Consider the following 55,653-nt stretch of genomic DNA (forward strand, 5'->3'; position numbering starts at 1 on the left):
CGCGCCGGCGATCCGGATCGGGCACGGGAACGGCCGCCATCAGCGTCTTCGTATAAGGGTGCTGCGGGTTGCCGAAGATGGCAGCACGCGGGCCGATCTCGACGATCTCACCGAGATACATGACCGCAACACGGTGGCTGACGCGTTCGACGACGGCCATGTCATGCGAGATGAACAGGAAGGCGAGGTTGAGGCTCTGCTGCAGGTCCAGCATCAGATTGATGACCTGCGCCTTGATCGAGACGTCGAGCGCCGAGACGCTTTCATCGGCGACGATCACCTTCGGATCGAGCGCCAGCGCCCGGGCAATGCAGATGCGCTGACGCTGACCGCCGGAGAACTCGTGCGGAAAGCGCGACGCCATATCGGTTGAAAGACCGACCTTTTCCAGAAGGTCGGCGACCTTCTCTTTGGCCTGCTTTGCCGTTCCCATTTTGTGTTCAAGATAAGGCTCGGCGATCGCCGCACCGACGCGGATTCGCGGATTGAGGCTGGCGAACGGATCCTGAAAGATCATTTGCACGGTCTTGCGCATCTCGCGCATCCCGTTCTTGTCGAGTGCCAGCACGTCCCTGCCCTCGGCCTTCACAGACCCGCTCTGCGGTTCGATCAGCCGCATTATGGCGCGGCCAGTCGTCGATTTTCCGCAGCCGGATTCGCCGACCAAAGACAGCGTCTCACCGGCAAAGAGATCGAAGGAAACGTTTTCAACGGCATGCACGCGTCCAGTCAAGCGGCCGAAGAAACCAGAGTGGATATCAAAGCGCTTGGTGAGGTTCCTCACCTCCAAGACCGGCCTTGCTGAAGTAGCAACCGTGTCGCCGACCTCCACCGGAACGTCGCATTCGCCTGTCGCTGCATTGACGACGGGAAAGCGCAGCGGCCTTTCGTGCCCCTGCATTGAGCCCAGCACCGGCACGGCGGAAAGCAGCGCGCGCGTGTAGGGGTGGCGGCCGCGATGGAAGATGTCGGCCGTCGCCCCCGTTTCAACTTGCTCGCCGCGATACATCACCACAGTTCTGTCGGCTATTTCGGCAACGACGCCCATGTCGTGGGTGATGAAGAGAACAGAGGTTCCTTCCTCCTCCTGCAGCATCTTGATGAGATCGAGGATTTGCCCCTGGATGGTAACGTCGAGCGCCGTAGTGGGTTCGTCGGCAATCAGCAGCTTCGGTTTGGAGGCAAGTGCCATGGCAATCATCACACGCTGGCGCATGCCTCCGGAAAAACGGTGCGGATATTCGTCGAAACGCGAGGCCGCGGAGGAAATGCGGACCTTTTCCAGAAGCCGGATCACTTCGGCTCGCGCTTCGGTCTTCGACATGGCCGAATGGCAAAGCAGCGCTTCGGAAATCTGGTCGCCGATCGTAAAGAGCGGGTTGAGGCTCGTCATCGGCTCCTGAAAGATCATCGAGACGTCATTGCCGCGCACCTGCCGCATGGCACTTTCCGGAAGCGCCAGCAGATTGCGGTCTCCAAGCATGATCTTGCCTTCGATCCGGCTCGTATCCGGCTGTAGCAGCCGCATGATCGACAGCGATGTGACGCTCTTGCCGGAGCCGCTTTCGCCCACGATTGCAACCGTTTCACCCGGCGCCACGCGAAAGGAAACATCGCGGACGACAGGCTTCCACTCTCCCTCGACCAGAAACGATGTCGTGAGATTCTCGACGGAGAGAACGGGTTCTACCTGCTGGATCGCCTGCGCCTGAAAGCCTGCCATGTTCGATTCCTCTTGGATGCCTAAAAGCCGGGAAGATCAATCCGGCCAGCGCAATACAGCGTCGAACCGGCGCTTGCCGCGGTTTTCGATAGGCGTTGCGATGATCTCGTTGGAGGCGCGCGCCTTGTCCAGTTCTTCGGCCAAGCGGCTTGCAACGATCTTTTCCTCGCCTGGGTGCAGATTGCAGGGGTCGAGATAGAAATACTGATGCTCGACTTCGTGGTCGCGAACGATGATCGGCGGCGTCCCGCGCGCCAGCGCGTCGGCCAAATCCCAGGCGGTGATATGGGTTTCCTCCGGTTTGAGGATGACGCGCAGGCGATCAAGCGGATTCTTGGTCGGATCGGGTTCGCGCAGCGCAGTTACGCCGGGGCGGTCGTCCAGCATCTGCTTCCAGAGATTGAGGTAGCCCGTTTCGCGCTCGCGAATGCCGGCGTGGTCACGCTTTTCCCAAGCTTCCAGGGCGGCCATGACGCCGAAAATGCTTTCCTTGCCGACCTTCATGCCGCGGCCGATGCCCATGTTCTGCAGGAAGGCGTTGCGCACCAGTTCCTTTTTGCCGGCGACGATGCCGGAGGTCGGACCACCGAGGAATTTGTGACCGGAATAGAGCGCGATATCCGCGCCCTGCTCCAGGAAAACACGCAGATCGTACTCCGACGCCGCATCGACGATGACCGGCACGCCCTTGGCGTGGGCGATCTCGACGAATTCCTTGAGGTTCAGAAGGCCATAGTCGACGACGTGGTGCGACACGACGTAGACGACCGCAGCCGTCCTTTCGGTGATTGCATTCTCCATGTGAAAACGATGGGTCGATGTCGCCTGACCGATCAGCACCGCCTTGGCGCCAGCAAGGCGGATCGCCTGATCGACGGGTGCGCCATAGCTCACAACATGGCCCATCTGCACCAGAACCTCGTTCTTTTCTGGCGTCACATCCGGCAGTTTCTCGATCGCCAGCAGGTTATTGCCGGTGATGGCACCTGCGACGGCCAGGGAAATGCCCGCTGAGCAGGATGCCGTCACGAAACCGGCTTCCGCACCCGTCAACCGGGCAATAACGGCGCTGGCCTTGCGCTGCAGATCGTTGATTTCGACAAATTGCGGCAGGATCGACGACATGGCCGCGATTGCCTCGGGGACGACGATTGATGCGCCGAGGCTGGTCATCGTGCCGGAAACGTTGATGACCGGACGAAGGCCGATCGACGCGCGAATGTCATCAGACATGTGTATCTCCAGATTGAATGGCGAGATGGCGAGTGTTGCAGCTTGTATCCTCGACGGCTATCCCATAGTAATGTAATAGACTCATGCCCGCATACGAGGAGCGTGGAATTGGACGGCAAGACATCATCAGTAGTTTACTCCGAAGACGAGGCACCTATTGAAGAACCCGGCAAGGGCGCACGTCGCTCGCGGGTGAGCGGTATCGACCGCGCGCTGCAGGTCATTGATCACCTCTACGAAACTGGCTCTCCGACGGGAGTCTATGCAATCGCCAAGGCTGTGAAGGCGCCGCTCTCGACCGTCTACGTCATCGTTGATGATCTGGTCGAAAAGAACATGCTGACGCGCAATGGCGACGGCACGATCTGGCTTGGTCCGCGGCTCTACCATTACGGCCTTGCCTATGCCCGCTCGCTCGATTTCATGAGCGTCGCGACGCATGAGATGCACGATCTTTGCCGCCAGGTGGGCGAAACCGTTCAGGTTTGCGGCCGCGACGGCGACTATATGCTTGTGCTTGCCATGGCCGACGGCCCGAGCCATTTCCAGGTCGCTTCGCGTGTCGGCACACGCGTTCCGCTGAACTGGACCGCATCCGGCCGCCTGCTTGTCGGCCACCTGCCGCAAGAGGAGCGCATCGAGCTTTTCAAGCGCTGCGCCAAATCCTCGCCGACCGGCCGCGCCGAGATGGACCCCGGCGTGCTTTCCGCCTCGGCGGGTGCGGCATTTCAGTCCCGCCTGTCGATCCAGGCTGGCGAGTCCGACTATGCGGTCGCCTGCATCGCTTCGCCGATCTGCGACAGAGATGGCCAATGCGTCGCGACCATTTCCATTGTCCTTCCAGAACAAAAGGCTTTTTCCGACGAGAACCACTATACCGCGCATGTGCGGACATCGGCCGAACGCATCGAAAAGATCATGGGCTGGCGCAACCACTAGGCTTTCCCCTCTTCAATCACGCAAGGCGATAATCGCCTCGATTTCGACAGTGATGTTACCCGGCAGCGAGCCGAAGCCAACCGCCGAACGGGCATGACTGCCGGTGTCTTCCCCAAAAACGTCGACGAAGAGATCCGAGCATCCATTGATGACGCTTGGATGGTCTGCAAACTGGGGTACGGCATTGACCATGCCGAGCAGCTTCACGACGCGCTTTACCCGGGAAAGATCGCCAAGCGCATCATGCATGACGGCAAGGAGATTGATGCCGGTGAGCCGCGCATGTCTATAGGCATCCTCGACGCCGATTTCAGCGCCGACCTTGCCAGAATAAAGAAAGCCATCGGCCTCGCGCGGCCCCTGACCGGAGAGGTAGAGAATATTACCCTCCAGCACATGCGTCACGAAATGGGCGATCGGCGGCGGCGCGGGGGGAAGCTCTATACCGAGCGCGGCAAGCCTTTCATAAGGCGAGCTTGCCGGCTTGGCGTTGGCTGGAGACATGTTCACGCAAACTCCTGTCATGCGGATTTCTGTTCTGGCTTTTAGCGGTAGGAATAACCGTGGCTGTGGCGCACGAGCCTACGGGCACGCGGAATGTAACGGCTTGCGGCAATGGCCTCGCTGCCGATCACCGCATAGCGAGGCTCGAACAGCTTCTTAAGAACGGAAACGTCGCCGTTGGAATCGGTCGCTTCGACATCGGAATCGACGAGATCGAAGACCGTGAAGTCGGCGCGCTGTCCGACGGCAAGCCGGTTTTCCATCGAAAGCTTGATGACGGAGGCAGGCGCATGCGTGACCGCTGCCACCACCTTGTCGAAAGGCATGCCGACGCAAAGCAGCTTCGACATGGTCGTCGCCAGATCCCAAACCGGAAAATTCATCGAATGGCCATGCAGGTCCGTCGAGATCGAGAAGGGCAAGAGGCCGCGCTTGATTGCGGCTTCCGCGACCTTGAAGGAGAAGGAGGCGCCGCCATGGCCGATGTCGAGGCGGATGCCCTCGCCCGCGCAACGCTGCGCGAGATCGAAAAGGTCCTCGTCTTCCATGATGCTCGAACCGGCCTTGCCGTTGAAGCAATGCGTGATGACGTCACCGGGACCCAGGATCTCCAGCACTTCATCATAAAGAGCCGGTGGCTCGCCGACATGCACCATCATCGGAACCTTGAGGATCTTGGAGATCTTCTTGCCGAGCTTTACCGGCGTCACACCCCACGAGCCGGTGATGACGTGGCTGGCGCGCACTTTGATGCCGACGATGTGCTCGCTGTTTTCAGCATAGCATTCAAGGATGCGGTCGAGATCAATGTCGCGAATGTCCCGCAATTCGGCGACGCGGTTGCAGGCGACGAGACCGATCGAACCGAGGTTCAGGAAGGCTTTGATGCGCTCGCGCGATGGCTCGATGATATATTCGCGGAAACCGTGGAAATTGGCTTCACCGGCAGAACCCGCATCGACCAGGGTGGTTACGCCGCGCTCGGCACCGCATTCGGACGGACGGACCGAGATATCGGTGCCGCCGTGCCAGATATGGACGTGGAGATCGACCCAGCCCGGTGAAATCCAGGCGCCCTTGCCATCGACGCAGATCATCTCCTGAGAGACTGAAAGCTGCGGACCGACCTGTGCGATCCGGCCGTTGCCGTCGATGAGGATGTCAACGGCACTGCTTGAGATTTCAGCACCAAAGGCCATAGGCCTCACATTGGTGAGGAGGAGCGGCTCGCGCCCTTGTTCCCCGGTCATTCAAAGGTCCTTTCGAAGTTTTGGATCGAGCATGTCGCGCAGCCCGTCGCCGACCATCTGCAGTGAGAGCACAGAAAGAACGATGGCGACGCCCGGAAACAGCGTCATCCAGTCGGCCTGGCCGATATACTGCCGCCCGGCGGCGATCATCGTTCCCCAGGTCGGAATTTCGGGGCTGACGCCAAGGCCGAGGAAGGAAAGGCCGGCTTCAGCCAGCATGGCGCTGGCAAAGAGGAAGGTGCCTTGCACCAGGATCGGCGAAAGCAGATTGCGCAGGACATGCCGGGTCATGATGTGGAAGGTTGAAATCCCGAGCGCTTGCGCGGCCTCGACATAGGGCAGTTCGCGGATGACCAGCGTCGATGCACGGACAATACGCGCAAGACGTGGCGAATAGACGATCGACAACGCGATGATGACCGTGGTTAGCGACGGTCCAAGGGCCGCGACCAACGCGATCGCCAACAGAATGTCCGGAAAGGCCATCATCGCGTCGATCAGCCGGGCGATTGGCGTGTCGAATTGCTTGAAGAAGCCGGCAAGCAGACCCAGGCTCACCCCGATCAACGCCGAAAGCACGACGACGGCAGCGCCGACGAGCAGCGACAGGCGCCCGGCAAAGATCGTGCGCGAGAAGACGTCGCGGCCGAATTCATCTGTTCCGAAGAAGAACATTCCGCTCGGCGGCTTCAGCCGGTTGACGATCGAAAGCTTGGAGGGTGAATAAGGAGTGACCCATGGAGCAAGGATTGCCAAGAGCACGAAGATTGTGAGGATGAGCACGCCGAAGGCAACGGTCTTGCGCTTCAGGAAACGCCGGAGAAACTTGCTGCCCTCGCTTAAGGCGGGCCGTGTTGTAATATCCGTCATCAGTAGCGCACCCTCGGATCGACCAGAAGATAGAGCATGTCGATCGCAAAATTGATCAGCACGTAGAGGGCTGCAATGATGAGCAGCGCTCCTTGGATGACCGGGTAATCGCGACGAAGGACCGCCGAGACGACAAGATTGCCGACACCTGGAAGGCCGAAGACCGTTTCGGTCACGACCGCGCCTGAAATCAAGACCGCCGCAGTCAACCCGATAACGGTCAGGATCGGGATCAGCGCGTTCTTGAGCGCGTGCTTGAGGATCACCCGGCGTTCGATCAGGCCTTTGGCGCGTGCCGTGCGGATATAGTCGTCGCCGAGCACATCAAGCATCGAGGCACGTGTGAAACGCAAGATCAGCGCCGAGGAAACAATACCGAGCGCAAAGGCTGGCAACGTCAGGTGATACATTCGCCCAAAGAAGTTCGCGCCCGGACCGCCATAGCCCGAAACCGGAAAGAAGTTGAAGCGCACGGCGAAGAACTGCATCAGAATCAGGCCGAGCCAAAAGCTCGGAATGCTTGCCGCAAACATTGCAAGCGTCGTGGCCGCCTGATCGACGAACGAACCGCGGCGATAGGCAGCATAAATGCCGATCGGCAGCGCGATGACGCAGGCGATCGCCAGCGAGAACACCGTCAGGAAAAAGGTCGGCTCGGCGCGGTCTAGAAGGGCTGCGGTGACCGGCATGTTCAAGAAGATCGATTGCCCGAGGTCGCCTCTCAGGAGCTGGCTGATATAATAGACATATTGCACCAGGAGCGACTGATCGAGCCCGAGACGACCGCGAAGCTCGGCGATATCCTGAGGCGTTGCGTCTGGCCCCAGCATGACGGCTGCCGGATCACCTGGCGTCACGCGCACGATGACAAAGACAATCGTGACGACGAGGAACATCACAACGATCATGCCGAAGAGGCGCTGGAGGATGTAACGGATCATTGAAATGCGGTCCCTATGCCCAGCCGGGCACCGTCGAAGAGAGATACCGGCCCGCAGGACCGGCATCCCGAGGATCAATCGTCACTTCTTGATCGAAGCGTTCCAGAAGTACGGCCACGGAGCCGGATCGACGCCTTCGAGCTTGTTCGATTCCGCCGAGACGGCGTTGAAGTCGCCGATCTTCATGAAGGGCGCATCGTCATAGATCGCTTTTTGGACATTGGCCCAGAGTTCGATGCGCTTGGCAGAATCGACTTCAGAGGTGAAGGCATCGACGGCTGCCTTGCGGGCAGGCGTATCCCACCAGCCCGGCGAGCTGGTCGAGAGCGAGCCGATCAGCGCCGGCTCCGGCAGGAACGGGCTGTGGCTGATATAAATGTCCCAGAGCTTCGGATCGGCGCGGCGCTGCGTCAGCGTCGCCCAATCGACGACCTGCATGTCGACGGTAAAGCCCGCGAGCTTCAGATACTCCGCTGCAACCTGCGCCATCTTGTAGTGGAATTCGTACTGACGGCTGGTGAGGATACGCAGCGGTTCGCCGTTGTAGCCCGTCTTCTTTAAGGCTTCGGCAGCCTCTTCGGGCTTTGCAACATTGTAATTGCCTTCAACGCCGGCATCCGTGTGCCAGGAATAGGCTTCCGGATAGATATCGCCGTCCAGCGTGTAGAAATCCGTGCTGCCGAAGGCAGCGGCCAGCATGTCCTCCATGCTGAGGGCCTGGCGGATCGCCTTGCGGACCTCGATGTTCTTTGCAATGCCCTCCTTGGTGTTGAAGACGAAGACCGGATAGCCGAAGGGCTTGAGGATGATCGGCTGCGAGGCCGTCGATGCCTTCAGCTTGTCGAAGGATTCGACCGGGATGGAATCGACATAGTCATACTGGCCGGAGACGGCAGCCTCGACGCGGGTATTTGGATCCGGCACCGGAACGAAACGGATTTCATCGAGATACTGGTGACGCGCGCCGCCATAGCCATCGCTCTCGCCATCGCGTGACTTGTAGCCGCTAAAGCGAACAAGCTGAATATACTGGTCGGCCTTGCGCTCCTTCAGCATGTAGGGGCCGGTTCCGATGAATTCCTTCATCGGCTCGTCCTGCTTGTCGGAAGGAATGATGATTGCAGCGGAATTGTTGAAGGCAAGCAGGGAGGTCAGCGGCGCATAGGGCTGTCTCAGGGTGATCTTGACGGTTGCCGGATCGACTGCAGCGATCGCTTCGATGAAGCCTGCAGCCTGCTTGCCGCGCGAGGCGATCTTTGTCCAGCGGGTGAGCGATGCAACGACATCTTCCGACGTCATGTCGCTGTTGTCGTGGAACTTGATGCCGGTGCGCAGCTTGATCGTGTAGCTTTTGCCGTCTCCGCTGATATCGGGCAGGCTTTCAGCCAGAAGCGGTGTGACGTTCCATTTCTTGTCGAAGGTATAGAGCGTCTCGAAGATGTGCTGCGTGACGATCCCGACGAGGTCGGCAGTCGAGGACATCGGATCAAGCGTCGGCGGCTCGCCGATCGTCGCCACATTGATGATACCGCCTTTTTCCTGCGCCATCAGCGTGGTCGGCAAGGCGACGATTGCCGTGCCGAGAAGGAATGCGACTAGCGTCTTCATTTCATGCTCCCGATTTGTTGTTCCATATTTATGTTATATAAGTCTTTATAATAGAATATCGGCCATAGTGGTCCTGTCAACCGGGAATGTGGACCTATGCTCGGAAATGAGAAGGCGCGCTAAGTTCTGCTGCTGCGCGCGCCGTCGTAAGTCGGGCTGACCTATCGGTCGAACAGGCGGTATTTGATCCGCTCAATTTGATCGGGATCGGCGATCGCCTCGATCGTGGCGATCTTCTCGCCATCGAAACCGATTTTGACGACGATGCGCAGTTGATCCTCGATGCGAACGATGAAACCGAAGCCGCCGTCTACGAAAGCCGGCAGCGCGCCGCGCGCCCTCCCGTTGAATGTCGTTGCAACCGCCTGCGCGCCGCGCAGTGCGCCGGCATGTCCGAAACGAGCGGCCGTCGCATCAGGCGCGAAGACAACATCGGGATGAAGAACAGCAAGCAACGCCTGGAAATTACCGTCGCGCGAGGCGGCCAGGAACGCCCGGACGACCTCTTTCCTATGCTCGATGCCGGCCTCGGGGGCCTCGGTCGTCCCCTGCACGCGGCGGCGGGCGCGGCTTGCGAGCTGGCGGGTTGCTTCCGGTGTGCGGCTGATGACGGGCGCAATCTCGTCAAAGTGCAGATCGAACATGTCATGCAGTACAAAGGCGACACGCTCTGCCGGCGCAAGCTGTTCCAGCACGACGAGCAGCGCGACGCCGACGGAGTCCGCCAGCACGATCTCCTGCTCGGGGTCGGCGGACTTCGCGGTATCGGCGATCTTTTCATGCACCGGCGGATCGAGCGGTTCTTCGCGCCGGGATTTCCTGGAGCGCAGCATATCGAGACAGATGCGCGCCACGACCGTCGTCAGCCAGCCGCCGAGATTGCCAACCTCGCTTGTGTCCGCGCGGCCGAGCCTGAGCCATGCCTCCTGCACCGCATCCTCCGCCTCCGCACGCGAGCCGAGCATGCGGTAGGCGACAGTCTTCAGGTGCGCGCGGTTGGCCTCGAATTCGCCGGCCAGAATTTTTTTCTCGTCCATCGGTCACATTCCTTCATCGCGTTACGTCACCACCATGACGAACGAATTCCGGCCGATGTGACAGACAAGTGGCCGGCGGCGTCATTCGCTGAAACATAGCAGGAGACATATCATGCAATCGAGAATGGGAAATCCGGCCGTCGTCATCCCTGAAGCCATGCAGGCGCTGCTCGCTTTCGGGAATATTGCCCAAAAGTGCGGCCTTTCGCCGAAGCTGCTCGAGCTCGTCAACCTGCGCGCCAGCCAGATCAACGGCTGCGGCGTCTGCGTCGACGGTCATCCGCGCATTGCCCGCAGGCTCGGAGAGACCGATGAACGCCTCTTTGCCGTTTCCGCCTGGCGTGAGACGCCTTATTTCAGCCCGGCAGAACGCGCGGCCCTGGCGCTGACCGAAGCGATCACCCGCGTCAGCGACCGCGCCGATCCGGTGCCGGACGAAATCTGGGACGAGGCGGCACGCCATTACGACGCCAAGAGCCTTGCGGCCCTCGTCATCGCCATCGCCAACATTAATGTCTGGAACCGGCTGAACGTCGCGACGCGCCAGATCGCCGGCGATTGGAAGCCATGAGTGGCTCCCCCTGGCCGCCGCTGTTAACGCGGCGGCCACAACGCCTTGGGAGGCCTAGATGATACCGCCGCCGCCAGCCACGGAGGCCGGACGTTCGGCGGAAACCTTTTTCCTGTAGCCGCTGGCGCGATAAGCAGCGACCGGATCAATGGCGCCGCCGGCGCGCCGACGCGCTTCGGCGAGGATCGGCTCGACGTCGGTGCGATACGCGCGCTTCAGCGTTTCCGCCGCCATCAGCGCATCATTTTCATTCTGATGGCCGGACAGCGCCTCGCGATCGACGATCAGGGCCTGCGCATAGGCGCGGCGGATTTCGTTTGCGCTATTGATCAGGCTTTCGATCGGGTCAGTGACATTATGTGACTGATCGATCATGTGAGCCGGATGGAAGCCCTTCACCCCGCGATACTCGGCATCGACCAGCTCATTGAAGACGAGGAATAGACGGTAAGGCTCGATTGCACCGGCATCGAGGTCATCGTCACCATATTTCGAATCGTTGAAGTGGAAACCACCAAGCTTGCCAAACTGAATCAGCCTGGCGACGATCATCTCGATGTTGGTGTTCGGGGCATGATGACCGAGATCGACGAGGCACTGGGCTTTCGGCCCGAGTGTCTGCGCGATCAGATAGTTCGTGCCCCAGTCCTGCACGACGGTCGAATAGAAGGCCGGCTCGTACATCTTGTGCTCGGAAAACAGCCGCCAGTCGTCGGGCAGCCCCTTGTAGATCTCCGCCATCGCCGCAAGATAGCGCTCGAAGGCCTTGGTAAAATTGCTCTGGCCTGGGAAATTCGAGCCGTCGCCGATCCAGACCGTCAGCGCCTTTGAGCCGAGCGCCTTGCCAATCTCGATGCATTCCAGATTGTGCTCGATGGCCTGCTGTCGCGTCGCGGCGTCCGTATGGCTGAGCGAGCCATATTTATAAGAGCGCTTCTGACCCGGCGCGTCTGAGAACGTGTTGGAATTCATTGCATCGAAGCTAAGACCGAGCGCATCGCCTTTGGCCCTTAACTCGCCGGCATCAGCCTTATCCCAGGGGATGTGAAGCGAAACGGTCGGCGTTGCCTGCGTCAACTGATGAATGACGGCGCAGTCGTCCAGCTTGTCAAAGATGCCACGTGGTTCGCCGGTGCCGGGAAAGCGGGCAAAGCGTGTGCCACCCGTTCCGACGCCCCACGAAGGAACAGCCACGAAGAATGCTGCGACCTTCGTCGTAATGGCGTCGATATCAACGCCGCGGCGTCCAAGATTTGCGCCGAGCGCGTCGTAATCGGCCTTGAGAGCCGCCGCGCGCTTGGCATTTTCCTCGGCAATTATATGCTGCGCAATCTTAAACTCGGCCATCAAATCCTCCCTGAAAACACGAACCATAGGCCCTGTTCTGCGTTGTATTGCTCTATTCCTCACCCACCAAAGAGGCGCTAGTGGACGTCATCCGCATCCTTCTCGCGATCATCCTGCCGCCACTCGGTGTCTTCCTGCAGGTCGGGCTCGGTCTGCATTTCTGGCTCAATATCCTACTGACGCTTTGCGGCTACGTGCCCGGGATCATCCATGCCATTTGGGTGATACTCCGCAAGTAGATCCTAGCGCGGGAAACTCTGGGCGTTGCCGGCATCCACATTGATGATGTTGCCGGTGGATTTCGCCGAAAGATCCGACGCGAGGAAATAGATCGCCTCGGCGATATCTTCGGGAAAGACGTTGAGCTTCAGCATAGAGCGCTTGCGGTAGTGTTCCTCCAGGTCGTCCACTTCGATCTTCGAAGAGGCCGCACGCTGTTCGCGCCACTCGCCGTTCCAGATCTTCGAGCCGCGCAGCACCGCATCCGGGTTCACGGTGTTCACGCGAATGCCTGCGTCTGCCCCCTCCAGCGCCAGGCAGCGGGCCAAATGGATCTCCGCGGCCTTCGCCGTGCAATAGGCAGCCGCATTCGGCGAGGAGGCAAGGCCGTTCTTGGAAGCGACGAACACAACGTTGCCGCCGAGGTCCTGACGGCGGAACAGGCGGAAGGCTTCGCGCGAAACCAGGAAATAGCCGGTCGCCAGAATATCGATATTCTTATTCCACATCGAAAGCTCGGTGTTTTCGATGGGCGCTGACGACGCAATACCGGCGTTCGAAACGAGGATGTCGATGCCGCCGAACTCGACGCAGGATTCAGCAAAGGACGAGACCACGGCATCTTCCTTGGTGACGTCGAGCTTCACGCTGCGTACCGCATCCGCACCGTACTTCTTCACGAAATCGGCTTCCGTCGCCTCCAGTGCCGACTGATCGATATCGGCAAGCACCACGCAGGCACCCTCGCCTACCAGACGGGCCGCCGTCGCACGGCCGATGCCGCCGGCACCGCCGGTGACAAAGGCCACCTTTCCGGCAAGGCTCTTCGGCTTCGGCATGCGCTGCAGCTTTGCCTCTTCCAAGAGCCAGTATTCAATATCGAAGGCTTCCTGTTCAGGCAGACCCTGATATTCGGAGACCGTCGACGCACCGCGCATCACGTTGATGGCGTTGACGTAAAATTCGCTCGCGATGCGGGCCGTTGCCTTGTCGCGGGCAAAGGACAGCATGCCGACGCCCGGGATGAGGAAAATGACCGGATTGGCATCTCGCATCGCCGGTGAATTGCCGTGCTTGCAGTCATTGTAATAGCGCGCGTAATCGACACGATAGTCTTCCAGCGCCTTGTCGAGACCGGCAACGATCGACTCTACGTCAGGTTTTGCCGGGTCGAAGTCGAGGATCAGTGGGCGGATCTTGGTACGCAGGAAGTGGTCCGGGCAGCTGGTACCGAGCGCGCCGAGGGAGCGGAGATCCTTCGAGTTGACAAATTCGAGCACGCCATCCTGATCGTCGAAATGGCCAAGCTTGCGCTCCTGCTTGCCGATCCGCCCGCGGATTTCCGGCATCAGGCGGGCAGCGATGGCCCGGCGTTCAGCCACCGGCAGGCTCTGGGTCGCCTGGCCGCCGAAGATCTTCTTGCCTTCAGTCTGCTGGGCGAACCATTCGATTGCCTTGTTGATAATGGCGAGCGTCAGCTCGTAGCAGGCCCTGGCATCGTTCGCCCAGGTGAAAAGACCGTGGCTTTCGAGGACGACACCCTTGGCATCCGGGTTCGCCTTGACGAATGCTTCAAGATCGAGACCGAGCTGGAAACCCGGGCGGCGCCAGGGCAGCCAGCCGATCTCCTTGCCAAAGACCTGCTTCGTCAGTTCCCTGGAATTCTTGGCTGCAGCGATCGCGATGATGGCGTCCGGATGCATGTGGTCGACATGTGTGAAGGGCACAAATCCATGCAGCGGCGTGTCGATCGAGGCGGCGCGGGAATTCAGGTTGAAGGTGCAATGCGGCAAAAAGCCGACCATGCGATCTTCGTCGTCGACGCCCTTATAGATGCCCTTAAGCGAATCAAGCTTGTCCTGATAGAGCGTCGCAAAGCCGTCGAGCTTAATGGTCCCGACATCGCCGCCAGATCCCTTGACCCAAAGAACCTTGACCTTCTCGCCGGTCAGTGGATCCGTTTCCATCACCTTTGCCGAAGTATTGCCGCCGCCGTAATTGGTGATGCGCTTGTCAGCGCCAAGGAGGTTCGAGCGGTAAAGCAGCTTACCGGGTTCATCGAGCCCTGCTGCGTAAGAATCATCCCAACGGTTTTCAAGAAGCCGGACGGTGGCCGCCATGTCATCCTCCCTTGTGTGCCTTATGCGCAGACGAAAGCCACGCTGTATCCGCTGATGGTATCGCTCATCAAAACGCATATTGTCAATCAAAAACCATCAAAAACAGTTATTGTGCAGCGCAATATGATATTTCTTGATCGTTTTTGATTGACAGCTTTTAATGGATGCGAAATAAATAAGGACAGGGAGGAGCCAAATGCACGAACGCGAACGCCATCGCATTATCCTGAGCGCCGTCCAGGAAAAGTCGGTCGTCACGATCCAGGATATTGCTGAGCTCACCGAAGCTTCCGAGGCCACGATCCGGCGTGACATCGCGGCTCTCCATGTGCAGGGCAAGATCCGGCGCGTGCGCGGCGGCGCAGAAGCCGTCCATCCGCCGCAGCTCGGCAACCTTGCGGGACGTCCCTTTAAAGTTTCAGAATCAGTCAATATCGATAAAAAACGCGCAATTGCGCGCGCCGCCGTGGATCTATGCGACCCGGGCGATGCGATCATCATCAATGGCGGCACGACGACGTTTCAGATGGTACACTTCATGTCGGCGCACCGCATGCAGGTCATGACCAATTCGTTCGCGATCGCCGAACATCTGGTAAAACATTCCAAGAACACGGTGACGGTGCCGGGCGGTGTGATCTACCGTGAACAGAGCCTCATTCTGTCGCCCTTCGACAATGACGCCATCCGCAATTTCTATGCACGCCGTTTTTTCATCGGGGCCCAGGGCGTCGGCCCGCTCGGCATTATGGAAGCCGACGCGCAGATCATTCAAAGCGAACAGAAGCTGATGCATCAGGCCGACGAACTCGTCGTGATGGTCGATTCCAGCAAGTTCCGCCGCCGGTCGAGCCTCATTCTGTGCCCGCTCGACCGTGTTTCGACGATCATCACCGATGACGGCATCCAGGAAGATTGCGCCAGGATGATCGAGGATGCAGGCATCAAGCTCGTCGTTGCGAGCGCCGGCCTGCAATCGGTGAAGGAGGATTCCTCGTCGGTCGCCTGAGAAGCGCCGGCCAGGTGTAGTTAGTCTTAATCAACGTGGGAGGATGAAAGCATGAAACTTGCAAAGAAACTCGCGGTGGGCGTCGCACTCGCCGTCGCCATGATGGCAGGCACAGCAAGTGCTGCCGACATGAAGATCGGCCTCGTCGTCAAGTCCCTCGGCAACGGCTTCTTCGACGCAGCCAACAAGGGCGCCCAGGAAGCCGCCAAGGAGCTCGGTGGCGTCGAAGTGATCTATACCGGCCCGACGGCGCCGACGGCCGAAGGCCAGATCGAAGTCATCAACTCGCTGATCGCACAGGGCGTCGATGCCATCGCGATTTCGGCGAACGACCCGGATGCCGTCGTCCCAGCCCTGAAGAAAGCGGCCCAGCGCGGCATCAAGGTCGTCTCCTGGGATTCCGGTGTTGCGCCTGAAGGTCGCATCCTGCAACTCAATCCATCGTCCAACGAGCTGATCGGCAAGATGTGCTTGACGCTCGCCAAGGATCACCTCGAAGGCGGCAAGGGTGACTTCGCAATCCTCTCCGCTACTTCGACGGCGACGAACCAGAACATCTGGATCGGGGAGATGAAGAAGCAGCTCAAGGACTTTCCGGGCCTCAACCTCGTCACCACCGTTTACGGCGACGACCTTTCGGACAAATCCTATCGTGAAGCCGAGGGCCTCTTGAAGTCCAACCCGAACGTCAAGGTCATCGTCGCTCCGACGACGGTCGGCATCCTGGCTGCCTCCAAGGTCGTCGAGGACAAGGGCCTTGTCGGCAAGGTCTATGTCACGGGTCTCGGCCTGCCGTCCGAAATGGCCGGTGCGATCAAGTCAGGCGCGACGAAAGAATTCGCCATCTGGAACCCGATCGACCTCGGCTATTCGGCCACGCAGATCGCCTATCACCTCGTCAAGGGTGACTCGGACGGCAAGCCAGGCAGCGAAATCGAAGCTGGCCGCATGGGCAAGATCAAGGTTGGCGACAACGGCGAGGCCGCGATGGCAGATCCGTTCGTCTACAACGCTTCGAACATTGACCAGTTCTCCAAGGTCTTCTGATCTGAACTGTCATGCATAAAGCCCGGCGGCTTTGGGGCCGCCGGGATTTCTCATTCGACACCGGTAAAGCGCTGATGAACACTGCCCTTCAACAACCCGTCACGGACCGCAAGACCGCAGATGCGCCCGCCATCCTCGAAATGCGGGGCATTTCACAGATCTTCCCCGGTGTAAAGGCGCTCGACAATGTCAGCATCACGCTCTACCCCGGTAAAGTCACGGCGCTGATCGGCGAAAACGGCGCCGGCAAATCCACGCTCGTCAAGATCCTGACCGGCATCTACCGGCCGAACGAAGGCGAAATCATCGTCGACGGCCAGCCCGTCACCTTCGCAAGCGCTCAGGCCGCAATCGATGCGGGCGTCACTGCCATCCATCAGGAAACTGTCCTCTTCGACGAATTGACGGTTGCCGAAAACATCTTCCTCGGCCATGCGCCGCGCACAAAATTCCGCACCATCGACTGGAAGGCGATGAACAGCCGCTCGAAAGGGCTGTTGACTTCACTTGAAAGCAGCATCGATCCGACAATCCGGCTGAAGGACCTCTCGATCGCACAACGTCATCTGGTGGCAATTGCCCGCGCGCTATCGATCGAGGCCCGTATCGTCATCATGGATGAGCCGACGGCTGCCCTTTCGCGCAAGGAGATCGACGATCTCTTCCGCATCGTTCAGGGCCTGAAGGAAAGGGGCAAGGCGATCCTTTTCATAAGCCACAAGTTCGACGAACTTTACGAGATTGCCGACAACTTCGTCGTCTTCCGTGACGGCCGCGCTGTCGGAAACGGCAGGCTGAAGGAAACGCCGCAGGACGCGATCGTGAAGCTCATGGTCGGCCGCGATGTCGAGAACGTGTTTCCGAAGTCTCCAGTAGAGATCGGCGGCCCCGTTCTCGAAGTCCAGGATTACTGTCACCGCACGGAGTTCCGCGATATTTCCTTCACGCTTCGCAAGGGCGAAATCCTCGGCGTCTATGGCCTGATCGGCGCTGGACGCTCGGAACTCTGCCAGTCGCTTTTCGGCATCACCAAGCCGCTCTCCGGCAGGCTCATGCTCGACGGCAAGAAAATTTCGATGGCATCGCCGCACGACGCCATCCGTGCCGGCATCGTCTATGTGCCGGAAGAGCGCGGCCGCCACGGCCTGGCACTGCCGATGCCGATCTATCAGAACATGACGCTGCCTTCACTGACGCGCACCTCGCGCAAGGGTTTCCTGAAGGCCGCCAACGAATTTGCGCTCGCGCGTAAATACGCCGAGCGGCTGGACCTTCGCGCAGCCGCACTGTCCGTCCCCGTCGGCACGCTGTCTGGCGGCAACCAGCAGAAAGTCGTCATCGGAAAATGGCTGGCGACGCAGCCCAAGGTCATCATCCTCGATGAGCCCACCAAGGGCATCGATATCGGTTCCAAGGCGGCGGTCCACGGCTTCATCAGCGAGCTTGCCGCCGAAGGGCTCTCGATCATCATGATCTCCTCTGAACTGCCGGAAATCATCGGCATGTCGGACCGTGTCCTGGTGATGAAAGAGGGCTTGTCGGTCGGTCTGTTTGAGCGCGCAGAGCTCTCGCCAGAGACGCTGGTGCGCGCAGCGACCGGAAATGCATGAGGTGATGGAATGGCACGACTGATCAGAAAACGCGAAACCCTGCTTTTCCTCATCATCGTCTTGATGATCGCGGTCTTTTCGGCGCGCGCTGCAGATTTTGCGACGCCCTCCAACCTCGCCGGCATCTTCAACGATACCTCGATCCTCATCATCCTGGCGCTCGCGCAGATGACCGTTATCCTCACGAAATCGATTGACCTTTCGGTCGCCGCCAATCTCGCCTTCACCGGCATGGCAATCGCGATGATGAATGCCGCCTTTCCTGATCTGCCGCTGGTCGTCCTGATCCTTGCAGCGATTGCGATCGGCGCCTGCCTCGGTGCGATCAACGGCTTTCTTGTCTGGGCCCTTGAAATCCCCCCGATCGTCGTCACGCTCGGGACGCTGACCATCTATCGCGGCATGGCCTTCGTGCTCTCCGGCGGTGCCTGGGTGAACGCCCACCAGATGACACCGACCTTCCTTTCCGTGCCCCGCACGCCGCTCCTCGGCCTGCCAGTTTTGAGCTGGGTCGGGATCGCAATCGTGCTCTTGATGTATATTTTGCTGAAATATACCCAGTTCGGCAGATCGGCCTATGCGACTGGCGGCAACCCGACGGCGGCCGTCTATGCGGGAATCGATACCGGTTGGACGAAATTCCTGGCCTTCGTGCTGTCCGGTGCGCTCGCCGGCCTTGCAAGCTACCTGTGGGTCTCGCGTTACGCGGTCGCCTATGTCGATATCGCCAGCGGCTTCGAGCTCGATAGCGTCGCCGCCTGCGTCATCGGCGGCATCTCGATCGCCGGCGGAGTCGGGTCAGTTATCGGCACGGTGCTTGGCGCACTCTTCCTCGGCGTCATCAAGAATGCGCTTCCCGTCATCGGTATCTCGCCCTTCACCCAGATGGCGATCTCAGGCACCGTCATCATCCTCGCCGTCGTCTTCAATGCCCGACGCGAGCGCAGTCGCGGCCGTATCATCCTGCGCGACAAGGCAGCTGCAGAAACTCCAGCCGAGGTCGTCGCATGAACACCGTTTCCGCCCCAACCGAAAAGCGCGTGATTCCCGATCGTCTCGGCACACCGTTGCGCCGCATCATGGCCAGCTGGGAAGTGCTGCTTTTCGGCGTTGCCATCCTGATCTTCGTCTTCAACTCCCTGGCATCGCCCTACTTCCTGAATGCATGGAACCTCTCGGACGCAACCTTCAATTTCACCGAAAAAGCGATGATCGCCTTTGCCATGGCGCTGCTTGTGATCGCAGGCGAGATCGATCTTTCGGTTGCAGCCATCATCGCGCTTGCATCGACGGCCATGGGGGCGGCCGCGCAGGCCGGCATCGCGACACCGGGCCTCGTGCTGATCGGCATCGGTACTGGGCTGGTTTGCGGGGTTTTCAACGGCGTCCTCGTCTCCGTGTTGAAACTGCCGTCGATCGTCGTCACCATCGGCACGATGAGCCTCTTCCGCGGCATCTCCTATATCGTGCTGGGGGACCAGGCTTACGGCAAATATCCGGCCGATTTCGCCTACTTCGGCCAAGGCTATGTCGTCTGGGTCCTCTCCTTCGAATTCGTGCTGTTCTTCGTGCTGGCGATCCTCTTTGCCATCTTGCTGCACGCCACGAACTTTGGCCGCCAGGTCTATACGATTGGCAATAACGATTTTGCTGCCCGCTTCTCCGGGATTCCGGTCGAACGCGTGAAATTCATCCTCTTCATGCTGACCGGTGTCATGAGCGGTATTGCAGCGGTGTGCCTCACCTCGCGCCTTGGCTCCACCCGTCCCTCGATTGCGCAGGGTTGGGAGCTCGAAGTCGTCACCATGGTCGTGCTCGGCGGTGTCTCGATCCTCGGCGGCTCGGGCACGATCGGCGGCGTCGTCATCGCGGCCTTCGTCATGGGTCTCGTTACTTTCGGCCTCGGCCTGCTCAACGTTCCGGGCATCGTCATGTCGATCTTCATCGGCCTGCTGCTCATCATCACCATTGCCATTCCGATTATCGCCCGACGTATCAAAGCCATGAGTTCCAAATGACCCTTGAAAAACACGCCTTCAAGATGAGACTCAATCCAGGCATGGAGGCCGAGTACAGGAAGCGGCACGACGAGATCTGGCCGGAGCTCGTCGAGCTGCTGCACAAGTCCGGCGCGAGTGACTATTCGATCCATCTCGACCGCGACACGAACACGCTCTTCGGCGTGCTGACGCGGCCGAAAGATCACACGATGGCGAGCCTGCCGGAACATCCCCTCATGAAAAAGTGGTGGGGCCATATGGCCGACATCATGGAAACCAATCCGGACAATTCACCCCTACAGAGCGACCTTGTCACCGTCTTCCACATGCCATGAGCAAACCGCCCGCTTACCGGCGTATCGCCGTTCTCGATATTGGCAAGACGAATGCAAAAGTCGTCGTGCTCGACAGCCAAACCGGCATGGAAATCGCAGCCGCAAAGACGGCGAATACAGTTATCCGGTCCGGAATCTATCCGCGCTATGATATCGAGAGCATTTGGGGATTTGCGATCGATGCGCTGAAGTCTTTCGCGGCAAAGCCGGGATTCGATGCGATTTCGATCACGACCCATGGCGCGTCAGCAGCACTGCTCAGCGCAGACGGCAAGCTTGCGATGCCGGTTCTCGATTACGAGCATGAATATCCGCAAGAGATCCGAGACGCCTATACGGCGCTGCGCCCTCCCTTCTCGGAGACTTATTCACCGCGCCAGTCGATGGGACTGAATGTCGGCGCCCAGCTTCATTATCAGAAGACCGCCTTTACGCAGGAATTCGCGAAGGTGGCAACGATCGTCACCTATCCGCAATATTGGGCGGGACGGCTGACGGGCGTTACAGCCAACGAACTGACCTCGCTCGGCTGCCATACCGATCTCTGGAACCCGAAAACAGGCGAATATTCCTCGCTCGTCGATCGGCTCGGCATTCGCAATCTCATGGCGCCGATCCGCTCGGCTTTCGACGCACTCGGCCCCGTCCTGCCGGACATAGCCGCCGAGATCGGCCTTACCGCAGAGATCCCGGTCTATTGCGGCATCCATGATTCCAACGCCTCGCTGCTGCCGCATCTCGTCGCGCGCACGGCGCCCTTTGCGGTTGTCTCGACTGGCACATGGGTTATAAATTTCGGCGTCGGCGGCGATCTCACCCATCTCGACCCGAAGCGCGATGCGCTCGCCAATGTCGATGCCTATGGCCGGGCCGTGCCGTCCTCCCGCTTCATGGGTGGCCGCGAGTTCGAAATTCTTTCAGCAGAAATCGGCAATGTTCCGCTTGAAGACGTTGCGGCAGCTGTCGGCCCGGTTGTTGCAGGAAACCTGATGCTGCTGCCGAACGTGGCCCCCGGCTCCGGCCCCTTTCCCGACCGCAAAAGGCACTGGCTGAATGCCGATGGCGCAAGCCCTGCGCAACGCTACGCCGCCATGTGTCTCTACCTCGCTTTGATGACCGAGGCCTGCCTCGGCCTGATCGGCGCCAATGGGCCTGTCATCGTCGAAGGGCCGTTCGCGCTGAACGAGACGTATCTCAAGGTTCTCGCGGCATTGATGGGACGCGACGTGATCGCGCTGCCCGGCTCGACCGGCACCAGCCAGGGCGCCGCACTGCTTACCGGTATCAGACCCGCGCCCGGTCCGGAAAGACGTTTCACGCCGGCCGCAATTGCCGGTCTCAAGGACTATCGCTGCGCCTGGCATGCAGCGATGGCATAACGGTCTTTCCATCCGTGCTCTTTACCTGATCTTAGGCCGGCAGCTAATGTCGGGTCGTTCAAACTCAGGCGGAGGAAATATCATGACGGATTTAAACGCGGTCTTCGATCCGCGTGCCCTTGCCGCGCGGCTTCGCAGCCTCCACAACGCGGGCAAGCAGGTGCCGACCGCCGATTTCGCACTTCCAACCGACCTCCGCCACGCCATGGACGCGCAGAATTTCCTTGCCGCCGAGCAAGGCATTACCAGCAATGCGTGGAAAGTGGCGGCCTCGCCGGATGGCCAGGCTGTGGCTGCGCCGCTTCATCCCTATATCGAAGCCGATTCCGGCGCCGAAATTCCCTGGGCGGAGGGCATGAAATTTGAAGCGGAGATTGCCATTCGGCTCGGCACGGATCTGCCGATCCGCGATAGCGGCTACAGCCGCGCCGAAGTCGCCGATGCAGTCGCGACCGTCCATCTCGGCGCAGAACTCCTGGTTTCCGCCATTCAGGAAAGCGGCAGGGCCTCCTTTTTGCTTTTCCTTGCCGATCGCCTCGGCAACAGCGGCTATGTGCTTGGTCCACCCGTGTCGAAAACGCTAATCGACACGGCGACCGGAACGCCGCTGAAAGTCACTGTCAACGGCCAGCCGCTCTACGATGCCCCCGCGCAGCATCCGAAGGGTGACGTGCTCACCTGGCTTGTCGGCTACGCCAATGACAGGTTGCGGCCGAAAAGCGCGCTGAAAGCGGGAGCACTGATTACGACGGGTACCCTCTGTGGCGCGATCGAACTGAGTTCGCCGGGCGAGATCGACATCCTTCTCGGCGAGACCAGCAAGCTGCACCTTTCGCTCGTCGCGAAATAATCAGACCTTGCTGCGAAACATCTCGATGATGGCGGAAAAGTCCCTTCCGCCATTGCCCTGCTTTTCGAAGAGTGCGTAAAGCTGCGCGGCTTCGGCACCAAGCGGGGTTGATGCGCCGCTCAAAAGTGCCGCCTCCTGCGAAAGGCGCAGATCCTTCAGCATCAAGGCAGCGGCAAAGCCCGGCTTATAGGCATTGTTTGCCGGCGAGCTCGGAACCGGTCCCGGCACCGGGCAATAGGTATTGATGGACCAGCACTGACCGGACGATGTCGATGCAACATCAAAAAGCGCTTGGTGTGAAAGGCCGAGTTTTTCAGCCAACACGAAAGCCTCGCAGACGCCGATCATCGAAATTCCGAGGATCATATTGTTACAGATCTTGGCCGCCTGCCCAGCGCCCGCTTCGCCACAGTGAACGATCTTCTTGCCCATGGCTTCAAGGATCGGCTTGGCCTTGGCGAAACTCTCTTGCGAACCACCTGCCATGAAAGTCAGCGTTCCCGCCGCAGCCCCGCCCGTTCCCCCGGAGACGGGGGCGTCGAGCGAAAGGCAGCCTGCCGCCTTGGCCATGGCATGGGCCTTGCGCGCGCTTTCGACGTCGATGGTCGAGCAGTCGATCACCAGCGTTGCGGCGGGAATGGAAGCGAGAATGTCCGGCCAGGCGGTCAGCACATGTTTACCTTGCGGCAGCATCGTGACGACGGTCTCGGCACCGGCCACCGCCTGGCTCACGTGGCTCGCGGGTTTCACGCCGGTTTCCTCTGCCGCCTTGAGAACCGGCGCGGCGAGATCGAATCCCGTCACCTCATGCCCGGCCTTGACGAGATTGGCCGCCATCGGCCCGCCCATGTTGCCAAGCCCGATAAATGCGATCCGTGCCATCATGGCCTCCCTATCTGTTATCTTCGAGGATCATCGCGGCCGCCTTTTCGGCGATCATGATCGTTGGAGAATTCGTATTGCCCGACGTGATCGACGGCATGATGGAGGCATCCGCGATCCTGAGCTTGGCGAGCGCGCGCAGCTTCAGCCGCGGATCAACGACGCTGTCTTTGTCTGCGCCCATCCGGCAGGTTCCGACCGGATGGAAGATCGTCGTGCCGATGTCGCCCGCGGCCCGCTCCAGATCGGCCTCCGTCTGATAGGAGGGACCGGGCTTGAACTCCTCGGGCTGAAAACGCGCAAAGGACGGCTGTGAAACGATCCGCCGTGTCAGCCTTATCGATCGAACAGCTATGTCGCGATCACGCTCCGTCGAGAGGTATTTCGGGGCAATCGTCGGCTGCGTTGCAAAATCCGGGCTTGCAAGATGCACGGAGCCGCGGCTTTCCGGCCTGAGATTGCAGACGCTTGCGGTGATCGCCGGAAAGGCGTGCACCGGATCGCCGAACTTGTCGAGCGAGACCGGCTGTACGTGATACTGCAGGTCGGGTGTTTCCTTGTCTGGCCCCGAGCGCGTGAAGATGCCAAGCTGGCTCGGTGCCATGGCCATCGGCCCGGAACGGCGGATCAGGTATTCGAGCCCGATCGCCGCCTTGCCGATCAACTTTGTCGCCTTCTCGTTCAGCGTCGGCACGCCGGTGACCTTGTAGGCGAGGCGAAGCTGCAGATGGTCCTGCAGGTTCTCCCCGACCCCCTTGACCTCGGTAACGACATCGACGCCGGCATTGTTGAGCACGTCGCCGCGACCGATGCCGGAGAGCTCCAGGATATGCGGCGAGCCGATGGAACCGGCAGAAAGGATCGTCTCTTTGGCCGCATATGCGCGCTTGGCCGTGCCGTCGTGCTGGAACTCGACGCCGGAAATGGCACCCTCCTCCACAAGCAGCCGCCGCGCTTGCGCCTTCATCAGAACAGTCAGATTGGTGCGCTTCATAGCCGGCCGGAGGAAGGCCTTTGCCGTGTTCCAGCGAATACCGGAGCGCTGGTTGACGTCGAAATAGCCGGAGCCTTCGTTGCTGCCGCGGTTGAAATCCTCCGTAATCGGAATGCCGGCTTCCCGAGCCGCCTGCTGGAAGGCGTCGAGCACGGCCCAGCGCACTCGCGCTTTCTCCACGCGCCATTCGCCACCCGCACCATGCATCTCGTCCGCGCCGCGGTAATGATCCTCCGATCTGCGGAAGAAGGGCACAATATCGCTCCAGCTCCAGCCGCTGCATCCCATCTGCCGCCAAAGGTCGTAGTCACGCGCCTGGCCGCGCATGTAGATCATGCCGTTGATCGACGAACAGCCGCCGAGCACCTTGCCGCGCGGATAGCCCAGAGCCCGGCCGTTCAGCCCTTCCTCGGGTGCCGTGGTAAAGCACCAGTCGGTGCGCGGATTGTTGATGCAGTAGAGATAGCCGACCGGTATGTGTATCCAGTGATAGTTGTCGCTGCCGCCGGCTTCCAGCAGTAGCACACGGTTATTGCGGTCTTCGGATAGGCGGTTCGCCAGCACACAGCCTGCACTGCCAGCGCCGATGATGATATAGTCGTAGCGATCCATCTGATGTCACCGGCCGCTCAACGGCGATACACGAAGCCCAGTTTCCGGCCGATCCACGAGGCGTAGAATTCGCCGACGATCCCGCGACGGAAGATCAACACGCAGATCATGAAAACGACGCCGGTGATGATCGTAACGGGGAATTCCGATGTCGCGAGATAGTTCTGCAGTGTCACGACAAGCCCCGCCCCGAAGATCGGACCAATCAGCGTGCCGATGCCGCCGAGAAGCGTCATCAAAATCACCTCGCCCGACATCTGCCAGGCGACGTCCGTCAGCGTCGCGAACTGAAAGACCAGCGACTTCAAGGCTCCCGCCAACCCGGCAAGGGCTGCCGACATCACGAAGGCGCCGAGCTTGTAACGCGCCACCGAATAGCCGAGCGAGATCGCTCGGTTCTCGTTTTCCCGGATCGATTTCAGGATCATGCCGAAGGGCGAATGGATGAAACGCCAGATCAAAAGCATGCCGATGACGAAGACCGCCAGGACGAAGTAGTACATGCTGGTCGAATTATTCAAATCGATGAAGCCGAAGAGATGCCCCCTCGGGACGGACTGGATGCCGTCCTCGCCTTCTGTAAATTCCGCCTGCAGGCAGAAGAAGAAAAACATCTGCGAAAGCGCAAGCGTGATCATCGCGAAATAGATGCCCTGACGGCGAATGGCGAGGTAGCCCATGACGAGGCCGAGGAGTGCAGCACCTGCAACGCCGATCAGGATGCCGAGTTCCGGCGGCACCCCCCATGCCTTGACGGTGTAGGCAGTGAAATAGGCGGCCCCGCCAAAGAAGGTCGCATGCCCGAATGAAAGCAGGCCGGTATAGCCGAGCAACAGGTTGAACGCGCCGGCAAAGAGCGCAAAGCACAGCAGCTTCATCAAAAAGATAGGGTAGAAGAAGAACGGCGCGAGCAGCAGGAGCAAAAGGCCGATGATCAGGAAGCCGGCCTGGACCGACAGTGCGGTGCGGCTCTTTTCTGCACGAATGGTTTCGGTGATGTCCGTCATCTTACGCATCCCGGCCGAAGAGGCCCGCGGGCCTGACGAGAAGCACGATCGCCATGATCACGAAGATCACGATGTTCGAGGCTTCCGGATAGAAAACCTTGGTTAGCCCCTCCGCAACGCCCAGAACGTAGCCGGTGACGATCGCCCCCATGATCGAGCCCATGCCGCCAACCACGACCACGGCGAAGACGACAATAATGATGTTGGACCCCATCAACGGCGAGACCTGGTAGATAGGTGCAGCCAGTACGCCGGCAAAGGCTGCAAGACCGGCACCCAACGCATAGGTCAGCGTCAGGAGAACCGGCACGTTGACACCGAACACCTGCACAAGCACGGCATTTTCCGTCGCCGCCCGAAGATAGGCTCCGAGCTTGGTCTTCTCGATAAGAAGCCAGGTGCCGATGCAGACCACCAACGACATGACGACCACCCAGCCGCGATAGATCGGCAGGAACATGAAACCAAGGTTGGTACCACCGGCAAGGGCTGACGGCGTGGCGTAGGGCTGGCCGGAAGACCCGTAGAGATAGCGGAAGGTCCCTTCGATCGCGAGCGCCATGCCGAACGTGAAGAGCAATCCGTAGAGTGGATCGAGATCATAGAGCCGCCGCAAGAAGAGCCGTTCCACGACGGCGCCGAAAAGGCCGACTGCAAGCGGAGCAAGAACCAGTGCGGGCCAATAGCCGATGCCGCCATAGGCGAGCATCAGATAGGCAACGAAGGCGCCAAGCATATATTGCGCGCCATGGGCAAAATTGATGACGCGCAACAGGCCGAATATGATTGCCAGGCCAAGGCTCAAAAGCGCGTAGAAAGAGCCGTTGATGAGGCCGATCAGCAACTGGCCGAGTAGTGCCTGAACGGGAATGCCGAATATCATCGTCATGGCATCAGACTCCCAGCACCCGGTGCAGCGTATCCATCCGCTGCGGCAATTCGCCGACCGGGAACTCGGATACCATCTGGCCATGGTCCATCAGATAGAAGCGGTCTGCAATGCGGCTTGCAAAGCGGAAATTCTGTTCGACGAGGAGTATGGTCATGCCGCGCTCCTTCAGCTTCCTCAGGACCTCACCGATACGTTGGACGATGACGGGCGCAAGACCCTCGGTCGGCTCGTCGAGCAGCAGCATCTTGACACCGGTGCGCAAGACACGAGCGATCGCCAGCATCTGCTGCTCGCCGCCGGAAAGCTTGGTCCCGGCGCTCGCGCGGCGCTCGTAGAGGTTCGGAAAAAGTTCGTAGATCTCGTCGAGGCTCATGCCGCCTTCGGCAACGACGGGCGGCAATAGCAGGTTTTCCGACACGCTCAGCGTCGAAAAGATGCCGCGCTCCTCGGGCACGAAGCCGATGCCCTTGTGTGCGGTCTTGTGCAGCGGCACCTGCATCATATCCGCTCCGCCAAAGCTGATCTTGCCCTTGCGGGCCTGGACGATTCCGGTGATCGTGCGAAGCGTCGTTGTCTTGCCGACGCCGTTGCGGCCGAGGATAGTAATCGTTTCACCTTCGCCAACGCGCATGTCGACGCCGTGTAGGATATGGCTTTCGCCGTACCAGGCATTGAGGCCCCGAATTTCCAGCAGGGCAACCATCAACCTTCCTCCGTGCCCATATAGGCCTCACGGACGCGCGGATCCTGGCTGACGGAGGCATAGTCGCCCTCTGCGAGGATCTCGCCACGCTGAAGTACGGTCACCTGCTGGCAGATATTCGCAACGACGGAGAGATTGTGTTCGACCATCAGTACCGCGCGGACGCGGGCAACCTCGCGGATGATGGCCGAAACGACGCTGACGTCCTCCTGCCCCATGCCGGCCATCGGCTCGTCGAGAAGCAGAACCTTCGGATCGAGCGCAAGCGTCGTGGCGATCTCCAGTACGCGCTTGCGGCCGTAGGAAAGATCGGCGGCGATATGGTCGCGCTCCTTGGAAAGACCGACACTTGCCAGCAACTGTTCGGCGCGGTCGTTCAGGCGATCGAGCGCAGAGACCGGCCGCCAGAACTGGGTGGAGAGGTTGTTCGGTCGCTGCAGGGCGACGCGCACATTGTCGAGCACCGACAGGTGCGGGAAGACCGCCGAAATCTGGAAGGAACGCACCAGCCCCATGCGCGCCACCTTGTCCGGCGGTGTCCTGGTGATATCCGTCCCCATCAGCGTGATCGTGCCGTGCGTCGGCTGCAGGAACTTGGTCAGCAGGTTGAAAACCGTCGTCTTGCCCGCGCCATTCGGTCCGATGAGGGCATGGACGCTTGCATCGTGCACGTCGAGATCGACATTCTTGACGGCCGTGAAGCCGCCGAAATCCCGGCGAAGGCCGCGGGCGGACAGTACCACCCGCGGCGTTGCATTCGTCTGTGTTGCGGGAACCGCCATGGGCTTATTTCACCAGATCGCAGCCGCTCTTGGCGGGATCGATATAGGCGTCCTTGCCGGGGATGGTGGCGAGAACGTTGAAGTAGTCCCAGGCCTCCTTGCTCTCGTCCGGCTTTTTCACCTGCAGGAGATACATGTCATGGATCATGCGGCCGTTCGGGCCGACGGTGCCACCGCGGCCAAAAACGTCGTCCACCGGCATTTGATGCAGTTGCTTCGCAACGGCTTCCGTTTCGTCCGTTCCGGCCTTCTGGATTGCCTTCAGGTACTGAAGCACGGCGGAATAGGTCCCGGCGTGGATCATGTTCGGCATCTTGCCGGTGCGATCGAAGAATTTCTTTCCGAAAGCGCGGCTCTCGTCGTCACGGTTCCAGTAATAACCTTCGGTGAGCGTCAAGCCTTGAGCGGCTTCGAGACCGAGGCCATGGACGTCAGCGAGCGTGAAGAGCAACGCCGCGAGACGCTGGCCACCCTGCGTGATGCCGAACTCGGCCGCCTGCTTGATTGCGTTTGACGTGTCGAGGCCTGCATTGGCAAGACCGACGACCTTGGCGCCGGAAGACTGGGCCTGCAGCAGGAAAGACGAAAAATCCTGGCTGGCGAGCGGATGCCGGACGGAGCCGACGACATTGCCCCCATTGGCCTTGACGAAATCACTCGTCTGCTGTTCCAGCGAATAGCCAAAGGCGTAGTCGGCCGTCAGGAAGAACCAGCTGTCGCCACCCTGCTTCACAAGTGCGCCACCGGTGCCGACAGCAAGGGCATGCGTGTCATAGGCCCAGTGGAAGCCGTAGGGCGAACAGGCCTTGCCCGTCAGATCCGTCGTTGCCGCACCCGTGACGATGTCGATCTTCTTCTTCTCTTTGCCAATTGCCTGGACAGCAAGCGCAACCGACGAGGTCGTCAATTCCATGATAGCGTCGACCTGCTCGGTGTCGTACCACTGCCGGGCAATGTTCGATGCGATGTCCGGCTTGTTCTGATGGTCGGCGTCGACGATCTCGATTGGAGCGTCGAGCACTTTGCCTCCGAAATCTTCGACCGCCATCTGGGCGGCTTCAACGGACGATTTACCACCAAAATCGGCATAGACGCCGGATTGGTCGTTCAGGATGCCGATCTTCACCTTGCCGTCGGAAGCACCATCGGCGAGTACGGCGGTGCCGCTGGCAAGCAGGAATGCCACGGACGCAATGAAATTCTTTCGCATATGTCTCTCCTCCCAGAGATGGCCAAACCGCGCGTCTGTTCAAAATTGGCCAGCCGCTCTCCTCAAACCAGCCGACGCTTCGCCTACGATCAAGGAAAATCTGCCTTGAGGCAACCGGTGGTTTGCAGTTAATTACAAACAGTATCTGTTCGTTTTTGCACAGCTAGTGAATTACATAATTTCAGCCCCAGCCCGCAAAAAGCGCAAAGCGTTAAGCGCTTAGCGCTAAAACTAGGGCAGTTTCAAAGGTTGTGCAGGGCATGGCAGCATTAGACCAAAGACCAATCGCGTACTCGTATATACGAATGAGTACACAACAGCAGCTGAAAGGCGATTCTCTCCGACGCCAGCTGGATTTATCCGAAGCATACGTTAGACAGCACGATCTCATCTTAGACCATTCACTACAAGACATTGGTGTTTCCGCATGGACGGGAGCCAACGTAAAGACAGGTGCGCTTGGTCGTTTTCTCGAATTAGTCCATGCGGGTCGTGTTGCTCGTGGCTCATTTTTGCTTGTTGAAAGCCTCGATCGCCTATCTCGCGAACGGGTCATTGACGCGCTTGAACCGTTCCTGAGTATTTTGCGAGCCGGAATCATCGTCGTCACGCTAGCAGATAATCAGGTCTATTCGGCTGAAACTGTAGGCGACAACTTCACACAGCTAATGATGTCACTGGCGATCATGGCTCGCGCTCATGAAGAAAGCCAGATCAAGTCCCAACGCATAACCAAGGCTCATCAACGCCGACGTGAGAACGCTGTCAATGGCATTGGCAAATTCAGCGGTCAGATGTGGGGTTGGATCGATCAAGTTGAAGTCAAACCAAATACTTATGAATACCAATTGAATAAACACGTGAATGTCATTCAAAAGATGTTCGAACTAGCCGATGCTGGTCTCGGATGCTTGAAGATCGAACGCGAATTGACACGGCTGGGCATGAATGGTGTCAAAGGCAAACCAGTCACTCAGGGCAATATCTCAAGCGTATTGAAGAACGAGGCTGTCATTGGCACGTATCAGCCTACACACGTCGTTGAAGGCAAAAAAATGCCATATGGCGACCCGATCAAAGACTTTCTGCCCTCTGCTATTTCCGACGAACTGTACTGGCGCGTGCAGCGAAACAAGCGCAAGCCAGTTATTCGCGGTCGAAAAGGAGTGCGCTTTGCAAACCTTTTCGCGGGCATCGCTTGCTGTGGCCATTGTGGTCATCGCCTAATGTTGAGCATCGGTGGAACGCCCAAGCAGCGATTCACCTACGTCCAGTGCTCCAGAAAGTACAAGACGCGAGACTGCAACTATAACAAAGGCACGCTTCGCTACGATGTGCTTGAAAAGGCAATTCTCGACAACGTCACCGAGTTTCAGGATAACGATGCTTTCTCCGGCAATTCGAACGAGGCCCGTAACAACCTGATCGAAGCGGTTGTAAAACAAGAGGAAAAGATTGCTGCGCTGGACAAAAGGCGAGCAAGTTTGCGGGCAACAATCGAATTTGCCGAAACCGACGACGACCGCCGCGAACTAGCGGCGCAGATGAATCTTCGGCGAAGGGAGGTTGACGAAGCGAAAGACGTTCTGCTCCAGCTACAAACGGATCTGCAAACTTTCGATCACCGCAAGCGTGAGGCTACCGAATTTGCCGACCGGATCAAGATCGAGCGGTTGCTGTGGACGACAGGCTCTTCAAGTGAAGTCTACAGGAGCCGGTCACGAGTATCGTTGCTGATCGGCAAAACGATCACGCAAATCAGCGTCGATTTCCAAGCAAAGCAGTTCATTGTGATGATCGGCACCGAACGCGCATATCTCTTTGATAAGACCGGAGCACTGCTAGACAAGTACGATGCTAGACAACGCGGCTATTACCATACGGGAACGCGCTATTTCGCTAAAGAGGTTGATGCAACAGGAAAGCAATGGATCATTGCTAAGCGTCCGAAGGCGTTTGATGAAAACACGATGGTCTCAGATATTCCGATAAGGACCATCGGTGAAGGTGCAAATAAGATGATTGCTCCCGATGTGATCGAGGCTCGCCAGGATCGAATTGAAGCAATCAAACGTTTGCCCGAAAGTAGACCTGTCTCACCACTCGCGAACCCACGTCTCAATGATCCCGATGTGATCGCAATCAAGGCGAAACGCGCGGCAGAGAAAGAGGCTTTCGAGAGGGAACGTGCTGGGCGCAAGACGGCCCAGCACGAATAATGCTGCTTAGTATTTGATGCAGGGAAGCAGCGCTACGTTCTTCGGACGGCTTTCAGCGCCTCCGTTGTTCAGCACGCTGATACCGGTGGTCGCACCGTAGATACCGACGTTGTGAGTGTGAGCGCCACCAGCATTGATCGTGATGCCCGTGGTCTTAGAGCCCGTATTTGAGGAACTAGCTCTAGTACCCGGATTACTGAAACCCGAACCCGTATATACCGTCGCGCTTGCTGCAACCGCCGCCGAGTGGACGTGGCCGGGGTCGTTAATGGAGTGGCTGTGATTGCCCTGCGAGTCGGTATAACCGCTGTGACCGTGGCCGGGATCGCTAATTCCGTGGTTGTGAGCCAAGTTCATGCTGTCTTGGAACGAACCAAGAGTACGACCGTCATCTATGCTGCGTCCGCTGTCTAAGCCGCGAATTAACACGCCGCGAAGATCGGGCAGCGTGAACGTAGTCGAACCGTTGCCAGCGCCATATGTGGTGCCGATTGACGTAAACAATCGAGAATACGTGGTGCGCGAAACGTTTGCTCCGTTAGCAGCAAGATAGCCGGATGGAGCGGCAGCAGACGCAACGTAAATGACCGTTGCTGCGGGAACGATAGCATCGAGTAGCGCTTGCAGGCCGGTGATCGTTGCAACGTCTTGGGTGCCTGTATGATTGGCTCGACTTTGATACCATGCGCCGTGCTGCCCATCCAATAGATCGGCATCCAAGCCGGACCCGGCACCGTCAGCACTCAACACTTTGCCAGCTGTACTAACCAAGCGGAAATGCGTGCCGTTGTACGTCGCCGTAACGGGCATACCAGCTGTGATATCGCCCGCTTTTAGCGCAGACCCATCGGTTACTACGAGTGCCTTTGCGCCCATTCCGTTGATGTTGAGCGTTGCGGCACCAGTATTGGTCGCGCTGACGAAAAAGGAGAAGAATTCTCCGATCTCGTACGCTACGGGCGGCACATCATACGTGAGTGAATAGGCGTTGCCGCTATTCGTGCAGAGACAGCGAGCGTTGATGCGGTCAAATGATCGCACCGCCGCACCGGCATGTGCCTGAAGAACCGCTGGCACCGCACTTGGTGCTGAGCTAGTCGTGATACCGTTTGGGGATGGGGAAGTATTTTGGGAATCGCTCTGATTCCACCGAGGGTCTGTGTAGTCTACCATTTTTCACCACTTTATTATTGTTGTTATTGGGTGCTTCCGGCGTTTTCGCCGGGCATTTCAGTTAATTGGAGTAGCCAATCTCCCCGAAGTAATCGTTGATCGCGACGGCTAGCGCGTTGTCGGAAGTGTTTGCTGCGATGTCTTTAAGACGGCCCAAGTGGGCTTTCAATCCGCCCTTCTGCATCTGCGCATTCGGGACGTTTCTAAACCAGCGGGCGGCGTCTGGATTGGCCAGCAACTTCGCCTGCCAGCGTTTGTAACCGAAGTTTGCGGCCTTCCCTGCTGCCGATACGGCAAGCGCTTTCGGACCGAGGAACAACGCACCAAGCAGTGTCGTCTTGTCCAACGGGTTCAATTCGGACATCACCCCCGCTGTTTTGTTGGTGTTTGAGTGGTTGTCCATGCGACGATAGTTCTTGAAATTCTCAGACAAACGCGAGAGTGCATCGAGGTCACCTCTGTGTTGAGCGCGACGTGTGCCGCTGAACAAAGCATTCTTGGCCTCCGGCGATACGGCGTTCCACTGCTTCCAAAAGCGTGTGGGATTGAGCTGATCGCCTTCGTACATCATGCGTTCGACTGCCGAACCGCTCAGCGAATCCCATAGTTCACGACCGCCCTCCGTGCGTTCGATCTGACGACGAACCACATTCATCCGAGTACCGCCCTTGTTAGCCTGACCGAGAACCCAATCCGAAGCCTCTTCCGGCGTCTTCTTTTTCAGAATCTCATCGACTGAACCCTTGGTGCTGAAAATGCTCTTCGGATCGCGCATACGACGGCTGTAATTGTTGGCCTTCTTCCACGCCTGCAAAGCATCCCCGCCAGCGGATTGCGCAGTATCGCCCATGTCCCTTGTCAACGCCGAATAAAGACCCTGTGCGCGATCACGTAGTACCTGATCAACGCCGGGGTCGTTCGCAATAGCACCGACGCTGGTTCGGGCTTCCTTCAACACGTTGAAATTGACGCCCGTGCCGATATCATCGACAACTGCCTGTGCCTGCGCGATGACAGAATCAATGGATTTTCCATTATTGAGAGCAGCGGACTTTCCCATCGCCTCACGCTCGGCCTGCAACTGCCCCAGATACTGACGAGTATTGAGACCGCTAGCCTGTGCATCGCCCGTCAACTCACCAGCACGGTCATAGAGGTAATCGTTGCGTGCCTTCGTCTGCGCTTTCAACTGCGCTGACTGATCTTTGAGGGCTTGGCCTAGTTCCTGCTTAGAAAGCGTCTGCGGAGTGATATCGCCGACGATTTCGTTTGCACGGCGATCTAAGCCGCTCCACGCGCCTTCAATACGATCCTGGATCTGCTTACCCGCCGTTGTAGCGGCCAGAGCCTGCTCTTTCAGGGCAGTGTTCTTCGAGCCGCTGATCATTCCAGCGGTAAGGTCGATGCCAGCGTTACGAGCATCCGCTACACGCTGAGCAGCAAGAGCCGGATCATCAACCTTTCCGATAACAAACCCGGTTGGACCATCCTTCACGGCACTGCCGACACCACGAGCCGCTTTGCCCACGAATGGTGCAACGCCTAAGCCGATACCTTCGCCAGCTGCGTTCAGGGCGAATGTCTTTGCTGCGTCACCGAGTTGTTCGCCGGTTGTGCGGGTGTCTTCGTTTCCAAAGAACCAGTTTGCACCACGCTGCGCCGCTTCACGTCCGATAGTGGCGCCAGTACCAGCGCCGATAGCACCACCTGTGACCGCACCGGCTGCCGTACCTGCTAGCGGAACAACGCTGCCTGAAGTGCCGCCAATAGCTGCGCCTGTCACCGCACCGCCAATTGCGCCTATGCCTTCGCCAATTTCAGGAATGAGACTAGCGGCGTCGTTCAAGTCCGGTATCCAACTTTCTTGGTTGTAGACCATCGTCTTGCCGGTCTGCGGATCGGTCATGATGAAGTTATCGCCGTTATAGGGCTGTGCATCGGGATAGGTTTGGCGAAGCGTTCTCAGTCGATCTTCTGGTTTGTCGAGTGCACCGACTTGCGCACGAACAATCTTCGGGACCTGCAAAACCGGATCAATGTCGGTTGACGAAAATGCCTTCGGAGCGGCCTCTTCAACAATCGGATCATTCTCCCACGGAGCCGACTGAGTTGCCGGTTCAACGATTGGATCATTTTCCCACGGCATAGCCGCACGATTACTTTTGTCAGCCATTACGCTCTCCTCTGGCTGAACATCGTCAGCATCTGTTCCCACGGCTTGTAAGTTTGCGCCTGCCCCATACTGAGTTGCTGAACCTGAACAGGTTGCGACGGAAGCAGACCACCGCGAGGCGTGTCGTCCTGGGGCTGCTGTTGCCCTGCCCCTGCTGCGAGGGAAGCAAACTTGAGCATGTCGGGAAACCCCTTAGGAACGTCAATGCCGAGCATTCCGCCTATGGTCTTGTCAGCTGTTGCGTCGCCTGCGGACGCGCTTGTTGACGCTCCTGCGGAACCTGCGGCTTGTCCTGACGCTGCCTGCGCTTGTGCTGCGACGGGATTGCTGGCCGCTTGAATGTTAACGAAGTCGGCTGGATTTGCGCCACCTACCTCAGCGGCCCACGCAAGTCGGTTGTCCCAACCATGACCGCCCATTGGGTTATTGCGTGACCAGCCCTGCGGACGTTCGTAAGAGATCATAGCCGCTGTAGCACCGGGGATATCCTGTGCCGCTTGCAATTGCTTCCAAGCGTAGCCTTCGCCACCGTTCTTCATCTCGTGGAGCACGAAATCCAGCTGCCGATCAAGGTTGCTGACATTCTCACCGGCGTAGTTGCGTAGATTGACGGCACGTTCGCCATTCCACTGACCGATGCCGATACTGTCGGAGCCGTCGCGGCCATCACCGGGATTTCGTGCCCCGGTGTTCATCGTGCTTTCCTGCATGAGATTGCCGACGATGCCAGCTGCCTGATGTGGCTGAAGATTGTGGTTTTCGATCAAATATCGATATGCGTATCGAGCATTGTCGTTGAGTGCGGGCTTGCCCATTTTCACCTCGTCCCCTTTTGCGGGGCTTCTTGTCTCAGCCTCTTTTGGGCCGGTTACTTCACGTACTTATCGCTTCGTGCGCTTGTTCCCCTGCGGATCGATGTAAACGGTTCCGGGTGCCAACTTGTAGAAGTCATCAACGCCCTTAATAGTCGGCAGACCTTCAGCATTATTCGTGCTGCCGGTGATCGCAGGAGAGGTCTTGCCCTCCGCTGCTGCCATCTCTTCGTCAGTAAGTGGCCTTAGGCCGTAATCGACCGGATGACGTGCCGGGCCATTACCCTGACCGTGTACGAGGTCCATCCAGAGATTGCGGAAGTTGTTCAGGTTGCGAATGAACTCTGGTCGAGACTGAGATTGTTCTAGTGTCGCATACGCGGCCTGAATCATTTTCTGCTCGGAGTCTGATGGGCTACCCATACCTGCGCCCGTCGGGGACTCGTCACGCATTTTCTGCAACGTCGATAGCGATGCATTCGCCTTGAGCGTTTCGAGCGCGGCACGAACATCGTTCGAGCCTGTGCCACCAACGCCGCTGAGCATTCCGCCGAAGAACCCGGTAGTCGGCAACGTCGATTCACTGTCAACACGCAGAACGTTGTTGAATGCCGTATCAACCGCATCCGACGAAACCTGTGCGTGATCGTCCTTCTTGTCCTTTGCAGTCGCGGTCTGCTCTGCTTTAAGAGCGGCAGGACCACCCGGAATTGGGATCATCGAGGTAAGTGTTGCACCCGGATTAGCCGGATCGGGCTTCGTAGAAAGCATGTAGCCTTCTGGAATTGTGCCGACTTTGTTGCCCTCGCCCACATTGACCGTAGTTGCGCCAGCGCGTTTCTGCGAAGTGGAGTATTCCTCCAAACCAAGTGGCGGTAGACCCTTTGCCGAACGTTCAGTGTTAACAGCAGCAAGTTCCTTCTGGTCATCAGTCCACGCGTTACGATTACCCAACGACGTACCAGTTGCTTCGGCCTGCTTGAGAGCCTGTGCGCCTTCGTTGAAGCCGGGAGCCGCCGTGAACTTTGTACCATCCCATATAAGGCCCTGCTTTGCGGCCTCTTTGTCCATAAAATTCATCTGCTCGAAAATCGGATTGGCTGCTGTTGTGTCGCCGATTGCCATTAGGCCGTTATACTGAGCCTGATACGTCGAACGCTGGCGATTGATCTGCGTTGCAAGGTCAGATCCACCAGCTGGAGCAGCCGATGCAGGAGAGCCACTGGCAGGAGAAGAAGCAGCGGTAGCGCCAGTGTTGCTACCTCCGTTAAAACCTGGGCCACCGAACAAAAGCGCGCGGTTCTGACGATCTTGTTCTGCCTGCTTCATCTTTTGCAGGTCTTGTGCATTCGCCACGCCATAGCGAGCGGTCTGTGCGGCCTTGTAAGTGCGATCTGTAAGACCGTCCTTGTACCCGTCATATGCACCGATCCCAGCAGCGCCACCAGAGGCTAAATCCTGCGCAACCGAGTGCGGCTTATCAGAAGGACCACCAGCTGCCATTGTTCCAAGAGAAGCACCAAGCATACCGCGCAAAGCAGCCTGCTTGCTATCTTCGTCCTTAAAGTTGAGGAGGCCACCAAATGCGGTCGGGCCCGCAGTGCCATCATTCGTGCCAAGTGCACGTCCTATAGGTCCGAGCATACCCTTCATGCCGGGTGCATCTGGGAACTGGCCTGTAAGACCCGGCGCAGATGGACCATTCGGATTGGCGAAACTTGCGTACTGACCGATATTCGGGGGGAGCGAACCTGTCTGCGCAGGATCAACCTGCGGAGCAGCCTGCGCGGGTGTAGCCGGTGTTGCAGGTGTTGCCGGGGTCGCTGGTGTTTGCGGCTGAGCAAAATTCTGCGGGATTTGCACGTCCGATGGTGGCAACTTAACGTCGCCGGCACCGGTAAGACCCGGCATCGAGCCGCCCATTACGCCGGGGTTCAAAGCACCCGCCTGCAAAGCCTTTAGGATTTCATCAAAATTACTGAACATATGCGGGTTCTCCAATTAGAGCGCGGTGATCGATGCGCTTGAAACCATCGATCTCGCGAACCGCATGAGGGCGGGTGATTTCGACTTCCTGCGCCATAGGGCCTTCGTAGACTTGGCCGGATGGATCGTTTTTGTAGGTGAATTCGTAAACGCGGGTGCCGTTGAGCATGTATCCGACGAAACGGATGTTTTCTTTTGCGCGGATGTCGCAAAGCATACCGAAGATCGATGCAATCGAGCCGAGCGCACCCAAACCAGTGGAGAGACCGTTGGAATAAACCGGCTTCGTTGTCGTCTGCGTGTTATAACCACCACCATTGAGGACGTTGGCGAACTGCGAAGCAGCGTTGATGTCCTTGTTCTGATCGTAGTTCCAGCGGTCGATATCGGCCTGTAGCTGCAAGTCCTTATAGGCGTCCTTCTGGGCACCCACGCCAGCAAGTTTATCGGCATCCATGTAATCGAGTGCGCGCTGATCACCTGCCATGCCCGCGCCCTGCAACTGAGTGTTTGCCTGTGCGTTTTGGCCGCTCATCAAAGAGGATGCAGCCGCATTACGAGAATCCTGCTGCGCCTGATTCTGCGAACCTAGCTGACCAGCAGCGGCAAGCGCGTTCTGTGCGTTCGCATTGTAGAGGCTGCCGATAGAGTTCTGTGCGCCAATCTGGTTCTGACGTTCATTCGCATAATTGGTGTTCATGATGTCGGCGGTCTGCTTCGCAATGGCATCCGTAAACGTCTTATCCGAACTGTTACGCGTTGCAGCGAAAGCGCCCGATCCGTTACGGCCACCCGCCGCGAACTGACTGTCAATGCCCGGAGCGACCTTCTGCATGTAGTCGTCGATTAGCGGCTGATTTGCGTTGGAGATTGCCTGCTGCAAATACGGATTGCTGTTCAGGTAGTCGCCATTAGCGGTTCCCTGCAACATTGCTGTCGCTGGGTTCGCGTTGCCGGAAAGCACGTCCGAAAGACTCTGCGTTGCTGCAATACCGGAGTTCGTATAACCGGTGCCAGCCTTCAGCGTGTTCGCGCCAGTCGGATCGAAAGCAGCACCAGTCGTCACCCCGTTGACCGCGTCATGCGCGTTGCCGATTAGCGGAGAACCATTGGTTGCCGTGTTGATGATGGAGGACTGAGCGGTCTTCGTAGCATCGCTCTGATCAATGACCGTCGAACCCGGATAATATGCGGGCTGTCCGGCCTTAATCGCCTTGTCGATCGTCGCGTACTGGTCCTCAAGGTACGGCTTGGCGCCGCTCCACGGTTCAGTGCTTGTCTTTGTAGTCGTCTCTTTTGGTGTACTTGCCATTCTCAAAATTCCTTAAACATGACGATGGATGAAAATTCGAAGCCGTGCGGCGCAAGCACACGCTGCCAGCCGGGACGGCCAAAGAGGACAAACCCCTCACAGCCGTTTGCTTTGGCCCAGGTCGAAATGACCTGATGCCCCTCGCCTAAAATCTCTGCGAGATCACCAGCTACGAGATACAGAATGCAAACGGGGCGATTGTCCCACTGCATGTTCTGCGTGATCGCAGCACTATTCGTGCCCGTCCAAAGCGAATAACTGCCGTCGATCAGGCCGGCTAAAACTCCACGCTCATCCGAGTTCGTAGAGTATTTGAGGGCTTCCAAAAGCCACTCGCGGACGCGGGGATATTCAACTCGGAAATCCTCATCGCTCTCGATCCGCTTTATCGCCACTCTTACCTTCTCAAAAAACTGCGTATCCAAATGTCCTGTTGGCCGTCGCGTTGTTCGCATGAAACACGGTGAACTGGCCGGTTCCCGCCGTGTAATAGTAAGTCACGCCCTGCGCATTCACGTGCTTCGGAGACAAGACAACTACACTCGTCGGCGTCACCTTCGCATTCGTAACCACTGTGGAAGCAGCGCCGGTTGCGAACGTTACAGTGCCGGTGATCGGCATCTTGTCGTTCAAGCCATCAATGCCAGCGATCAGCTGATCAGTCAGCACTTTGACATCGCGCGGTGTGTGATTGATCTTTAGATTCAGCAAGTTGCGGGCTCCTTCCCTATCGCAATATTTAGCGGAATCCCGCCGGAACCGCGTCGTATTGGAGGCTCGTTGCCTGCGTATAGTTGCCGGTGAGCACCAAGCGCACTCGATGGAAGCGGCCTTGCTGGCGAATGATGCACCAGCCGGTTTCGTTGCGTGCGGTCATCTGGCTCCACGTCAAATCGCCCTGCGATAACAGGCGTGATCCGACACGAGCCGTGACGCTGCCGTTGCCGTCGATCATCGGGCGAACACGCGTAACGATGCTGCGATCACCCTTGATGTCGGGGTTTATCTGAATCATCTGCTGGATCAGGAATTGCTCTGAGGTCTCAATCGTGCCGGTCTGGTTCTCACCCGTAAACAGGTAGATTGCGCCGGATACGTTCATGCCCGCTAGCTGAGCATTGCCACCGGCCCATGTCGGGCTGTCCCATGGCGCTGGCATGCCAGCGATTGTGAAGTACTGGTCTAGCTGCGCAATCGTCCACGGTTGGCTCACGCTGTTGAAGATGAAGTCGATTTCGGCTTCAACCTCTGTGAACTCGCCAATCGAATAGTTGTAGACGAGCATCTTATCTGGCGTACCGTCGATGGCGTTGGTGCTCGAATACAGCCAGTAAATGAGTGGCTTCGCCGGATCAGCCGCAACGCTCATATACGTGTACTGATCCGTGTTGACGCTCTTCAGAAAGTAGTTGTCGATCTTGCCTTCACCGATACGCGTCAGACCGCCATCCCATGCATAGAAGCCATCTTTGCCGAGGAAATACGTTGTCCGGCCAACGGTGATGATGCTCTCTGGAACTGCGCAGCCCTTGCCCTGCACGACTTCGTCAAACTGCCAGATCAAAGGCGTGCCGACGTAGGTCATTTTGACGATGCTGTCCTTCATGAAGATGGTCACATCTTCACCCCCGACGATGCCCTGAATAACGCCAGAGCCGCCGTTGATATCCTGAAAGTCAGCCTGCGTTGTTTGCGAGAAATCCCAACTCTTCGGCTGATCCAAGCCAGACCAACGCACGCGATACGGCACGTCGCCGTCGAATGAATCATTCGTGTTCGCAAAAATTACGAAGCCGCGCGATGCGGTGCCATAGCGGGCCTTGAGCAACGGGGTGAGGTCTTGAAACTCCTCGTCCTCGTTCATGTCGATATATTGGGGTGGATTGACGAAATTTGTTCCGATAGCCCACGAGCCGTACTTGGTGAAATTCCACTTCTCAGTACCCGGCGTGTACGGGGTAGAACGAGACACGTCTTGCCACGACAACTCCGATGGGCTGACTTTGAAAAGCCCTTCGGAGCAGCCCGCGTAAACCTTACCGTTTCCGGCTAGATCCTGACCGCTGATCGCTCCCAACGGGCGAGACGGCAACGAGGCATTCGAATACAGCAGCGTGCGCTTCATGGGCTCGTAAGCGATAGCGCCGTTCAAAGCACCAATCGCCGGAAGCACATTTCGTGCAACTGTAACGCCGGGATTATTGAGGACCGGCACATCGGGACGCCATGGACCAAGAACGCTGTCAATCACCATGAGGACAACTCCTCAATGATGGTGTTGCCGTACATGGTCGAACGAGTGTGATCGCGGACCACAGCGGAGAGCGCATCCGACGTGAGGTCTTTTTCGGCTTGTTCGGCGTCGAAGTCTTTCAGCCAGTGATACGCTTGTGCGAGCGAGGCACGGAGATAGACAGTCGGAAAATTCGTGATCAGCCAGTTTGTCGGGTTGGACACGCTGAGCGAAGGCAAACGCTGATAATAATAGAGTTCGACCACGTAATCCGTGCTTGGAACCGGTCGAATTTCAATCGTGTTGCCGGTCACGACGTAACCGAGATCGCAACGCGCTAGGTTGTCGTTCTGAAAACTCAGCGGGCGGATGCGCTCACCATCCAACAGGATTGCGCGTGCTTCTTGGAAATCCGCTGGCAGTTCCGGCGACTGACCAGCCGAAACGTTGGTGGTGACTTTCTCCTCCATCAAGCGATGCTTGAGCAGCGGGCGCAAAGCCTCCTCTGCCAGAGCCACGCAAAGATCAGCAGGGGCACCAGCATTTACGGTGAAGGAATCGATAGCTGTGATGAGATCGGAATAATTCTGGATGGCCATTAGAGCCTCCAGCTATTCGTGCGGAACTTGGCGAGATCGCTGTCGTTGAGACGGCGCGAGAGAGCCTTGTCATCGCGGGTAATTCCCTCAGCCTGCCACTGATAATGAAGGGCGGTCGGGACAGAGGCGACTTTGACTAACTCTCCGTGCTTGCTTGTTTTAGAGAATTCGTTCGCCTCTGCGCAATTCGCAGCAAGCAACGCATCGACCTTTGTAAACGTCACAACGTCAACGAGGTCGCCGCGTCGGACCCAAAAAACTGATTTGAATTCGTCCTCGTAAACAGGGATGGAAGCGCCATCTGGTACTGCACTGCCGACGGATTGGGAGAAGGGATCAAAATCATCCATAGTTCGCCTTTTCTTGTTGTTTTTATTGGCGATATGCATGGGGTCAGCACGAATAATGCTGACCCCATTCCTAATTATTCAACGTCAGCGATCTTGCCGTTGCCTGCTTCGTTCTTGCACTCGAGAGTGAGTTCCGTAACGAGCATCTTCTTGTCGCTGTCGCCTGTCTTAGCCAGGTCAGTCTTCTTGAGCGAACGCAGTGTCGCAACAGCCCAAAGGGATGGGTCGAACGCGATAACCGTTGTGCTGCTCATGAAGTGATGCGGGATGATCTGGTGCTTGCCGAAGTCGGAAACGTAGTAGTCTACGCCAGCGTAGATCGACTTAGAATCTGCCTGCTGCTGACGAACGCCATTGCCGGCAAACGTCGAAATCTTCTGCTTGAGCAGGCCCGGTGCGATAACGAGAGTCGGATCGCCGCCTTCGTTCCAAACCTTCTGCGCCATCTCGTTGAACATCGCTTCCGTGAGGTCACGAACAGTACCATCGGTTACGGCACCAACTGCACCAGCTGTGTAACCGGTTGTGGCACCACCAACGCCGTGATCAGCGTTTGTCTCGATCCATGCTTCTGCGCCAGCGAGTTTGCCAGCAACGGAGCCTGTGCCGAAAACAGCAGCGTTCTTGGAAACAAGAGCCGCTTCGATGTCGCGGTTCAGTTCGGCACCAACCTTAGCAACCTGACGAGCGTACTCGTCCTTTGTGCCAGCTGTGTTGACGGCCTGCAAAGTTGCCGAAACCTGCACGAACTTAACGAAGTTCTGTGTGGTGTTGGAGATCTTTTCCGGAGGAGTTAGTGTACCGAAAACGGCGTCAGCGCCTTCAATAGCAGCGTTGTCCTTGTTTGCAGCAGCAAGAGAATCCTTGAGGAAGTAGTGGTTTGTTGCAGTCGCCTTTGTGGAACCGATTTCTGTCTTGAACGGTGTCTTTTCTGGCGAAATGCGGGAGATAACGTCTCCGAGGTCTTCGCGAACGTTTGTCGCGTTATTGGTAATTAGTGTGGCCATTTATGGCTTCTCCTTATTAAAGTAGATGCTTGAGAACATCGGCCGCAGCTGCCTGCGAACCGCTTCGTTTAAGTGCGCCCATCTTGCGGTCGATTACGCTTTGCGAGGAATTCGAACGAGCCGGGGAAGAACCCGGTGTTGCCAACAATGGCTTCTCGTCTACGACCTTGACGGCCTTAGCCTTCTGGCTTTGCAGCTGATCAAACTGCATGGCCTTGTAGGCAATGCTGAAAAGGATCGGATTTGTCTCGCGATTGATCGCTTCGACTGGAATGCCCGCGTCAACGAGATACTTTCCAAGTGCCTGCGACTTGCCGGTCTCTGGCTTGGCAAGTTCAGGATGCATTTCTGCAAGGGTGCGCTGACCATCGGCCAATGCACGCTTGAATTCCATTTCCTGACGTTCTGCTGCCTGCTGTTCGACCAGCTGTCTCTCATTGCGCAAACGCTGAATCTGAGCGTGAATACCCTTCCACTTTTCCTGCTGAGCGATGTATTCGGCAGGATCATCCTGCGCCAACTGCGCCCAATTCGGCTCTTGTGGGAGGTGCAATGCAATTTCCTGTTCCATGCGATGGAACCACTGCACTGACTGATCGCGAATGCTATCGACCTTAGCGTCGTTGGCGCGAACCTGTTCTTTCAAGGCTTGCGTCTTTCGCGTGTAATCGGCGGTACGTTCGTAGCCTTCCTTCAATTCCTTGAACGACATCTTCTGGCCGTTAACTTCGACCTCCACGTCATCTGCTAGAACCGGCTTTTCGGCTGCTTCGGTTTCCTCCGCTTCATCTGTCTCCGCGTCTACTGGCTCGTCGGAATCCTCAAGGGTTTGCTCTTCGGAGTTTTCAATCACGTCGTCAGACGGTTGTGAAACCTCTTCGGTTTCGTTCTCAGCATTCACTTCTTCGCGGGTTGCAGTGGCATCAGCGGTTTCGCTGAAATCACTATCCAAAAGACCTGAAATGCGGCTCGCAGCATCATTCTGCGAAAGGCCAATTCCGTTGTCGGAGTTGCTGGCGTCTGTCATAGGTTGCTCCCATGTTATTGTTTTATTGCCCGTATTTAGCGGGATTGATGATTTTTGTGCCTATTCGGCCTCGGCCTTCACCATGGCTGCTTCGTTCATGTAGCTAAGGAACTTACCCTTGAGGCGAGTGAGAACGTCCAGTTCCAAACGCTGCCGTTCGCGGCCTGCGACATCATCAAGAGGGCTTTCGACCCACGCCTTGTAGAGATCGCGCATGATGCTCTCCCAAGCACCCTGATAAACTGGATCGCTGCAAATGCGGTCGGCGGCTGTTCCTCGTTCGATTTTGCCTTCGTCGGTCATGGCTACTTGACCTCATCCACTTGGAAATAACGCGGCGCACCGATGTAGGTGATTACCCATTGGCCGGGACGCTCTTCCGGTTCGAGTTTGGCGAGGTACTCGCGAAGGCGATTAAGCGTCTCATCGAGGTTTTTTGTAAATTCGTCAGTCGTAGTCATTTCGTTCCCTTATGGCTGTGGTGGCATCTGCGGAGGCATCTGAGGAGCCTGCTGCATCTGTGGGTTTGGTTGCTGCTGAGGCTTCGGCTGCATTGCTGCGATCTGCTGGAAACCACGTGTTAGAGTTTCACGCTCGGCATTGATCTGCGCTTCGACACGTGCGGTATCGACCTGGGCCGCGTTCTTCGCGCGTTCGATCTCGAAATCCTGATCGTTCTTGTCGCGGATGCGGTCATCTTCCAAATACAGGTCCAGCAATTTCAGATCATTCTTAGCCTTTGCATCTGCTGCCTTCTGCTCAGTCGCGGCCTGCATGGCTTGCGCCTGAATCTCCAGTTCGGTCGGCTCCTTCGGCTTGTCCTGCTGTGGAGGAGCCTTGGAAGGATCAGTGAGGAATGCGTCTGGGTTCTTGATGCCAGCGTTTTCCAGATACTGACGAGACGCGTTGTAAACGTTCTGGATTGTTACAAGCGGGGAGCCGTTTGTCAGTCCAGCGGTTTGCGTCTGGATCGTCTTATCAAGCACCGCCTGCATGTAATCGCGATTCATGACGCCGAACGCGACGGTAGTGGTCATGTCCATTTCTGGATCCCACTTATCGACGGAAATCGGAGTGTAAGAACCGGTCAGGCGGGTAATTAGGGCCTGTGCGCCGTCTGGATTACTGCGCAGCTGATCGACCATAACGCGGAACGAGTAGCGAATGCCGGTATCTGCAAAGAAGCGAAGAGACTTCTCTATGATTAGCATCTGTGCGTTCGCGTGCTGGCTCATCGCGCTCGGTGATGTGCTTTGCAAATCCGCGGCGTTCATCGTGGTCATTCCACCACCAACGCCGGTTACGCTGGACACTTCGTCTTTGATCTGCTCCGCAAATTGCATCGACGGGCCGCCATTGTAAGGCGTGTTGATGAACTGCACGACCTCGTTTGGATTGCCGTCAACGCGGATGATCTTGCCGGGATGCGGAAGTAGCAGGTCGTCCAAATTCGGAACCGCCTGCATATTGACGGCTTTTTGCGGGTTAACGCTGGCGTTTAGGCCGTCGATATTGGAGCGGTAAATGTTGCTGACCAAACGCTGATCATCACCAACACGGTCTGCAATTCCGTGGCCGAAAAGCGTGTCCGGCAGCGGGAACGGGCAGAACGCCGCATATGGGTAAAACTTGCTGACTTCCTCGACGTTGAGCAGCACAGGCGCGTTCAGCAGGTCGCCGGCAATTGTCAAATGGACGTGTTCACGCCAACCATCCCCGTCGATATCCAGCCGCATATAAATTTCGTAAACATCAACATCGTCTTCGATGTCGCCAACGCCCTGATCGTAATCAGTCTCTTGGGCACGCTCCATCGCAAGGCCGTCCATGGCATCGGTAGCCGACGTAGCGAGGGCAACTTTCTCTTCGTCAAAGCCCATTTCGATGAGCGCAGCACGAGCGAGTACGCATTTGTGGCCCTGCAAGCGGGCCTTGATGCCGCCGGTCTGCTGGTCGAATTGTGCGTCTTTGGAGACGATGAAATCTTCTGGACGGACGCTCTGAAAGCGCATTCTCCACGCGTTATTGCGATTGCGAATTTTAATGTCGCGGAGCATTTGGACCGGAGCGCCCATCTCTGCCAACATTTCAGCAGTGATACCTTGCTGCGCTGCTTCTGGTGGAAGGGGAGCCGCGTATGGCTCGCTACGGCTTAGGATTTTGACTTCCCCAGCCTCTTCCTGAGCGACAAACTCGACCAGTTGCTCCTCAGGAACACCCTTTAGAGTTTCAGGCGGATGCCAGCCCTTCTCTTCGTAGAAATTGATATGCGCGACACCAAGGCCAGTGATCGCGCCATTCATGAGCCATGAATCAAGCAGCGCGACGTAGGAGTTTTGTACGCGGACGAAGAAATTGCAGGCGTCGGTCATCTGCTTGGCAACCGGTGCGTCTTCTGGTCCGTTTGGCAGAAATTCGACGACCTTCCCCTGACCGTCGAAGACACGTTCGAACTGGCTGACAAAAGTCGTGACTTGCTCTTGCACCATCGGAACAACGTGTTTGGAACGGCCCTTTAGCGGATCAGGCTTTCCCTCTTTGGCCTTGTCGGTGTCGAATAGTTCTCGGTTGTAGAACTTGAGGCCGAGTTCGCCCTTAATCGCGATATTATCCTTCGACCAATCAGCAGCCTTACGGAGAGGGCCGCCAATGCGATTTAGAATCTCTTCGTCGTTTAGAGGCTTTGCGCCCTTCTTCTTGTTTGCCATTCAAGCCTTTCACGGACACTTGGCGTGCCTCTAGTTCTTGGATCGCTCGACTAATCGCCACTTGGGCGTTGTCGATCGCTGCGATCAGCGCGGAATTTGTCTCAGTCATTTGCTCGCTCCCTTTGGTCAGCACGAATAATGCTGGCCTTCGTCATATTTATTTGCGGAGCGCAATTCGGGGCTCATTCGTAACAGCGCACGTCGTATTCGATGGTTTTGGACCAGGCGAAGCGACCGGCAACGTTGGTTTTGTTCGAAAGGAACGTGAGCGCGAGAGCATCGGCAAAGTCGGGAGAACGTTTGCCGCGCTTGCGGATATCCTTCTTGCTCTCGATCAGAATTTTGTTTTTCGCGTTGTATTCGTAGAGCGGCAGACAAAGTTCCATGACCAAATCGGGGTGGTTCGGAATGCACACGCCGCCTTCTGCAAACCATTTGCGCATTTCCCACCACATCTGAGCACGAGTGTTGAAATACAAAAGCGGGTCGCGGGTCGGGCTGTGCTGCGACATGCACTTTTTGATAGGAAGGCCGCCCATGTTGTGCAGCATGTTCCACGGGCCGTAGCCGGGGCCGTTGGCGTCAACGCAAATTTCTACGGGCCGGTCAGCTAGATTGGTAATGCTGTAGAACTCCGAGTGAATCGCGTTCGCCAGCTGGACGGCATCGAAACCCGGAAACTCCTTAATGCCGATTATTCGATTGTCCTTGCGCATGACCAAAGTGGATCGGTCGTCACCGCCACCGTTCGGGTCCAAACCCCAGACAACGGGAGCGTCTTTAGGCGTAAAGACATCAGGATTTTCGATTGCAGCTATGACATGCTCTCGACTGATAACGCCATCGACTTCATCAAGCGGGAACTCGCCCTCGACCATGATGCGGTATTGACGAGATCCCTTTCCGCCATAAAGCGCGGTGAAAGCCTCCAACTTTTCGGGCATCATGTTGGGGTTATCACTCATGCGACCGTGGACTTTTGCCCACGCCTTATTGATTTCAGGGTGTTCCCACGTGTCGTAGAAGAATCCCGTCGTTTTCGCTGGGTTCGAAATCAGCACAAGTTTCGGATTCTTGTCTGACATGATGTTTTCGAGGTTCATGAAAACTTCGTTGGGAACGTCAGCGGCTTCGTCCACCAGAACAAAGTTATTGGTCGCGTGAATACCGCGAACCGTACCCAAGTTATCCTTGTTCGCAGCACTATAGGTGGCGAAACATTCGTTTCGCGAACCAATGCGAAATGCGCGGGACGCGGCGTATTCGAACTGTTCTTTGAAAACTTCAGGCATTAGCCCGTAGAGGATGCCGACTTCGTTCCAAAGGTTGTCTTGGATCTGCCCTTCAGAAGGTCCGAAAATATTGACCTTCACGTCATTGAAGCAGAACAGCGCCCACCAGACCAAAATCGCCATTACGCGGGTCTTTCCGAAACCTACACCGCCTTTGAACGTGATGTGATCGTGTGCGAGGAACTTTTCGAAGAATTCGACCTGCTTCGGTCGGAGAGCATTTTCTTCTCCGAATACAGTCGTCGCGAAGAATTGAGGGTCTTTCTTAAATGCAGCTAGCAGCGATTGCTTCTGCTGCGAAGTAATATTAGCCATTTCATACCGAAATTATTTGAACTCCGATATTTATGTGAAAACAGGAATTTTGCGATTTTCTGTGTTTTTTCTCGCGTTTAGCCGCGCATGGTTAAATGTTAGCGACATAACGTTGCTTGGAGAAACAAAAGCAGCCGCTGCTACCGCGCAGACTGGTAATATCTAAGTTTCGATCTCAAACTTGACGTCGGCTTTTTCGACGGACCGGGGCTTTTGGCTCCGGTTTTTCTTCCTCTGGGATATCGATGGGTGTTGGTTCAATTGGACCCTCGTCCTGTGGGTTCACTGCTTCAGCTAGTCCCTTTAGACTGGCCTCGCTCGGCAAGCGCGGCTTCTCTGCCCAACTCTGCGCCATTCGAACAGCACCTTCAGCGAGCGACATGCCCACGATGCCAATCCCGAACGCTACAGCATTAATCGTGCTGAACTGCGAGATATCGAGAGCCATCCATTGCACAACCAACGGGGTCAGATAGGCCGCACAAAGCGTGCCGACGAAACCACCTGAGATTTTCTCCCACTTGGACGCGCCCTTATTGAGCAGCGATCGGACGAGCGCACCGGCTAAGCCAGCGGTCACGTGGGTCGGATTAATGCCGAGGGAAATGAGGAATGCGGTTACACTTTCAAGCACGGCTTACTGCCTGGAACGTTCCGCATGTAGTTGTGATTTTGATGAACATTCTGCCTGCCCGATCAGTGAAATTACTGTCCGTATTTAAGCAAAAGCAGGGATTTTAGCCCCAAACGGCTTCCGTACTAGAGGAGTGGTACGTCGTACTTCGCACTAAGAGCCAGAAGGGTTTTCTTCGAGATCATTGCGTCATCGGGTAATTCGGCAACCTGCGTTTGGCCACCAAACCCGGCCATCATCCGTTGAGCCTTGATCAAATCGATAGTCGATTTCGGCACGTTCGACCCAATAGAGCCGTCAACAATTGCCTGTTTGATCCGAGTGATGAAAAAACTGGCCACACCTTTTGGGTCGCTGCGCACGATTTCTTGTCTCGCGAGAAGGCAAGCGGCCTCTGACAAAGTGAATGAACTTTCGATACCGAGAATATCAATCGCCCGCTGATATGCCTTGAATGCATCCGAACTTTTCAGCGTATCGTGTGCTTCTCTCTCTGTCCGGTATGGTGCCGTCAACAAGTAGAGGAAAAATATCGCGATCCAAACAAATAGGAAACCTGCCGAGCCGGTTAACAGAGAGGGCCACGACTGCATTGCGGCTGGCCCTATGAAAACTGAAAACAAAGAGATTGCTATCGAACTAACTGCATTGTCTTTGGTAAACCGCTCTTTGAATCGTTTCCCGGCGTCTTTCGTCCAAAATTTCCAGTTTCTTTCCATCGAATCAATCCGTGCCTAGCCTGCGGCTACGGACGATGCCGCGATGCGGCGGTCTCGTCTATCGGTTGCACTGTGAAATCCAGTCATTTCATCGCGATTTCGCTGCTTCCCGGTAAATACGATTTTAGGGAGTGCAGAATGAGCAAAATTCGAATGAATATCGCCGGGGGTTATCTCCGTGGCGAAGTGCGTCAGCTGATCGAGGACAATCCGCAGCTGGCGCCGATGGAAGCCGTCGCAATGTGGGTCGATACCCGCTACGGCAAGTGGATCGAAACCAACATGGAAACTACCGATTTCATGATCGGTGATGTTGAGTATTCGGGTGATGGCGACAACGTGAAAGGCAGTTTCTCAATCGATTTCGACAATCCAAATCACGAGGATTATTTCGTCCGCAATGTCGGCGGCAAGATCGTGCCGATTGAAGGTGCTTAATGACAAAAGAGAAGAAAGAACGCACGCCAGCGCAAAAAGCCGCTCAGTTTCAACCGGGCGAGACAGGCAATCCAAAGGGCCGCACCCCTGTCCATCCCGACGTGAAAGAAGCCGCTAAAGCCTACACAATCCCAATGCTAGAGGTGCTTGTTGACGTCGCTCTGCGCGGCAAGAACGAGACGAGCCGAGTTAATGCGGCGGTTGCCGTTTGGAACCGTGCATGGGGAGCACCGAAGCAGAGCGTCGATGTCGATGTTACCCACAAACAGGATTGGTCCGCGCTTCTCAACGCGCTGGACGCCCATAACGCAGCAAAGGCGCTGACGACGCCGGATCAGCCTTTGGTAATCGAGGGGCAGCTGATTGAGGAGAAATCGGAATGATCGGCCAACTAGTTCAGCTATTCGGAACCATCTTGATCACCGGGGCATCGTGCCAGTAGCGAAGATTACCATGGCCGGTTTTTAGAGTCTTAGCTAGATCTTCAATTTCGGCGTCTGGGACGGCACCGCATTGAAAAAGCGCCGCTACATAGTGCTCTACATAAACCTTCTCCCTGCGTGGATATTGATCATCTACAGCAGGAATCTCCGAGCGATCGATATTCGGAAAGCGAGCATGTGCTCGTTCGATGACCGCCCGAAATTTTTCAATGTCCTCTCGATATCTGCGGAGATCATCCTCTTCCGCGCGCCGTGTTAACTCTTGGGCTTCTTCATAGGTGGGGCGATGATATTCGAGGACTTCGCCCTCTCCTCGAAAGCCAGCCTCAGCAGCGCGTTTTTGCGTGAGCGCACGGACGTACCGAATACTCGTTTCCGATCCAAACGAAATACACTGCTCGACTCTGAGCGCGTATAATTTTCGACAGGCATCCTCGCGTTCGAAGACGAAAACATCACCGACAGACCGCTTGTCCATGATGTTCCACCAGTGTCGCCACCGTTCGAGGCGGGGTCGATTCTTGGAGTCGAAGTCCGAATGTTTCGTGGTGAGAACGAAATAGGCAGTCCCGAAAGCCATAATGATCCTACGCAGGTTATAAGGCAGGACCAATTGCACGACGAACGCGGAAGGGCAACCGTCCGATTTACCTCAATGTCGAACAGGCTGCGCCCGAGTCCCACCGAGTACAATGAGAAAAGCCCCGTTTCCGGGGCTTTCAACGTCATTGGCGGGCGAGTTTTTGTGTGACCAGATATTGCCGTAGCATTTTCTCGTCACCGTCAATTCGGTCTACCACATACGACCAGTACCAAGCGTCAGGGTCGGATAGGTCTTCAGTTGCGTCTTGCCACTGCTTGTAGCGGTACACAATCCGAAACGCGTCGTGGGCAATCTCAATCGCCTCGGCGACCGTATGGTAGCAGACCTTGAACTCCCATTCGGTGACCGCGCAGAGAAACGCGAGAAAGTCATCCTTCGGCACGGACTCATTAAGGGTGTTTCGGCCTCCTTGCGGGCGACCGCTGTAAAACGTCCACCTTACATCGTCGAGAAGATCAGTCTCTTCGAGACGTGACCATAATTCGTAAAATCCGCTCATGGGGGTCATCTCTGCCCCCCTTTGGCTTTTTCCTGTTTTTCAGGGCGAGAAACGAACGCATCCCAGGACATGGTGTACTTGACTCGTGGAGTTCTGATCCGAACCTTCTTCGTGTCGAATGTGTACCCGTTGTTGAATGCGTCTCGCTTAACGATGTAGCGGGTTCTCTTAGTCTGCCTGCTCATGCTGCACCTCCCTTTGAACGGAGATGGCGACGGTAAGCATCGGCAATGATCGCCCGATTGGCCGGAGCTATTTTTGCAACGAGATCGGCAACACTGATGAAACCGTCCTGAGGAGGCGGCAACATTTGCGAGGGGATGAAAAACTCGCCAGTTGGCGTTTCGAATGTTTTTGGTTTCTTGCTCATTTTACGCATTTTAATACTCACTAATAGACGAGCGCGCGCCACTCCAGGGCCGAAACTTGCGTCGTCGGATGAACGGAAAACGTTTCGATCTCGGACCGGCTCGTGGCGGGTCCGTCGCGGAAATCAGCGATGTCGGGGTTCGATCTGGAACCTACCTTACGGGAGGCGTAATCGATTTGTCGAAATTAAAATGCACGAGACTCGAAAATTTTTGCCCGCTAATTGGCTGAAAATTTAACCGACGACGGATAATCGGGACCGGAGCAATTCGGCCCCGTCACTCAGGGGTCAACGAGAGACAAATGGCATTTGAGATTTTGACACTAGGGGCAATCCCGCAGGGCGAACTAATAAAACTGGCCGAGCGAATGCGTTCAGCAGAAGGCTACATTAGAGCGACCGAAGCGAAGGCGAACCATCCGATACCCGATATGGTTATCGGGGTTTCAATCTTCATGGACTTGAGCGCGAGACGCCGCTATGCCCACGCGGGTTCCATGCGGATGCCCAGCTACGAATATCACGCTGATCAATACGAACGCCTTTCTCAAAGTGGCTACGCGTTGCAGATTGCACTCACACCGAAAGCCAAGCACGACTTGAACGGCCGGAGTGACGCGCTCGTGTTCAAGGCGCTTGATTTCTCGGGCAGACAGGCAAATGTCTGCGCGTTCTCATTCCGGTTAACCGCTCCACATGGATCACCGTCGCCTATCGGGACATGGGCAATGCAAGGTCTATGGTTCGAGAGCAATCAGGACTACATGCTGTGGCAACTGAGTATGCCAAAGGCTTTTCCTGATCCGAATTTCGGTCAGACGCGTTCAATCTGGCAAAGTAACTGAAACAGCATTGCATTGAAGTCACTCGATCAATTCAAGAAAATAGGTTCGGAAAATGGCATCTATATTTGAAAATGTCGGACACGTCTGGATGGGGCTTTGCGTGTTCGGGGCAGCGGTGGCAGGATACTCCGGATACCGAATGGACGAGATTAACGACAAGCGGTGGCAGGCTACGATGGCGTTTGAAAGTAGCGTGGCTCAAGACGCACTTGTGAAGGAGTTTTTCGACAAGCAGTGGCGAGAACTCGTGGAAACGCAGCGAAACGCCGAGAAAAGCACGCTTATGGCCGCGACTATAACTTGGGGGAATGATTTCAAAGACAAATTAGAAGCACGGGTGAGCAATGATGACGAACGCCAGAAGATGGAAAAAGTCTTAGGCGAACCCCACAACACCTGGCTGACTTCGATGGGGATGATCGGGGGAGGTATTTTCATTTTAGGCGGGTTCTTCGGATGGTATAAGAAAGAGCATCCGAATGGACGTTTTTGATCCTACTCATCGGGGGGTTCATTATCGGGATTGAAGAAGCCCTCTTCGATCAGGAAGACTTTCCACTGATCGGCCATCTCCTCAAAGACCTCGATGATTGGCGATTTCTTATCGTTGTGGATGATGTAGGCGTATGCGGCGACTTCCGGCTTTAACCGGACACCAGCGCCAGTCACCATGTTGGGCATTCGAGGTCCATGAGTTACCTCGACATGTTTGACGCTGTTGGCGATCTGCCGACAGAATTCCAGCCTTGGGAGGCGACCTTTATTCTTCTTGCCAAACCCCTTCATGATGCCCTTTTTTGGATTTCCCTCCGCATCGAGCCGATTTTTACCCGTCAAGCGGAAGTGGCGGGCGTCGTCGCTGAAATGCAGCACCCAATCAACGATATGGTTGGCTGTGACAGCGCAATCAAAAGCGGCGTATCGGACATTCGCGGATGCCACGCTTGATCGCAGGCGTTCGATATCGAAAAGCAATTTCTTGTAGAGGTCATATGGGGTTTTGAGCCCAAAGGTTTTCGTTTTGGGTTTCAAGCGAGATTGCCTATCAGTGTCTGAGGCCATGAAAAGTTCCCAAATCGTATCAATTGGTTTCTGCGAGTAGATTTCGAAACTTTTGGGCGGTTTCCTCATCCGGCATAATCACCGATGCAATTGCGTTCTGCTGTGCATCGAACGCCAACATACAGTGATCAATTAGCACACGAGCTATACGCATGGAATCGCGGTCTGGTGCGAACACCATTGCAAGTTTGCCCTGATACATACGGCTGATTGCCTCACGCACCATCGCCTTATGGAGTTCTAACTCCTGTTGCTCTTTGAACTGAGCGATCTGGGCATTGTCCATGCCCGAATCTTTGATGGCGACCTCGAATGATTTTTGGAGCACCTCGACCGGCATTGTGTCTTGTGCGGCAAAGAATTCTGCGCACGTCTTGTGAACAAAATCATATGGAACCCTGACCGACACGGTCGGGATACGAAAGGCTTCCTCAGTCATATAATCTCCTTGCCCAATGGCTCTCGCTGTATGGAAAGTTGTAAAATCATATCAAATAGTAGCGCAACATATAAAGGTTTTTGTAAGCGAAGCAGGGGGGCCAAAGAGCGTGCCCGCCCCACAAAGAGCCCTTCCCTGTCCGAAGCAGTCAACGGCACCAATGGAGGCTCATCCGCTAGCATCAGCACGAATAATGCTGCGCACTACGCCGTATCCGTCGGCTATTCCTTGGCTGCTTCCCGGCGCCCTATGATGTACAGTCAGCAAGACGCATTGACGTATCGTCCGCACGCGGTATGCCGTTGCAGCACACGTAGCGCAGAACACCAGCAACGCAGCGGACGGACCTCCTAAGGACTCTCTGACACAGGACATGGCAAAGCCCTGACCGTTTTCGATCAGGGCTTCCGATCACTTGCGCAAGTAATCGCTGCTGCTTACTTTGCCTTTGCACGACCCTTTTTCAGCCGCTCCGAACGTTCCAGGCTATGCAGGGCAATCGCGTCCTGCAGTTTCTTGTCCGCTTGGATGGCCTCCTTTGCCGCGTTCAGCACGACCACCACCGCGTCCAGGTCGGCAGCACGGAAGAGTTTCGAACCGGCGATCTCGAAAGCATTGCGACCGATGCGCACCACGTAGCCCTGTGCGTCCTTGCGGAACCACAGCGACCGAGTGTTGATCTGCTTGCCGTCCTTGACTTCGCCAGCAAGTTTAATCTGC

At 57.0% G+C, this 55,653-nt stretch carries 57 protein-coding genes (1 of these 57 only partly in view); 16 read left to right on the top strand and 41 right to left on the bottom strand.

Features of this window, described 5'->3' with window-relative positions:
• Together A3C3_RS0127895 and A3C3_RS0127900 are read right to left on the bottom strand one after the other, a co-directional pair.
• The coding region (locus tag A3C3_RS0127895; protein ID WP_022717865.1) for an ABC transporter ATP-binding protein at positions 1-1,723 on the bottom strand (1,723 nt) is incomplete at its 3' end.
• 36 nt (positions 1,724-1,759) lie between these two features.
• Positions 1,760-2,956: an aminotransferase class V-fold PLP-dependent enzyme gene (locus A3C3_RS0127900; RefSeq protein ID WP_022717866.1), complete on the bottom strand. Its 1,197-nt coding sequence runs from the start codon at positions 2,954-2,956 to the stop codon at positions 1,760-1,762.
• Between the two features lie 102 nt (positions 2,957-3,058).
• Between A3C3_RS0127900 and A3C3_RS0127905 the strand changes: the two genes are divergently transcribed.
• On the top strand, positions 3,059-3,895 hold the full coding sequence (locus A3C3_RS0127905; protein WP_028740068.1) for an IclR family transcriptional regulator: 837 nt from the start codon (positions 3,059-3,061) through the stop codon (positions 3,893-3,895).
• Between the two features lie 12 nt (positions 3,896-3,907).
• Here A3C3_RS0127905 and A3C3_RS0127910 read toward each other — a convergent pair whose 3' ends face one another.
• The 6 genes from A3C3_RS0127910 to A3C3_RS0127935 all read right to left on the bottom strand — a co-directional run bounded on the left by A3C3_RS0127910 (position 3,908) and on the right by A3C3_RS0127935 (position 10,105).
• Positions 3,908-4,420 (bottom strand): RidA family protein, encoded by a 513-nt coding sequence (locus A3C3_RS0127910; RefSeq protein ID WP_084797049.1) that lies wholly within the window; start codon positions 4,418-4,420, stop codon positions 3,908-3,910.
• Positions 4,421-4,440: 20 nt separating this feature from the next.
• Positions 4,441-5,649: an amidohydrolase/deacetylase family metallohydrolase gene (locus tag A3C3_RS0127915; protein ID WP_022717869.1), complete on the bottom strand. Its 1,209-nt coding sequence runs from the start codon at positions 5,647-5,649 to the stop codon at positions 4,441-4,443.
• Positions 5,650-6,519, bottom strand: a complete 870-nt coding sequence (locus A3C3_RS0127920; protein WP_022717870.1) for an ABC transporter permease — start codon at positions 6,517-6,519, stop codon at positions 5,650-5,652.
• Positions 6,519-7,460, bottom strand: a complete 942-nt coding sequence (locus tag A3C3_RS0127925) for an ABC transporter permease (RefSeq protein WP_022717871.1) — start codon at positions 7,458-7,460, stop codon at positions 6,519-6,521. The genes A3C3_RS0127920 and A3C3_RS0127925 overlap by 1 nt, the downstream gene beginning before the upstream one ends.
• A gap of 81 nt (positions 7,461-7,541) precedes the next feature.
• Positions 7,542-9,068, bottom strand: coding sequence for an ABC transporter substrate-binding protein (locus tag A3C3_RS0127930; RefSeq protein WP_022717872.1), 1,527 nt, complete (start codon positions 9,066-9,068; stop codon positions 7,542-7,544).
• A gap of 161 nt (positions 9,069-9,229) precedes the next feature.
• Positions 9,230-10,105 carry a sigma-70 family RNA polymerase sigma factor gene (locus A3C3_RS0127935; RefSeq protein ID WP_022717873.1) on the bottom strand — a complete coding sequence of 292 codons (876 nt, stop codon included), beginning with the start codon at positions 10,103-10,105 and terminating at the stop codon, positions 9,230-9,232.
• Between the two features lie 112 nt (positions 10,106-10,217).
• Here A3C3_RS0127935 and A3C3_RS0127940 point away from each other — a divergent pair, with 112 nt between their 5' ends.
• Complete coding sequence (locus A3C3_RS0127940) at positions 10,218-10,676, top strand: carboxymuconolactone decarboxylase family protein (protein WP_022717874.1); 459 nt, start codon at positions 10,218-10,220, stop codon at positions 10,674-10,676.
• Positions 10,677-10,730: 54 nt separating this feature from the next.
• Here the strand turns inward: A3C3_RS0127940 and rhaI are convergent, their stop codons facing one another.
• Positions 10,731-12,023, bottom strand: coding sequence for an L-rhamnose catabolism isomerase (rhaI, locus tag A3C3_RS0127945; protein ID WP_022717875.1), 1,293 nt, complete (start codon positions 12,021-12,023; stop codon positions 10,731-10,733).
• Between the two features lie 80 nt (positions 12,024-12,103).
• On the opposite strand from rhaI, the gene A3C3_RS39435 reads away from it, so the two are divergent.
• Entirely contained in the window at positions 12,104-12,262 is a 159-nt protein-coding gene (locus A3C3_RS39435) for a YqaE/Pmp3 family membrane protein (protein ID WP_033419851.1), read from the top strand.
• A 3-nt stretch (positions 12,263-12,265) separates the two neighbouring features.
• Here the strand turns inward: A3C3_RS39435 and A3C3_RS0127955 are convergent, their stop codons facing one another.
• Complete coding sequence (locus A3C3_RS0127955; RefSeq protein ID WP_022717877.1) at positions 12,266-14,362, bottom strand: bifunctional rhamnulose-1-phosphate aldolase/short-chain dehydrogenase; 2,097 nt, start codon at positions 14,360-14,362, stop codon at positions 12,266-12,268.
• Positions 14,363-14,558: 196 nt separating this feature from the next.
• Here A3C3_RS0127955 and A3C3_RS0127960 point away from each other — a divergent pair, with 196 nt between their 5' ends.
• From A3C3_RS0127960 to A3C3_RS0127995, 8 genes are all read left to right on the top strand, one after another.
• Entirely contained in the window at positions 14,559-15,371 is an 813-nt protein-coding gene (locus tag A3C3_RS0127960; protein WP_022717878.1) for a DeoR/GlpR family DNA-binding transcription regulator, read from the top strand.
• 51 nt (positions 15,372-15,422) lie between these two features.
• Positions 15,423-16,418: a rhamnose ABC transporter substrate-binding protein gene (rhaS, locus tag A3C3_RS0127965; protein ID WP_022717879.1), complete on the top strand. Its 996-nt coding sequence runs from the start codon at positions 15,423-15,425 to the stop codon at positions 16,416-16,418.
• A gap of 74 nt (positions 16,419-16,492) precedes the next feature.
• A complete protein-coding gene (locus tag A3C3_RS0127970) occupies positions 16,493-18,028 on the top strand; it encodes a sugar ABC transporter ATP-binding protein (protein ID WP_028740070.1) in 1,536 nt (511 codons plus the stop codon).
• A 9-nt stretch (positions 18,029-18,037) separates the two neighbouring features.
• Entirely contained in the window at positions 18,038-19,039 is a 1,002-nt protein-coding gene (locus A3C3_RS0127975) for an ABC transporter permease (RefSeq protein ID WP_022717881.1), read from the top strand.
• Positions 19,036-20,046, top strand: coding sequence for an ABC transporter permease (locus A3C3_RS0127980; protein ID WP_022717882.1), 1,011 nt, complete (start codon positions 19,036-19,038; stop codon positions 20,044-20,046). The genes A3C3_RS0127975 and A3C3_RS0127980 overlap by 4 nt, the downstream gene beginning before the upstream one ends.
• Entirely contained in the window at positions 20,043-20,363 is a 321-nt protein-coding gene (rhaM, locus tag A3C3_RS0127985; RefSeq protein WP_022717883.1) for an L-rhamnose mutarotase, read from the top strand. Before A3C3_RS0127980 ends, rhaM begins: the two co-directional genes overlap by 4 nt.
• The gene (locus A3C3_RS0127990) at positions 20,360-21,742 is read left to right on the top strand and encodes an FGGY-family carbohydrate kinase (protein ID WP_022717884.1); all 1,383 of its coding nucleotides are present in this window, start codon (positions 20,360-20,362) and stop codon (positions 21,740-21,742) included. Before rhaM ends, A3C3_RS0127990 begins: the two co-directional genes overlap by 4 nt.
• A gap of 82 nt (positions 21,743-21,824) precedes the next feature.
• A complete protein-coding gene (locus tag A3C3_RS0127995) occupies positions 21,825-22,592 on the top strand; it encodes a fumarylacetoacetate hydrolase family protein (RefSeq protein ID WP_022717885.1) in 768 nt (255 codons plus the stop codon).
• Here A3C3_RS0127995 and mmsB read toward each other — a convergent pair whose 3' ends face one another.
• The 7 genes from mmsB to A3C3_RS0128030 are packed head-to-tail and all read right to left on the bottom strand — an operon-like array spanning position 22,593 to position 29,674.
• Positions 22,593-23,474 carry a 3-hydroxyisobutyrate dehydrogenase gene (gene mmsB / locus A3C3_RS0128000; protein ID WP_022717886.1) on the bottom strand — a complete coding sequence of 294 codons (882 nt, stop codon included), beginning with the start codon at positions 23,472-23,474 and terminating at the stop codon, positions 22,593-22,595.
• A 10-nt stretch (positions 23,475-23,484) separates the two neighbouring features.
• A complete protein-coding gene (locus tag A3C3_RS0128005; RefSeq protein WP_022717887.1) occupies positions 23,485-25,080 on the bottom strand; it encodes a GMC family oxidoreductase in 1,596 nt (531 codons plus the stop codon).
• A gap of 17 nt (positions 25,081-25,097) precedes the next feature.
• Positions 25,098-26,087 (bottom strand): branched-chain amino acid ABC transporter permease, encoded by a 990-nt coding sequence (locus A3C3_RS0128010; RefSeq protein ID WP_022717888.1) that lies wholly within the window; start codon positions 26,085-26,087, stop codon positions 25,098-25,100.
• A 1-nt stretch (position 26,088) separates the two neighbouring features.
• Complete coding sequence (locus A3C3_RS0128015; RefSeq protein WP_022717889.1) at positions 26,089-26,976, bottom strand: branched-chain amino acid ABC transporter permease; 888 nt, start codon at positions 26,974-26,976, stop codon at positions 26,089-26,091.
• Positions 26,977-26,980: 4 nt separating this feature from the next.
• The gene (locus A3C3_RS0128020; RefSeq protein ID WP_022717890.1) at positions 26,981-27,682 is read right to left on the bottom strand and encodes an ABC transporter ATP-binding protein; all 702 of its coding nucleotides are present in this window, start codon (positions 27,680-27,682) and stop codon (positions 26,981-26,983) included.
• Positions 27,682-28,464 (bottom strand): ABC transporter ATP-binding protein, encoded by a 783-nt coding sequence (locus A3C3_RS0128025; protein WP_022717891.1) that lies wholly within the window; start codon positions 28,462-28,464, stop codon positions 27,682-27,684. Before A3C3_RS0128025 ends, A3C3_RS0128020 begins: the two co-directional genes overlap by 1 nt.
• A gap of 4 nt (positions 28,465-28,468) precedes the next feature.
• Entirely contained in the window at positions 28,469-29,674 is a 1,206-nt protein-coding gene (locus A3C3_RS0128030) for an ABC transporter substrate-binding protein (protein ID WP_022717892.1), read from the bottom strand.
• A gap of 260 nt (positions 29,675-29,934) precedes the next feature.
• On the opposite strand from A3C3_RS0128030, the gene A3C3_RS42735 reads away from it, so the two are divergent.
• A complete protein-coding gene (locus tag A3C3_RS42735; protein WP_022717893.1) occupies positions 29,935-31,893 on the top strand; it encodes a recombinase family protein in 1,959 nt (652 codons plus the stop codon).
• Positions 31,894-31,899: 6 nt separating this feature from the next.
• On the opposite strand, the gene A3C3_RS42740 is transcribed toward A3C3_RS42735, so the two are convergent.
• The 18 genes from A3C3_RS42740 to A3C3_RS0128125 all read right to left on the bottom strand — a co-directional run bounded on the left by A3C3_RS42740 (position 31,900) and on the right by A3C3_RS0128125 (position 50,233).
• Positions 31,900-32,970, bottom strand: a complete 1,071-nt coding sequence (locus A3C3_RS42740) for a phage tail protein (RefSeq protein ID WP_233450543.1) — start codon at positions 32,968-32,970, stop codon at positions 31,900-31,902.
• Between the two features lie 157 nt (positions 32,971-33,127).
• Positions 33,128-35,239, bottom strand: coding sequence for a hypothetical protein (locus tag A3C3_RS0128045; protein WP_022717895.1), 2,112 nt, complete (start codon positions 35,237-35,239; stop codon positions 33,128-33,130).
• Positions 35,239-36,054 (bottom strand): phage tail tip lysozyme, encoded by an 816-nt coding sequence (locus A3C3_RS39450; protein ID WP_022717896.1) that lies wholly within the window; start codon positions 36,052-36,054, stop codon positions 35,239-35,241. Before A3C3_RS39450 ends, A3C3_RS0128045 begins: the two co-directional genes overlap by 1 nt.
• Positions 36,055-36,120: 66 nt before the next feature.
• A complete protein-coding gene (locus tag A3C3_RS0128055; protein ID WP_022717897.1) occupies positions 36,121-38,037 on the bottom strand; it encodes a hypothetical protein in 1,917 nt (638 codons plus the stop codon).
• Entirely contained in the window at positions 38,027-39,349 is a 1,323-nt protein-coding gene (locus A3C3_RS0128060; RefSeq protein ID WP_022717898.1) for a tail fiber domain-containing protein, read from the bottom strand. The genes A3C3_RS0128055 and A3C3_RS0128060 overlap by 11 nt, the downstream gene beginning before the upstream one ends.
• Before the next feature lie 2 nt (positions 39,350-39,351).
• Complete coding sequence (locus tag A3C3_RS0128065) at positions 39,352-39,744, bottom strand: hypothetical protein (protein ID WP_022717899.1); 393 nt, start codon at positions 39,742-39,744, stop codon at positions 39,352-39,354.
• Between the two features lie 10 nt (positions 39,745-39,754).
• Complete coding sequence (locus A3C3_RS39455; protein WP_022717900.1) at positions 39,755-40,060, bottom strand: hypothetical protein; 306 nt, start codon at positions 40,058-40,060, stop codon at positions 39,755-39,757.
• Positions 40,061-40,088: 28 nt separating this feature from the next.
• On the bottom strand, positions 40,089-41,603 hold the full coding sequence (locus tag A3C3_RS0128075) for a hypothetical protein (protein ID WP_022717901.1): 1,515 nt from the start codon (positions 41,601-41,603) through the stop codon (positions 40,089-40,091).
• Entirely contained in the window at positions 41,597-42,181 is a 585-nt protein-coding gene (locus tag A3C3_RS0128080) for a phage adaptor protein (protein WP_022717902.1), read from the bottom strand. Before A3C3_RS0128080 ends, A3C3_RS0128075 begins: the two co-directional genes overlap by 7 nt.
• Positions 42,181-42,570, bottom strand: coding sequence for a hypothetical protein (locus tag A3C3_RS0128085; RefSeq protein ID WP_145611607.1), 390 nt, complete (start codon positions 42,568-42,570; stop codon positions 42,181-42,183). Before A3C3_RS0128085 ends, A3C3_RS0128080 begins: the two co-directional genes overlap by 1 nt.
• Positions 42,571-42,605: 35 nt before the next feature.
• Positions 42,606-43,538, bottom strand: coding sequence for an SU10 major capsid protein (locus A3C3_RS0128090; protein ID WP_022717904.1), 933 nt, complete (start codon positions 43,536-43,538; stop codon positions 42,606-42,608).
• Positions 43,539-43,554: 16 nt separating this feature from the next.
• Positions 43,555-44,565, bottom strand: a complete 1,011-nt coding sequence (locus tag A3C3_RS0128095; protein ID WP_022717905.1) for a hypothetical protein — start codon at positions 44,563-44,565, stop codon at positions 43,555-43,557.
• Between the two features lie 60 nt (positions 44,566-44,625).
• Positions 44,626-44,868: a hypothetical protein gene (locus tag A3C3_RS0128100; protein WP_022717906.1), complete on the bottom strand. Its 243-nt coding sequence runs from the start codon at positions 44,866-44,868 to the stop codon at positions 44,626-44,628.
• A gap of 2 nt (positions 44,869-44,870) precedes the next feature.
• Complete coding sequence (locus tag A3C3_RS45520; RefSeq protein ID WP_022717907.1) at positions 44,871-45,026, bottom strand: hypothetical protein; 156 nt, start codon at positions 45,024-45,026, stop codon at positions 44,871-44,873.
• 9 nt (positions 45,027-45,035) lie between these two features.
• Positions 45,036-47,273 carry a portal protein gene (locus tag A3C3_RS0128110; RefSeq protein ID WP_022717908.1) on the bottom strand — a complete coding sequence of 746 codons (2,238 nt, stop codon included), beginning with the start codon at positions 47,271-47,273 and terminating at the stop codon, positions 45,036-45,038.
• A 182-nt stretch (positions 47,274-47,455) separates the two neighbouring features.
• Positions 47,456-48,880 carry a terminase large subunit domain-containing protein gene (locus A3C3_RS0128115; protein ID WP_022717909.1) on the bottom strand — a complete coding sequence of 475 codons (1,425 nt, stop codon included), beginning with the start codon at positions 48,878-48,880 and terminating at the stop codon, positions 47,456-47,458.
• 175 nt (positions 48,881-49,055) lie between these two features.
• Positions 49,056-49,514 (bottom strand): hypothetical protein, encoded by a 459-nt coding sequence (locus A3C3_RS0128120; RefSeq protein ID WP_022717910.1) that lies wholly within the window; start codon positions 49,512-49,514, stop codon positions 49,056-49,058.
• A gap of 125 nt (positions 49,515-49,639) precedes the next feature.
• A complete protein-coding gene (locus A3C3_RS0128125) occupies positions 49,640-50,233 on the bottom strand; it encodes a hypothetical protein (RefSeq protein ID WP_022717911.1) in 594 nt (197 codons plus the stop codon).
• A 138-nt stretch (positions 50,234-50,371) separates the two neighbouring features.
• Here A3C3_RS0128125 and A3C3_RS0128130 point away from each other — a divergent pair, with 138 nt between their 5' ends.
• Together A3C3_RS0128130 and A3C3_RS42745 are read left to right on the top strand one after the other, a co-directional pair.
• Complete coding sequence (locus tag A3C3_RS0128130; RefSeq protein WP_145611605.1) at positions 50,372-50,671, top strand: hypothetical protein; 300 nt, start codon at positions 50,372-50,374, stop codon at positions 50,669-50,671.
• Positions 50,671-51,054, top strand: a complete 384-nt coding sequence (locus A3C3_RS42745) for a hypothetical protein (protein ID WP_022717913.1) — start codon at positions 50,671-50,673, stop codon at positions 51,052-51,054. The genes A3C3_RS0128130 and A3C3_RS42745 overlap by 1 nt, the downstream gene beginning before the upstream one ends.
• Positions 51,055-51,067: 13 nt before the next feature.
• Here A3C3_RS42745 and A3C3_RS0128140 read toward each other — a convergent pair whose 3' ends face one another.
• The 3 genes from A3C3_RS0128140 to A3C3_RS0128155 all read right to left on the bottom strand — a co-directional run bounded on the left by A3C3_RS0128140 (position 51,068) and on the right by A3C3_RS0128155 (position 52,596).
• Positions 51,068-51,592: a hypothetical protein gene (locus tag A3C3_RS0128140; RefSeq protein WP_145611603.1), complete on the bottom strand. Its 525-nt coding sequence runs from the start codon at positions 51,590-51,592 to the stop codon at positions 51,068-51,070.
• Between the two features lie 247 nt (positions 51,593-51,839).
• The gene (locus A3C3_RS0128145; protein ID WP_145611601.1) at positions 51,840-52,217 is read right to left on the bottom strand and encodes a hypothetical protein; all 378 of its coding nucleotides are present in this window, start codon (positions 52,215-52,217) and stop codon (positions 51,840-51,842) included.
• Between the two features lie 181 nt (positions 52,218-52,398).
• Entirely contained in the window at positions 52,399-52,596 is a 198-nt protein-coding gene (locus A3C3_RS0128155; RefSeq protein WP_022717917.1) for a hypothetical protein, read from the bottom strand.
• A gap of 293 nt (positions 52,597-52,889) precedes the next feature.
• Between A3C3_RS0128155 and A3C3_RS0128160 the strand changes: the two genes are divergently transcribed.
• A complete protein-coding gene (locus A3C3_RS0128160; protein ID WP_022717918.1) occupies positions 52,890-53,432 on the top strand; it encodes a hypothetical protein in 543 nt (180 codons plus the stop codon).
• A gap of 52 nt (positions 53,433-53,484) precedes the next feature.
• Positions 53,485-53,925 carry a hypothetical protein gene (locus tag A3C3_RS0128165; protein ID WP_145611599.1) on the top strand — a complete coding sequence of 147 codons (441 nt, stop codon included), beginning with the start codon at positions 53,485-53,487 and terminating at the stop codon, positions 53,923-53,925.
• Between the two features lie 2 nt (positions 53,926-53,927).
• On the opposite strand, the gene A3C3_RS0128170 is transcribed toward A3C3_RS0128165, so the two are convergent.
• The 3 genes from A3C3_RS0128170 to A3C3_RS0128180 all read right to left on the bottom strand — a co-directional run.
• Complete coding sequence (locus A3C3_RS0128170) at positions 53,928-54,563, bottom strand: hypothetical protein (protein ID WP_233450541.1); 636 nt, start codon at positions 54,561-54,563, stop codon at positions 53,928-53,930.
• A complete protein-coding gene (locus tag A3C3_RS0128175; protein ID WP_022717919.1) occupies positions 54,514-54,933 on the bottom strand; it encodes a hypothetical protein in 420 nt (139 codons plus the stop codon). The genes A3C3_RS0128170 and A3C3_RS0128175 overlap by 50 nt, the downstream gene beginning before the upstream one ends.
• A gap of 437 nt (positions 54,934-55,370) precedes the next feature.
• Positions 55,371-55,653 carry the 3' portion of a hypothetical protein gene (locus A3C3_RS0128180; protein WP_022717920.1) on the bottom strand. Its footprint extends 125 nt past the window's final position, so the window shows 283 of its 408 coding nt (coding positions 126-408); the start codon falls outside the window, past its right edge; the stop codon is at positions 55,371-55,373.

The sequence above is a fragment of the Rhizobium mongolense USDA 1844 genome (assembly GCF_000419765.1).
In the GTDB taxonomy this organism is placed as follows: Bacteria; Pseudomonadota; Alphaproteobacteria; order Rhizobiales; family Rhizobiaceae; genus Rhizobium; species Rhizobium mongolense.

What these genes read in the sequence shown, in the direction of transcription:
- A3C3_RS0127900 (WP_022717866.1), bottom strand. Translation starts at nt 2,956, where the DNA reads ATGTCTGATGACATTCGCGCGTCGATCGGCCTTCGTCCGGTCATCAAC.
- A3C3_RS0127910 (WP_084797049.1), bottom strand. Translation starts at nt 4,420, where the DNA reads ATGACAGGAGTTTGCGTGAACATGTCTCCAGCCAACGCCAAGCCGGCA.
- A3C3_RS0127915 (WP_022717869.1), bottom strand. Translation starts at nt 5,649, where the DNA reads ATGACCGGGGAACAAGGGCGCGAGCCGCTCCTCCTCACCAATGTGAGG.
- A3C3_RS0127920 (WP_022717870.1), bottom strand. Translation starts at nt 6,519, where the DNA reads ATGACGGATATTACAACACGGCCCGCCTTAAGCGAGGGCAGCAAGTTT.
- A3C3_RS0127925 (WP_022717871.1), bottom strand. Translation starts at nt 7,460, where the DNA reads ATGATCCGTTACATCCTCCAGCGCCTCTTCGGCATGATCGTTGTGATG.
- A3C3_RS0127930 (WP_022717872.1), bottom strand. Translation starts at nt 9,068, where the DNA reads ATGAAGACGCTAGTCGCATTCCTTCTCGGCACGGCAATCGTCGCCTTG.
- A3C3_RS0127935 (WP_022717873.1), bottom strand. Translation starts at nt 10,105, where the DNA reads ATGGACGAGAAAAAAATTCTGGCCGGCGAATTCGAGGCCAACCGCGCG.
- A3C3_RS0127940 (WP_022717874.1), top strand. Translation starts at nt 10,218, where the DNA reads ATGCAATCGAGAATGGGAAATCCGGCCGTCGTCATCCCTGAAGCCATG.
- rhaI (WP_022717875.1), bottom strand. Translation starts at nt 12,023, where the DNA reads ATGGCCGAGTTTAAGATTGCGCAGCATATAATTGCCGAGGAAAATGCC.
- A3C3_RS0127955 (WP_022717877.1), bottom strand. Translation starts at nt 14,362, where the DNA reads ATGGCGGCCACCGTCCGGCTTCTTGAAAACCGTTGGGATGATTCTTAC.
- A3C3_RS0127960 (WP_022717878.1), top strand. Translation starts at nt 14,559, where the DNA reads ATGCACGAACGCGAACGCCATCGCATTATCCTGAGCGCCGTCCAGGAA.
- rhaS (WP_022717879.1), top strand. Translation starts at nt 15,423, where the DNA reads ATGAAACTTGCAAAGAAACTCGCGGTGGGCGTCGCACTCGCCGTCGCC.
- A3C3_RS0127970 (WP_028740070.1), top strand. Translation starts at nt 16,493, where the DNA reads ATGAACACTGCCCTTCAACAACCCGTCACGGACCGCAAGACCGCAGAT.
- A3C3_RS0127975 (WP_022717881.1), top strand. Translation starts at nt 18,038, where the DNA reads ATGGCACGACTGATCAGAAAACGCGAAACCCTGCTTTTCCTCATCATC.
- A3C3_RS0127980 (WP_022717882.1), top strand. Translation starts at nt 19,036, where the DNA reads ATGAACACCGTTTCCGCCCCAACCGAAAAGCGCGTGATTCCCGATCGT.
- rhaM (WP_022717883.1), top strand. Translation starts at nt 20,043, where the DNA reads ATGACCCTTGAAAAACACGCCTTCAAGATGAGACTCAATCCAGGCATG.
- A3C3_RS0127990 (WP_022717884.1), top strand. Translation starts at nt 20,360, where the DNA reads ATGAGCAAACCGCCCGCTTACCGGCGTATCGCCGTTCTCGATATTGGC.
- A3C3_RS0127995 (WP_022717885.1), top strand. Translation starts at nt 21,825, where the DNA reads ATGACGGATTTAAACGCGGTCTTCGATCCGCGTGCCCTTGCCGCGCGG.
- mmsB (WP_022717886.1), bottom strand. Translation starts at nt 23,474, where the DNA reads ATGGCACGGATCGCATTTATCGGGCTTGGCAACATGGGCGGGCCGATG.
- A3C3_RS0128005 (WP_022717887.1), bottom strand. Translation starts at nt 25,080, where the DNA reads ATGGATCGCTACGACTATATCATCATCGGCGCTGGCAGTGCAGGCTGT.
- A3C3_RS0128010 (WP_022717888.1), bottom strand. Translation starts at nt 26,087, where the DNA reads ATGACGGACATCACCGAAACCATTCGTGCAGAAAAGAGCCGCACCGCA.
- A3C3_RS0128015 (WP_022717889.1), bottom strand. Translation starts at nt 26,976, where the DNA reads ATGACGATGATATTCGGCATTCCCGTTCAGGCACTACTCGGCCAGTTG.
- A3C3_RS0128020 (WP_022717890.1), bottom strand. Translation starts at nt 27,682, where the DNA reads ATGGTTGCCCTGCTGGAAATTCGGGGCCTCAATGCCTGGTACGGCGAA.
- A3C3_RS0128025 (WP_022717891.1), bottom strand. Translation starts at nt 28,464, where the DNA reads ATGGCGGTTCCCGCAACACAGACGAATGCAACGCCGCGGGTGGTACTG.
- A3C3_RS0128030 (WP_022717892.1), bottom strand. Translation starts at nt 29,674, where the DNA reads ATGCGAAAGAATTTCATTGCGTCCGTGGCATTCCTGCTTGCCAGCGGC.
- A3C3_RS42735 (WP_022717893.1), top strand. Translation starts at nt 29,935, where the DNA reads ATGGCAGCATTAGACCAAAGACCAATCGCGTACTCGTATATACGAATG.
- A3C3_RS0128045 (WP_022717895.1), bottom strand. Translation starts at nt 35,239, where the DNA reads ATGGCTGACAAAAGTAATCGTGCGGCTATGCCGTGGGAAAATGATCCA.
- A3C3_RS39450 (WP_022717896.1), bottom strand. Translation starts at nt 36,054, where the DNA reads ATGGGCAAGCCCGCACTCAACGACAATGCTCGATACGCATATCGATAT.
- A3C3_RS0128055 (WP_022717897.1), bottom strand. Translation starts at nt 38,037, where the DNA reads ATGTTCAGTAATTTTGATGAAATCCTAAAGGCTTTGCAGGCGGGTGCT.
- A3C3_RS0128060 (WP_022717898.1), bottom strand. Translation starts at nt 39,349, where the DNA reads ATGGCAAGTACACCAAAAGAGACGACTACAAAGACAAGCACTGAACCG.
- A3C3_RS0128075 (WP_022717901.1), bottom strand. Translation starts at nt 41,603, where the DNA reads ATGGTGATTGACAGCGTTCTTGGTCCATGGCGTCCCGATGTGCCGGTC.
- A3C3_RS0128080 (WP_022717902.1), bottom strand. Translation starts at nt 42,181, where the DNA reads ATGGCCATCCAGAATTATTCCGATCTCATCACAGCTATCGATTCCTTC.
- A3C3_RS0128085 (WP_145611607.1), bottom strand. Translation starts at nt 42,570, where the DNA reads ATGCATATCGCCAATAAAAACAACAAGAAAAGGCGAACTATGGATGAT.
- A3C3_RS0128090 (WP_022717904.1), bottom strand. Translation starts at nt 43,538, where the DNA reads ATGGCCACACTAATTACCAATAACGCGACAAACGTTCGCGAAGACCTC.
- A3C3_RS0128095 (WP_022717905.1), bottom strand. Translation starts at nt 44,565, where the DNA reads ATGACAGACGCCAGCAACTCCGACAACGGAATTGGCCTTTCGCAGAAT.
- A3C3_RS0128100 (WP_022717906.1), bottom strand. Translation starts at nt 44,868, where the DNA reads ATGACCGACGAAGGCAAAATCGAACGAGGAACAGCCGCCGACCGCATT.
- A3C3_RS45520 (WP_022717907.1), bottom strand. Translation starts at nt 45,026, where the DNA reads ATGACTACGACTGACGAATTTACAAAAAACCTCGATGAGACGCTTAAT.
- A3C3_RS0128110 (WP_022717908.1), bottom strand. Translation starts at nt 47,273, where the DNA reads ATGGCAAACAAGAAGAAGGGCGCAAAGCCTCTAAACGACGAAGAGATT.
- A3C3_RS0128115 (WP_022717909.1), bottom strand. Translation starts at nt 48,880, where the DNA reads ATGGCTAATATTACTTCGCAGCAGAAGCAATCGCTGCTAGCTGCATTT.
- A3C3_RS0128125 (WP_022717911.1), bottom strand. Translation starts at nt 50,233, where the DNA reads ATGGAAAGAAACTGGAAATTTTGGACGAAAGACGCCGGGAAACGATTC.
- A3C3_RS0128130 (WP_145611605.1), top strand. Translation starts at nt 50,372, where the DNA reads ATGAGCAAAATTCGAATGAATATCGCCGGGGGTTATCTCCGTGGCGAA.
- A3C3_RS42745 (WP_022717913.1), top strand. Translation starts at nt 50,671, where the DNA reads ATGACAAAAGAGAAGAAAGAACGCACGCCAGCGCAAAAAGCCGCTCAG.
- A3C3_RS0128140 (WP_145611603.1), bottom strand. Translation starts at nt 51,592, where the DNA reads ATGGACAAGCGGTCTGTCGGTGATGTTTTCGTCTTCGAACGCGAGGAT.
- A3C3_RS0128145 (WP_145611601.1), bottom strand. Translation starts at nt 52,217, where the DNA reads ATGAGCGGATTTTACGAATTATGGTCACGTCTCGAAGAGACTGATCTT.
- A3C3_RS0128155 (WP_022717917.1), bottom strand. Translation starts at nt 52,596, where the DNA reads ATGCGTAAAATGAGCAAGAAACCAAAAACATTCGAAACGCCAACTGGC.
- A3C3_RS0128160 (WP_022717918.1), top strand. Translation starts at nt 52,890, where the DNA reads ATGGCATTTGAGATTTTGACACTAGGGGCAATCCCGCAGGGCGAACTA.
- A3C3_RS0128165 (WP_145611599.1), top strand. Translation starts at nt 53,485, where the DNA reads ATGGCATCTATATTTGAAAATGTCGGACACGTCTGGATGGGGCTTTGC.
- A3C3_RS0128170 (WP_233450541.1), bottom strand. Translation starts at nt 54,563, where the DNA reads ATGAGGAAACCGCCCAAAAGTTTCGAAATCTACTCGCAGAAACCAATT.
- A3C3_RS0128175 (WP_022717919.1), bottom strand. Translation starts at nt 54,933, where the DNA reads ATGACTGAGGAAGCCTTTCGTATCCCGACCGTGTCGGTCAGGGTTCCA.